The organism is Pectobacterium sp. CHL-2024 (genome assembly GCF_044751765.1).
Taxonomy (GTDB): domain Bacteria; phylum Pseudomonadota; class Gammaproteobacteria; order Enterobacterales; family Enterobacteriaceae; genus Pectobacterium; species Pectobacterium brasiliense.
Window position 1 is genome coordinate 345,196 of record NZ_JBIXKO010000002.1, and the last position, 57,671, is coordinate 402,866.

A 57,671-nucleotide genomic window follows, 5' to 3' on the forward strand; every position below is an offset into this window, starting at 1 on the left:
TACCTTATCAAACGCGATGACACTGATTCACCGATCCAGAACCATTTTCACACCGTACGCGCTATAGCTCATGTTGCCGCTATTCAGCATAAGCGCGCAGAGGCAAGCCCATCGCGCATGTTCGTCAGCATGTTCTCAAACAGACGCAATGCCAAACCCACGCTGTTGACGTTGTAGTAGAGCGCCGCATCATAATGCTTCAGATAATGTTCAAACTCTGGTTTATCGAGCAGTTTATAGATTGCTGTAAATCGCAAAATAAGGTGGCTGCAATTATTGAGATAGAGATCAAGCGTGCGGTAATCGCTTTTCATTAGCTGAGTAAGCAAGGCGGTCATATGCTCGAATTCCGTCAGTAGCGACGCATAATCCCCCAGATTTTCCGCACTGTGCTCAATCGATTCCATACCGTCATCTCCCTTGGCTTTCGCCGCTGGTCAATCGAACCTATAGCCGCATACCGCCTTACTGCGCAGCATACGGCGCGATAGATTAGAAACGCTGCCAGTCCGCTTCATCCGGCGCAATGACACCTTTTTTCCTCACGGGAGAAAGGCGCGGCGCGGACACTCCAGGTAGCGCGGATGCCGAAGCGGAGGCCAGCGCCAGAGGGGTAACCTGCCCCACAATGAACTGCCCAACCAGTTGGCTCAACGTACTTGCCTGTTCCTGCAACGACTGCGACGCCGCAGACGCCTCTTCCACCAGTGAGGCATTTTGCTGAGTCACATCATCCATCTGGTTAACGGCCTGATGCACCTGGCTGATACCCTGACTCTGCTCCTCAGTCGCCGCCGCGATTTCATTGACTAAATCCGTCACCTGCTGGATCGCATCCTTCATCGCCGACATGTTTTTCCCTACATCGCTGGCTTGATCCACGCCCGCCGACACCAGCGAGTTTGAGGCATCAATCAGGTCCTTGATTTCGCGCGCCGCCGTAGATGACCGCTGTGCCAGCGTGCGCACCTCTCCCGCAACCACCGCAAAACCGCGCCCCTGCTCACCAGCACGCGCGGCTTCTACCGCCGCATTCAGGGCGAGGATATTGGTCTGAAACGCAATGCCTTCGATGAGCGCAATGATCTCGGTGATCTTGCCTGAGCTGGTGCGAATATGTTCCATCGTATTCAGCATCGTATTGACGGAATCCGCGCTATTGATGGAGATCTTGCTGGCATTCCCCGCCAGCAGGCTCGCCTGTTGCGTGTTCTCCGCATTCTGGCGTACCGTCTCACTGATTTCCGTCATGCTGGCCGCCGTTTGTTCCAGCGAAGCAGCCTGCTCTTCCGTGCGGGATGACAGATCTTCATTCCCCGCCGCAATCTGCGTCGCCGCACTGCTCACCGACTGCGATGACGCACTCACCGAAGCCAGCGCTGAGGATACCCGCTGCATCAGGCTATTAAAGGCGCGAGCGGTATTTCCCACTTCATCCTTGCGCCGATCGTCCGCTTGAATCGTCAGGTCGAGATGGGTGCTAACGCTTTCCATCGTCTGACTCATGTTATTCAAACTTTTTCTAATGCCCAGAATGGTTCTCACCGCGAAAAAGCCGATCAGCAATACGATCAATAACGTGCCGGACAACAGGCCAAACCACGTTTGGTCATAAATCCGTTTATTCACCTGACGCAACTCGTCACCCATTTCAACATTGAGATCGAATTGCTTACGGTAATTGGTGAGTAGCTCACGTACCGCTTCTCCAGGTCCCCCTGATCCCTGCAACAGGCCTAGAGCAGTTTCGTTTTGGTTCGCCTTTGACGCGTTAAGAAAGACGGGTAGCGACGCCTGTAATTTTTTGGTCAGGTCAATCGCCGTATGGGTCAGTTGGCGATCCTCCTCGCTGGAAGCATCATTGATCAGATAATACTCATTGAGCTTCTTTATTTCCTCGATGGTTCTATTAATATCTTGCTCGATCGCAGGCAGCTTACGATCGTCATCCGTGGTCTGATGACGATACAAAAAAAGCACCAGCGAGTTGCTTTTATCCACCAAACTATTTAAATCTTTAATGCTCGGAATCGCATTATCCTGAACATATTCAAAACGAGACTGGAACCCTGATAACAATGATAAAGTAACAATAACTAATGAAATAAGTGCCAGCGACATCAGTGAAAACGTCAACAGCAGGCGTTGCGTGATATTCATAACCGCTCCATTTTTTGAATTTTTATACCGTATTTTTTCCTGATTCCGGTATGTCGAATAAATCGAATGTCCCTCCATACGTGGCGTTTGCATAAAAATCAGACATACCTTCACCACGTTCAATTATCGCCACAGAAGCGAACAGCTTGATAGCATCGATCATTAAAAACATTTAATAATATCAAAACAATAGCCAAAAGCTATCAAATTAAGATAATCGATCGTCATAAACATCCATCGATCCTGCAACAAATTAACTGGAAGAGAATGGCTTACGGAAAATCCTTCATCAGCCATATTGCGATGAACGGCAGATATATTTTTCGATTGTTTGTCAGGCGATAAAGTCGGTGAAAAAAGCACAAAAAAAAGCACTGACCGATGAGGTTCAGTGCTTTTTTATTATCTGGCCCGCTACCTGATATATCCTAAATAATTCGAGTTTCAGGCAGGCGGCAAGTGAGGGAGTCCCGATGAGCTTACTCAAGTAAGTGATTCAGGTGACTGAACGCTGCCAACGCACATGTAACTTGAAGTATGACGGATATAGCGTTATTTCTTCGCTGGCAGCGTGACCCAGTAGCCTGGCTGATATGGCAGAGGCAGGAACTTCTCATGGAAGGTACGGAATGTTGCATCAGGATCGATATCCTTGAACAGTTCCGGGTGCATCCATTTTGCCAATACCTGAATCGCCACAAACTGATACGGGCTATCATAGAACTGATGCCAGATTGCATGGGCGTTGCCATCGGTTGCTACCGGCAGCGTTTTAAATGCTGAACGTTCCATCAGTTTTTGCAGGCGTTGTAGCGCTTCTTTCTGATCGGCTCCTGGTCCAACGCCAACCCAGCCATTTGCCGTGTTGTAGTTTTTCCAGTTAGCTCCGGTCACCACCACGACATCCGGGCGAGAGCTGATAATCTGCTCTGGGTTCAGCGTACCAAACGTGCCGGGGATGATGTTCTTGGCAATGTTGTCACCGCCAGCAACCTCAACCATGCGACCGAAGTTTTCATCACCGAATGACATGCAGCACTCTTCATCATAGCCGCCCGCACGGTCGATCATCACTTTCGGGCGTGGCCCCTGATAGTTCTTTAACCGATCGGTGACCAGTTCAATCTGCTCACGACGGAACTTAATAATCTCTTCCGCACGCTGTGGTTTGCCAACCAGCTGACCCATGATGTGAATGCTTTTCTCAGCGTTCTCAAACGGCTTCTCACGGAAATCGATAAACACCACTGGAATCCCCAGCGAACTGAGTTTCTCGATCAATTTGCCTTCATCCGTTGCCGCTTTTGATTCCAGATTCATCAGTACCAAATCCGGCTTCAGCGTCAATGCCTGCTCAACGTTGAAAGTACCGTCTTTCGCTCCGCCAAAGGTCGGCAGCTTTTTGATTTCCGGGTATTGTTTTTCATAAGCCATGTAGCCGTCGTAATCCGCTTTTGGCAGATCGTCACGCCAGCCAACCACGCGCTGGAACGGTGCCTCGGTATCAAAAGCAGCCAGCAGATAAATCTGTCGACCTTCCCCGAGGATAATCCGCTTCACTTCGGATTTAATTTCTACTTTCCTGCCACTAACGTCTTCAATAACAATCGGGTTAGCGCTGGCGACAACGCTCGCACTCAACCCCAACAGAACAACGACTGAAAACAGCCATTTCTTCATTATTATTCCCTTCTGAGATTATGGTTATAAATGATAATAGTTATCATTATTGAAATGATATCCTGCCGTGATTATCGAAAGCAATGGGTTTTTAGCGTGGCGTTAATAAAAGGTAAAATTAGCCGGAAAATGGTCGAATACCGCCCATCATTGCGGGCTGTGCACTGAGGTAAAGCAGGACGCCGGAGCCAACCAAAATCAGCCCGCCAGCAAATGCCAGAAGAGAAAACGTCGCACGCTGCCACACGGGCGAGGCACGGTTTGCACCTAAGCGCTCAACCACACGACGGCAGTAAAAAACCAACACGGCCAGCGCCGAGATCGTGATCGCCGTTCCGGCAGCCATCACCAGCGCAGAGGCAACGCCCCACCAATACACGCCGATCACTTTAGAGAAAAGCAGCACCAGAATAGCGCCTGAACACGGGCGCATGCCCATCGCCAGCACAATCATCAGACGTGTGCGCCAACTGCTATCGCGCTCAAGTTCCTCATTGCTCGGGAGATGGCGGTGTCCGCAGCCACAGTCGGCATCGTGCTGATGAGAAGAAGAGGAAAGCGCAGACGTCGGGCGAAGCACCATACGTCTATCGGTTGATACGTTAAACTGGGTTACGTGAGAAGACGTTACGTGCAAAGGCGTTACGCGCAAAATTGTCGCCGGTTTAGGCTGCCGCACGACGGCGATATACAGCTGTTTCAACGCACGGAAACAGAGCAGCAGTCCCAGCCCCGCCACCAGCACGAAGCTCCCCTTTTCCATCCAGAAACTGCTGTTATGCAACGTTCGACTAGACAGCTGCAAGATCCCTAATACCACGGTCACCAGTGCCACCGCCATCAGCCCCTGAACCAGCGACGCAGCAAGCGTCAACTTCAGGCTACTTTTCAGCTTCGACGGATGTGTCGCCAGATAAGTCATAATGACGACTTTACCGTGCCCCGGCCCGACGGCATGAAGCACGCCATAGACCAGACTGAACATCATCAGACTCAGCCCCGCCTGATGCGGCTGCTGTTCCACCATCTGCAATAGGTGCGACATCTGCTGATGCAACGATTTCTGCCAGATCGCGCTTTGCAGCACGATTTGCGGCCAGTATCCCACGATGTAATGCAGCGCCGAGGCCAGCAGCGCCAAGAACAGCCACAGCGGCCACAGATCGCGCAGTCGGCTCAACAGCGGGCGCTGACGCTGACGCGGCAGTGAGCCGAGGTTCACTGACATTGCAACGTCACCCGCTGTGCAAACTGTTTCCCCAGCTCCATGTCTTCATCCGGCGCATCGTTCTTATCCAGCGACAACGCATAGGATTGCAGTTCAGCGTTAGGTTCCGGCGTGACGAGCGAGGTTTTACAACGTGAAGCCAGCGCAGGCGCCAGCGTAACGGCCTTATCGTTCTGGTAGGACATATCGACAAAGTAGGTAGGATCGTAAGTAGAAATCAGCAAAGGCTTACCGGCCAGCGGCTGTGGATGCGCCAGCGGCAGCACAAACTCCAGTACCGCCTGATTGCCTTTGCGAGAAAGGTGATATTCGGTTGGCATCGGTGCATATTTCACGGGCTGACCATCACGATAAATATCGGTGAAATAATGCTGCCCTAACACATTCGCCATGACTTCCGCCGCCAGCTTTTTCCAGACTTCAGAGTCTTTCTTCGCCTTCCCGGCGTCATACAACAGGTCGGCAGACGTGATGGGATCCATCGTCCACAGCATACGTAAACCGGTGATGTTGTCGTTCTGGCTCTCAACTGTCGTCTGCATATCAATAAAACTGTGTGGGTGAGCGAAAACGGGCTGGCCGAACGCCAGACCTGTCATCAGCAACGTTATCTGTCCGCACCACTGTTTCAAAGCGTTATAATGTAACATTATTTTTACCACACTACGTTATCTTGACAATACGCGCCATGACTTAAGCCCTTTCGACCACCGTATGGTGACGGACAGAAGGCCGAATAAACAGGGCCGGAACCGCCAACAGCGCCATCACCCAGAACGTGCCACCCTGCAAGTGTTCAAACAGGAAGCCGGATACCATCGTCATCACCGCGATACTTCCGCCCATCGCCAGCGCAGAATACACCGCCTGTAACCGCAGAATGTCACCACCGGTACGTGCCGCGATAAAACGCATGGCAGCCAGATGGCAGACGGTGAAGGTGCCACAATGCAATATCTGTATCACAATCAGCCACGGCAGAGCCACCGTCGCGCCCATCAAGCCCCAGCGCACCACGCCACATACGGCAGAGAGCAGCAAAAGCTGTCTGGCACTCCAGCGTCGAAACAGGCGTTGGCTGAAGGTAAAGATGACAATCTCCGCGACCACGCCTAACGACCAGAGATAGCCAATAATCGAGGCGGAATAGCCCGAATCCTGCCAATAAATGACGCTGAAACCATAGTAAGCCGCGTGTGCACCTTGCAGCAGCGACACGCAGAGCAGGAAACGCCATACCGCGGGTTCAATCAGCAATCGTTTCCACGGCGTGACGCTAACCGACTGCGCTGTCGATGTTGCGGCTTGCGGCATCACACTGGGGCGAAGCAGCATACCTAACAGCATCACAACCAGCCCCGCGCTGAGAATGGCCAGAATCGCGGGGTGTCCCCAGATTGCGACCAGTTCCCCCGTTGCGGCAGAAGCGATAACAAACGCGATCGAGCCCCAGACACGCACCTTGCCGTAATCCATCACGACCTGACGCTGCCATGTCACAGCTAATGCATCCGTCAGCGGTACCAGCGGCGCAAAAAACAGGTTAAACCCGATCATCACTATCATCAGCCACAGCCAGGCATTCCCCAGCCAGAAACCAACGGCCAGCGCCAGTGACAGCAATGCCAGCCCACGTAACACCGTAATCAATTTGGACGGATCTTTCACGCTGGGCGTGATGACCAGACTGCCGACGAAGCGCGCCACCAGCCCCGCGCCCAGCAGCATGCCGATCGACTCAGCGGACAGCCCCTCGCCTTTCAGCCACCCGCCCCAGAACGGCAGGAAAACGCCATAGCAAAAAAAGTAGGTGAAATAGCTCAGCGCCAACCAGCGCGTCGATTGCAAAACCATGATTCCTCCCTTTCGATGACGAACTCCCCTAGCTTCGGCACTTTTTTGCTCGCTACTCTTTTTTGCCGGTTACTGTGTCAGAGTGCACACGGCGGTGCAACGCGTTATTCACCATTAAACGTGAACCGAGATCGTGTCCTGATCGACAGGCATAAAAAATTTCCGGGAGAAATTTTTAACGTTGCGTCAGTGGCGGCCCGTAGGGTGGTGGCCAGGGATGGCACGCCATAAAAAAACGTAGGGAACGTTTTTCAACGTCGCTTGCGACGGCCCGCAGGGTGGTGGCCAGGGATGGCCGCCATAAAAAACGCCAGCACTCAGGCTGGCGTTTAGGAAGTGTTCCGACAGTGATGTCAGAGAAAATGCCGAATTATGCGTAAACCGGGAAGCGGGCGCAGATCTCCAGAACTTTCTGTTTCACGCGTTCAATGGTCGCTTCATCGTTGATGTTGTCCAACACATCACAGATCCAGCCAGCCAGTTCACGCACTTCCGCTTCTTTAAAGCCGCGACGGGTTGCCGCTGGGGTACCGATACGGATACCAGAAGTTACAAACGGGCTCTTCGGATCGTTAGGCACGCTGTTTTTGTTCACGGTGATGTTGGCACGACCCAACGCAGCATCAGCTTCTTTACCAGTCAGGTTTTTGCTCACCAGATCCAGCAGGAACAGGTGGTTGCTGGTTCCACCAGACACCACGTTGAAACCACGTGACAGGAAGACTTCAACCATTGCTTTAGCGTTTTTCGCGACTTGCTGCTGATAAACCTTGAATTCAGGCTCCATCGCTTCTTTCAGCGCAACCGCTTTACCCGCGATAACGTGCATCAACGGGCCACCCTGACCACCAGGGAATACCGCAGAGTTCAGTTTTTTGTACAGCTCTTCGTCGCCGCCTTTCGCCAGAATCAGGCCACCGCGTGGGCCAGCCAGCGTTTTGTGCGTAGTCGTGGTCACGATGTGAGCATGAGGAACCGGGTTAGGGTAAACATCCGCGGCAATCAGGCCAGCAACGTGCGCCATATCAACAAACAGGTAAGCACCGATGCTGTCAGCGATTTCGCGCATCTTCGCCCAGTCAACCACGCCAGAGTAAGCAGAAAAACCGCCGACGATCATTTTTGGCTTGTGCGTACGCGCCAGTTCAGCCATTTCGTCGTAGTCGATCTTGCCGCTTTCGTCGATGCCGTAAGGAATAACGTTATACAGTTTACCTGACAGGTTAACCGGAGAACCGTGCGTCAAGTGACCACCGTGCGCCAGGTTCATACCCAGAATGGTGTCGCCCGGCTGCAGCAGCGCGGTGTAAACGGCAAAGTTAGCCTGAGAACCGGAGTGCGGCTGAACGTTGGCATAATCTGCACCGAACAGCGCTTTCGCACGATCGATAGCCAGTTGCTCAACGATGTCCACATACTCACAGCCGCCGTAGTAACGTTTGCCCGGATAACCTTCAGCATACTTGTTCGTCAGCTGAGACCCTTGAGCCTGCATAACGCGTGGGCTGGTGTAGTTTTCTGACGCAATCAGTTCAATGTGCTCTTCCTGACGCACCACTTCTTGCTCCATTGCTTGCCACAGGTCGGCATCATAATCGGCAATGTTCATTTCACGCTTTAACATCCGGATCTCCTGACTCAGCTAACATAAATATACTGGGAATTAATGGCCCATTTGGGAATTGGGCTACCCTTTTGGGGAATGGCGTATAGTGTAAACCGTTTTTCCCTAATGAAGATAGGTCTTGACAGAGGTTTTTACGCAAACGATTAGCTACAGGCAGCGCAAGGCTTCAGCAAATATCTGCTGCGCAGTGGTAAACGGATTTTTCTTCATTCTCAACCTGCTATTTCTTCATGTTATTCCCTTTGGCTCTGCCTAAAAACCCCTACCACCAAAAAGGTAATTTACAGCGACGGACAAACCCAATAAGATGCATATAAAATACAACTTATAAGTCATGCCAATAAAAAGGAGTCACCATGCTGGATAACCAAACTATCGCCATCGTTAAATCAACCATTCCTCTGCTGGCGGAAACGGGCCCGAAACTGACCGCGCATTTTTACGATCGCATGTTTACGCATAACCCTGAGCTCAAAGATATTTTTAACATGAGCAACCAGCGCAATGGCGATCAGCGTGAAGCGTTGTTCAATGCCATCTGTGCTTATGCAACGAATATTGAAAACCTGGCCGCGCTGCTGCCTGCGGTTGAACGTATCGCCCAGAAGCATGCCAGCTTTAACATTCAGGCCGATCAGTATCAGATCGTCGGTAATCATTTATTGGCAACGCTGGATGAACTGTTTAGCCCAGGGCAAGAAGTCCTGGATGCCTGGGGTAAAGCCTATGGCGTGCTGGCGAATGTCTTCATTCAGCGTGAAAGCGATATCTACCGCAGTACCGAAGCGCAAAACGGCGGCTGGAGCGGCGTGCGGCCTTTCCGTATTGTGAACAAGCAGCCACAAAGCTCGGTGATTACCAGCTTCACGTTGGAACCCACCGACGGCCAGCCTATTGCGGATTTTCAACCGGGCCAGTATCTGGCGGTTTACATCAAGCATGACAGTTTTGCCAATCAGGAGATTCGCCAATATTCTCTGACTCACGCACCAAATGGAAAATCCTACCGGATTGCGGTGAAACGTGAAGCTCAAGGCACTGTTTCCGGCTATCTGCATGATACCGCGCGTGAAGGCGACATCATTCATCTGGCGGCACCGCACGGCGATTTCTTCCTGGATATCCCCGCTTCTACACCGGTTGCCCTGATTTCTGGCGGCGTGGGGCAAACCCCGATGCTGGGCATGTTGCATACGCTCAAGCAGCAGGATCATCAGGCGAAGGTGCTATGGCTACATGCAGCAGAAAATGGCACAGCGCATGCGTTTGCGGATGAAATCAAACAAACAGGACAGTCTCTGCCGCAGTTCCAGCATCACATCTGGTATCGGGAACCGCAGCAGGTCGATCGCCCGGGCGAAGATTATCATCATCGCGGGCTGATGCAGTTGGCCTCGTTAAAAGATGAATTAACCACGCCAGATATGCACTATTACCTGTGCGGCCCTGTGGTTTTCATGCAGTTTATCGCGCAGCAGTTGCTGGCTATGGGCATCCCCGCTGAGCAACTGCATTACGAATGTTTTGGTCCACATAAAGTCGCCTAACCCTCATTGGTGACGGATCAAACCCAAAGGCCGCTTCTGCGGCCTTTTTTCATCTTTCAGACCGCCCCCCTTCCCAAAATACTTTATCGATCACACTTTTATGCGCTGATACACGAGCGCTCCACTAAAAAAGAGGTGGGTCACAAAAAACAATACCTTATTAAAATAATATTTCATTTTTAATGAATAGTTATTTCATCAAGAGGGCCTCGTTTAGGCATCGCCCTTGAATCGGCTTGGGTGCACAATAAAAGCCCGACGTTCTCGCTAAAGGCCGTGACAAGAGCGATAAAAAAACAGCGACCTTCTTTTGATAACGCCTGGGTTCATTAACCGTTTTCGACTAACCAACAAGGGATATGTCTGACCATGGCAAAACGTTTTTCAGAAAGTGTAGCTTTAGCTCTGATACTTTCCGCCCCTTTCACACTGGTACACGCTAAAACGCCCACCGCGGCACACCAGGCCGCCGCACCGGACAGCGTTAACTTACTGTCGGGTTCAACACTAGGTGAAAAAACCGGCTTATCCGGTAATGTTACCGTACGGGATATTCATCTGCCTGCCACCATCATTATAAGAGACCAGCAAGGTCAGAAGCGGCAGACACAGACCGATGAGCAAGGAAAATATCACCTCGATGTCTCTGGCCTCACACCGCCGTTACGCCTTTTAGCCATCGAATCCGGCGGCAATAACTGCTTGCTGAATAATATTTCCCGTGCAATCTGCCTGTCTGCTGTCGCCCCATCATTGCATGACGGTAAAGAGAATATTGCCAATATCAACCCGCTGACTGACCGCATTACCTCAGATATTGCGGTGGCAGCAGGCTACATTGGTCCACAGCAGCTAACGGACGACACGGCATCACCGAAACTGGACGCCGCAGCATGGAAAAAAGCCTACGCCGATTTTCATGCAGGCTTTAATGACGCGTTAAAACAGGTAGGCGTCAGCGCGCCCAAGAGTTTCGATCCTCTGACTTACCCCGCGGCCCAGCAGGATGCGGTCACCAAAATCGTCAACGTCATTAACCATACCCGCAATTATCACAACGACACCGGCTATTCTGGTCATACGGTGCTGACCGACAGTGCGTTCCATCCCATCGTCGGTCTGAATAATAAAGGCGATTATGAACCGCTGGATTACCGTTCTGCCCGCCAGAGTCTGGACGCGATCCAGAAAGCACAAACCCGCATTTTCATCGTCGGCGACTCAACCGCGGCAACCTATGAAAAAATGCGCTTCCCGCGTATGGGATGGGGTCAGGTTTTTGAACAGCAGTTCAGTAAAAATAGCAGTGTGAAAGTCGTCAATGGCGCACGTGCAGGCCGTAGCTCACGCGACTATTTCTACGAAGGCTGGTTCCGCCAGATGCAGCCGCTGATGAAAGAGGGTGATTTCCTGTTTATTCAAATGGGGCACAACGATCAAAACTGCAACAGTGCAAAAGCGGTACGTGGCCCGGCGGATGTCGCTAACCTCTGTACTTACCCGAACGATGCGGCAGGGAAAAAGCAGGCCCCGCAGGGGAAAGCCGATATGTCATTCCAGACATCGCTGGAGCGCTACATCACTTTCGCCCGTCAGCACAAACTCACACCGGTTCTGTTGACCCCGACTACCCGAGTAAAAACGGCTGACGGGAAAAACGGCACGCCAGCAGTACACAGTCATTTCACCAAGCAAAACGCGGAAAATGGCTATGCTTTCGTCGGCGATTACAGCCAGACCATCAAGAATACGGCTGCGGATAACAAGGTCATTTTGCTGGACGTTGAGCCTGCCACTATTGCGTTGGCAAACCAGGGTAACAGCGACCATTGGAAACAATACTGGCTGGTAATCGATCCTAAGCAATACCCTTACTATCGCGATCAGGCGGGTAGCCTGAGCAAACCGGATACCACCCATTTTCAGAAAAAAGGCGCTATCGCCGTGGCAGGGATTGTCGCTGACGCCATTCGGCAAGAGCCAGCTCTGGCAGCATTAGCAGAGAAAACCATCAAACAACACCAGTAGTCATCCGTCAGGAAAATAATAAGACAGAGCCACACGCGGCGTAATAATACCGCCGCGTCGTATATAACTCATTAAAGGACTATGGATATGATAAACACTGCACATCTTCGCAAAACTCTGACCCTAGCCATGTTAATTTCCTCGCCCTGGTCGCTAGCGCAGGCTGCCGACTACAATGCGCTGGTTTCTGCCAATGCAACGGGTGCCAACGCCTACAAAACCATCGCTGAAGCCATCGCCAGCGCACCAGCCGACAGCTCGCCATTTGTTATCTATCTGAAAAATGGCGTGTATCACGAGCGCTTGGTCATTACGCGCCCTAACATTCACCTACAGGGTGAAAGCCGTGACGGCACCGTGATCACCGCGACCACCGCCGCTGGGATGCTCAAACCCGATGGCAGCAAATGGGGAACCTCCGGCAGTTATACCGTGAGAATCAATGCGCCGGATTTCAGCGCCCGCTCGCTGACCATCGGCAATGGTTTTGATTTCCCTGCTAATCAGGCCAAAGCCAATGACGATCCGACCAAAATCAAAGATACGCAGGCCGTTGCGTTACTGGTTGATGACAAAGGCGATCGTGTCTGGTTCCACGATGTTAGCCTGACGGGCTATCAGGACACGCTCTATGTCAAAGGGGGACGCAGTTACTTCTCCAAATGCCGAATCAGCGGCACCGTTGATTTCATCTTTGGTAATGGTACCGCGCTGTTTGACAATTGCGACATTGTCGCGCGTAACCGTACCGACGTGAAAAATCAGCAGATGGGCTACCTCACCGCCCCCAGCACCAATATTAAACAAAAATATGGTTTGGTCATTATCAATAGCCGTGTGATTAAAGAGAAAGGCGTTCCCGCGAAAAGCTATGGTCTGGGTCGCCCCTGGCATCCAACGACCACGTTTGACGATGGCCGCTATGCCGATCCTAACGCCATCGGGCAGACTGTCTTCCTGAACACCAGTATGGACGACCACATCTATGGCTGGGACAAAATGTCCGGTAAAGATAAACAAGGTAATACAATCTGGTTCCATCCGCAGGACTCACGCTTTTTCGAGTATAAATCCAGCGGTAAAGGAGCAGAGAAAAACGCTCAGCGCCGTCAGTTAAGCGATGCGGAAGCAGCAGAATACACCGTAAACAAGGTGCTGGCAGGTTGGGTTCCTACTGCGCCTAAAGGGAAGTAAATGTGACGAAGCCAGCCTGATAGGCTGGCTTCTCAGCGGTATTGTAGGGGGAAGCGAAACGATTAAATCGCTTCTTCGTCCTCTTCACCGGTACGGATACGGACAACGCGGGCCACATCAAAGACGAAGATTTTACCGTCGCCAATTTTACCCGTTTGCGCGGTCTGCGTGATGGTTTCCACACAGGTATCGACAATGTCATCTGACACGACAATTTCGATTTTTACTTTTGGCAGAAAATCGACCATGTATTCTGCACCACGATACAGCTCAGTGTGGCCTTTCTGACGACCAAAGCCTTTAACTTCTGTTACCGTCATCCCTGTGATGCCCACTTCAGCTAACGCTTCACGCACATCGTCCAGTTTGAACGGCTTAATAATCGCATCAATTTTCTTCATGGAGGAACCTTTGTGTTATCTATGTTGCGGCCAAAGCCGAGCATCAGCAAGTGGACAGCATGTCAGAACTCAGGCGGACAATCTACACCCGCACGGCTCTCTCAGCGCTAGTCTTTAAAATCGTTGGCATCCAGCTCGTGGCGGCCCAACAGTTTATAAAATTCCGTTCGGTTACGCCCGGCCATTCGCGCGGCCTGCGTCACGTTACCTTTTGCGATCTGTAATAGTTTTCGCAAATAGTTAAGCTCAAACTGATGACGCGCTTCAACAAACGTTGGCAGGGCGGTATTTTCACCTTCCAGCGCTTGTTCAACCAGCGCATCGCTGATCACCGGTGCGCTGGTCAGCGCGACACATTGTTCGATGACATTTACCAGTTGACGCACGTTACCCGGCCAGCTTGCCGTCATCAAGCGCTTCATCGCATCGGTTGAGAAGGTGCGCACAAAAGGCTTGTGGCGGTTAGCAGATTCACGCAGCAAATGGTTTGCCAGCATCGGGATATCTTCAGCACGTTCATGCAGCGCTGGCAGCTTCATATTCACCACGTTGAGCCGATAATAGAGATCTTCGCGAAATTCGTTCTTCTCCATCGCCTTCGGCAAATCACGGTGCGTGGCGGAAATAATCCGCACGTCAATGTCCAAATCGCGGTTGCTACCCAGCGGGCGGACTTTTCGCTCCTGCAGAACACGCAGCAGCTTAACCTGCAAGGACAGCGGCATATCGCCGATTTCATCTAAAAACAGCGTGCCGCCTTCCGCGGCCTGAAAAAGCCCCTCACGGCTGCTGACCGCACCGGTAAAGGCCCCTTTCGCATGGCCGAACAGCTCCGATTCCAGCAATGGCTCCGGCAGCGCACCGCAGTTAATTGCAATGAAGGCTTTCTTTGCACGCGGGCTCGCCGCATGAATCGCCTGAGCCAGCACCTCTTTCCCAGTGCCGCTCTGACCGTTAATCAGCACGCTGACGTCCGACTGCGCGACCATTCTGGCCTGCTCCAGCAGACGCAGCATAATCGGGCTGCGCGTCACGATGGTTTCACGCCAGCTTTCATCACCCGCCGGGGCGGACAATGCCAACGCTTCGTCTATCGCTTTGTAGAGCGCATCACGGTCAACGGGCTTCGTCAGGAAGCTGAACACCCCCTGCTGTGTAGCCGCAACCGCATCGGGAATGGAACCGTGAGCGGTTAAGATGATCACCGGCATCCCCGGCTGATAGCGCTGGATTTCGGCAAACAGCGCCATACCATCCATTTCATCCATACGAAGATCGCTGATCACCAGATCGAACGTCTCGCGCGTTAACAGCCGCAGCGCCTCTTGGCCGCTCTCCGCCGTCATCACGCTAAATCCTTCGCTGGTCAACCGCATGCCCAACAGTTTCAGCAGGCTGGGGTCATCATCTACGAGCAACAAACTCGCCGTTTTTCTGGCTGTCATTGTCTTGTTGACTCCTTTTTCGTCGTCGCGTTGTCCGTATGTGATTCCATCGGCGGCGTATAGGTGTCATCCGCATCAACTGGCTCATTTCTGGATTTCGTTGCCGAATTGCGCGAACCGTCTTTATTTGCACTACCGCTATTCGCACCGGAGGAACTCCCGCGACGATCGCCGTCGTTATCCGGCATTTCCCCCGACAGCTGTTTACGCGACGACAGTTGGCGCTCAATATCCGTCAGATTTTCTAGTTTCTGCGTAGTGGTTTCTAACTGATATTGCAGGTGACTTTGCTGTACACGCAGGGCGTCTAGCTGCTTGTCGCTGGATTCCTGCAAGCGCTTATAGCGCAGACGCTCATCTGACAGCGCCAAGAACAACGTTTGTCTGTCACGCCAGGTTTGCATCAGCGGGCGCAGCGCTGCCGGGAAAGCCAGACGATATAAATTGATCTGCTCCAGCACCTGACGGCGTTCAGCTTGAGTAATACCGGCATTATCCAGCAGGATGCCCTGCTTAAACACGCTATCCCAGCTATCACCCGCAACTTGCCCGGCTTCCTCACGGGCCTGGAACTGTGTTAAACGCCCGGCACAGTCCATCGCCCGCAACCAGTAAAGCGCGTTGTTCATGGATTCCCGATCGTCTATCTGCCAGAGATGCTCGCATTGCGCGATACGGAAATCGGCAACCTGCTCTTTCGGCGGTGTAGCTTCGGTCTCCAGCAGTGCAATGCCATTGTGCACGTTACTGTTACACGCAGCTAAAATGAGTGGCGATGACATAAGCGTCGCCTTCAACAGACGGGAAAATCTTCTACTCGCCAGCCATCCCTTCATAAATCCTACATTCATTCTCTATTCATTCTCGGATTATTCGTTATCGGACGATTCGTTATCAGACAATAAGGGCAGCTCGATGCGGAAACACACATCAGCATAGTCCACGGTAATCAGGCTAAGCTCACCACGCATACGACGAATGCAATCACGCGCGATGCTCAACCCGAGCCCGCTTCCTTTTACTGCACCACGGCGCTGATGGCTGCCCTGATAAAAGGGCTCAAAAATCATGCTCCGTTCTGCATCGGGAATAGGCGTACCATTGTTGGCGACATCAATCTGAACGCGATTGCCAATCTGACGGCTATAAATCCAAATGTTACCGGATTCCTTACCGTAGTGCACCGCATTGGAATAGAGATTATCGATCACTCGCATCAATAGCGTCGTCTCCGCCCAACAGTGATCAACGGCTAGCGTCACATCGGTATGAATCATTTTGGCGCGGGCAGGCAAACTATGAGAGGCCACGACAATATCGACGATTTCTTCGATTTCCACCCGCTCCAGCTCGGTCGGCGTATCCGCCAGCTTGCGATTGTAGTCCAGCAGTTGATCGATCAGCTGTAGCAGGTGGCGACTGCTGCTATCAAGAATAGCAACCACCTCTTTCTGATCGGCAGTCAGCGGACCAACCACCTCATCGGCCAGCAATTCAGTGCCTTCCCGCAGGCTAGCCAGCGGTGTTTTCAGTTCGTGGGAGATATGGCGTAAAAACTCATGTCGCTGTGATTCGAGCCAGGACAGACGCTCGCTCAACCAGATAATGCGCTGCGCCAGCGTCCGAATTTCACGCGGCCCTTTAAAGGTACTGGTGTTGCCCAGCGAGCGCCCTTCCCCAAGGCGGTTAATCATTCGCTCGACGCCATTAACTGGGCCGATAATCATCCGAGTAAAGAGAACCACCAGCAGCACACTGACCAGAAACAAGAGCAGTGCCTGCCAGCCAAAGAACTGACCACGTTCGGAAATAGCCTGCTGAAGCTGCTGCCCACGGGAAAAAACGACGTCACGCGTCACCTGCACCATCTGTCCGTTCGCGCGGGAGAACCCTTCCAGCAGGCTGGATGCCGTTTGTTCCGGGCCGCTGTTATGGCAGCGTATTTCACCGAGCTGAGTAAGGAGTTGACGTAGCGTCTGGTAATAGCGGGGATCGGGCAGGACCTGTGCGTGAGAATCCAGCATTTGCAAATACTGTTTACGCTGGTTCTGATAGAGCGTCGCCAGCGTCTGATCGTCCAATACGCAGTATTGCCGGTAGCTACGCTCCATCGCCAGCGCAACGCTGGTCATTGCCTCGCTGCGTCGAGCATCCGTCAGCGTTGTCCGGTTAATATCCGCAGCCTGTTCGCTCAGCATATGCAGGCTTTGATAAGCCTGATAGGCCAGCACCAACAGCGGCAGCAAAACCAGCAAGAACGCCATAATTACTAATTGCCGCAGGGAACGCGGGAATAAACGCCATCGTTTCAAAGAAATCATCTCGTTACCTATCGAATCCGCTCTGATGCTAACTGAGTCTTATAAAAGTTCAACGTTTTCCCTTACGACATGCGCAACGCTTCGCAATGTGGCATGAATACCACGGTAAGGACGGCAAAAGTAACGCCGTAAAAACAATCAGGGGGGATTCTCTGGGGAGAAGTGGCGGGGTTAAAACGTCACGCGGCCAGAAGAATCGCTCCCTCTGGCCGCATAACTGAATAGGCGGTGCCTCACTCAACGTGTCGCCCGATGCTTGATAACGTTCGTTTTCACGCCCGATTATCGGTCTGGTGGACGATAGGCACCCTTTCTTTTGGCATCATTCCAGATGTTATGAGCGAAAATGTTTGCCAGTTAGCAACGCAATCATAACCAGTTGAATGAGCAACTCCACTTAAAATGCACTTAGCATGCCAAGTTTGAACTAATAATGTTAAAGCACTGATTATTAATCAATTTAATTTAAAGCATCACCGAAAAATACATACCCCGGAATACAAATAACGAAAATACGCGCAAAAGAGACGACTTATGTCGCTAAAAACAGACAGCTTTATGATGCCATCACACCGCTCATATAAATCAATCAGTTAAATGTCACCAATTAGAGACAGTAAAAAACCTGTCCGTCGCAAAAAAACGACAAGCTGAGAAAACAGACGTAAAAAAGGGGCCGAAGCCCCTTTCTCTGACTGATCTACACTTAGCCCAGCTGTCTACGCGCATTACGGAACATACGCATCCACGGGCCATCCTCGCCCCACTCTTCCGGGTGCCAGGAGTTACTGACGGTACGGAACACGCGCTCAGGGTGCGGCATCATGACCGTTGCCCGACCGCTGGTGCTGGTGACTGCCGTAATACCGTTTGGCGAGCCATTCGGGTTAGCCGGATAGTTCTCAGTGACCTGACCGTAGTGGTTGATATAACGCAGCGCCACCAGACCGTGTTCTTCAATCGCCGCCAGATGGGCATCGTCGCGAACTTCAACCTGACCTTCTCCGTGTGAAACGGCAATCGGCATGCGCGATCCGGCCATGTCATTCATGAACAGCGACGGGCTTTTCTCCACTTCGACCAGGCTGAAGCGCGCTTCAAAGCGATCGGATTTATTGCGGACAAAACGCGGCCAGAGATCGGCGCCCGGAATCAGCTCACGCAGGTTGGACATCATCTGGCAACCATTACATACGCCTAGCGCCAGCGTATGTGGACGCAGGAAGAATTCAGCGAATTCATCGCGTACGCGAGAGTTGAACAGAATGGATTTAGCCCAGCCTTCACCCGCACCCAACACGTCACCATAAGAGAAGCCGCCACACGCAACCAGCGCCTGGAAATCCTGCAAGTTACGGCGATTCGCCAGCAGGTCGCTCATATGGATGTCGATGGCATCAAAGCCCGCACGGTGGAACGCCGCCGCCATTTCTACATGAGAGTTCACACCCTGCTCACGCAGGACAGCCACTTTAGGCCGGACATTCTTAGCGATATAAGGTGCAGCAATATCTTGCTGCGGATCGAAGGTCAGCGACACGTTCAGGCCGGGATCGTTATCATCCTGTCTGGCGATGTGTTCCTGATCGGCACACTGCGGGTTATCACGCAAGCGCTGCATCTGCCAGCTGGTTTCAGCCCACCAGCGACGCAGCGTTGAACGGCTTTCCTGATAGATCGCTTCTGCACCCTGATTGATGGTGAAACGCGTGCCTTCTTCAGCATGACCGAGATAATGCACACAATCTGCCAGACCATGCAGTGCCAGAACCGCTTCCACTTCCGCACGACGTGCCGCAGGGATCTGGATTACTGCGCCAAGCTCTTCGTTAAACAGCGTCGCCAGCGTATCCTCGCCCTGAGACGCGATATCGACAGTCACGCCGCAATGGCCAGCAAACGCCATCTCTGCCAGCGTAACCAGCAGGCCGCCGTCTGAACGGTCGTGGTAGGCCAGAAGCGCTTTATCCGCGACCAGTTGCTGTATGGCATTAAAGAAGCCAGCCAGTTGCTCAGGGCTATGCACATCTGCCGTCTTACGACCCAGTTGGCGATAAACCTGTGCCAACGCCGTCGCACCCAGCGCTTTATTGCCTGCACCCAAATCGATGAGCAGCAGCGCATTATCCTGTCCAATGCGCAGCTGTGGCGTCACCGTGTTACGCACGTCTTCCACGCGGGCAAACGCAGAGATCACCAACGACATCGGCGAGGTGACCGCGCGATCTTCGCCCTCTTCCTGCCAGCGGGTTTTCATCGACATGGAGTCTTTACCCACCGGAATCGTCAGACCCAGCGCTGGGCACAGCTCCTCACCCACGGCTTTCACCGCATCGTACAGTCCGGCATCTTCGCCCGGGTGGCCGGCTGCTGCCATCCAGTTCGCAGACAGCTTCACGCGAGTCAGCGGGCCGATATGCGTGGCCGCAATGTTCATCAGCGCCTCACCCACCGCCAAACGCGCGGAGGCGGCGAAGTTACGCAGCGCGACTGGCGCACGTTCACCGATAGACATGGCCTCGCCGTAATAGCTATCAAGGCTGGCGGTGGTCACCGCACAGTCAGCCACTGGCACCTGCCACGGACCGACCATCTGATCGCGGGCTACCATACCGGTAACAGAGCGGTCACCGATGGTGATCAGGAAGGTTTTTTCCGCGACAACAGGTAAGTGCAGCACGCGCTCGACCGCTTCTGCCAGATAGATTTCATCACGCTGTAGCGGCGTGCCTTCTACCTGCTTGCGCTCAACGTCACGCAGCATCTTCGGCGTTTTGCCCAGCAACACATCCAGTGGTAGATCAATCGGCTGGTTGTTGAAGTGACGATCGTTCATCGTCAGATGCAATTCTTCCGTCGCCTCACCAATCACCGCATAAGGTGCGCGTTCACGGCGGCAAATCTCATCAAACTGTGCCAGCTGTTCTGGCGCAACGGCCAGAACGTAGCGCTCCTGCGATTCGTTACACCAGACTTCCAGCGGGCTCATGCCCGGCTCGTCGTTCAGAATATCGCGCAGTTCAAAGCGACCACCGCGACCACCGTCGCTCACCAGTTCCGGCATGGCGTTAGACAGACCGCCTGCGCCGACATCGTGGATGAACAGGATTGGGTTGGCTTCACCCAATTGCCAGCAGCGGTCGATCACTTCCTGACAGCGGCGCTCCATTTCTGGGTTATCGCGCTGTACAGAAGCAAAATCCAGATCCGCATCAGACTGACCCGATGCCATAGAGGAGGCTGCACCGCCGCCCAGACCGATATTCATGGACGGTCCGCCCAGCACAATCAGTTTGGCACCGACGCTAATTTCGCCTTTTTTGACGTGATCGGCACGGATGTTACCAATGCCGCCCGCCAGCATGATCGGTTTATGGTAGCCGCGCAGCTCTGTGCCATTGTGGCTATCAACACGCTCTTCATACGTACGGAAATAGCCCGTCAGTGCAGGACGACCGAATTCGTTATTGAATGCCGCACCGCCCAATGGGCCTTCGGTCATGATATCCAGCGCGCTGACAATACGCTCTGGCTTGCCGAACTCTTCTTCTTCCCACGGCTGGACAAAGCCAGGAATGCGCAGGTTCGATACGGAGAAGCCCACCAGACCCGCTTTTGGCTTGGAGCCACGGCCTGTCGCGCCTTCGTCACGGATTTCACCACCGGATCCCGTTGCTGCGCCCGGCCACGGTGAAATGGCGGTTGGGTGGTTATGCGTTTCAACCTTCATCAGGATATGGGCGTCTTCCTGATGGTAAGTATATTGCCCGTTAGGATCGGTGTAGAAACGGCCGACGGCGGAACCTTCCATGACGGCGGCGTTGTCTTTATAGGCAGAGAGAACATGATCGGGGGTGTGTTCAAAGGTGTTTTTGATCATTTTGAACAGTGACTTCGGCTGAGTAACGCCGTCGATCACCCAATCAGCGTTGAAAATCTTGTGGCGACAGTGCTCAGAGTTCGCCTGGGCGAACATATACAGTTCGATATCGTTAGGATTGCGGCCCAATTTGGTGAAGGCTTCCAGCAGATAATCAATTTCATCTTCCGCCAATGCCAGTCCCAGACGGACGTTCGCCTCTTCCAGTGCCTGACGTCCTTCCAGCAGAATTTCGATACGCTTGAAAGGTGCAGGTTGATGATGAGAGAACAGCGCTTCGGCCTGTTTCAGGTCGCTAAATACGCTTTCCATCATTCGGTCATGCAGCAGTGCCCCCAGTTGCTGCCACTGTTCATCGCTCAGCGTAGGCGCATGAATATAGAAAGCCAGACCACGCTCCAGACGCAGCACTTTGCTTAACCCACAGTTATGGGCGATGTCCGTTGCTTTGGAAGACCACGGCGAAATGGTGCCGGGACGCGGCGTGACCAGTAACAGATGGCCTTGCGGCTCGTGCTCCGCGAGAGAAGGACCATACTTCAGCAAACGTGTCAGTTTGGCCTGTTCATCGTTGTTCAACGGGGCGCTGACATCGGCGAAATGTACGTATTCAGCATAGATATCACTGACCGGCAAAACGTGCTCTTTGCAGCGGACCAGCAATTTATTAATACGAAAAGCCGATAAAGCAGGTGAACCACGCAGTATTTCCATAATCTAAAGTTCTCTCGTCTTCGATGCACTGGCTGCGATACAGCCATGGGGCACAACAGGGGGGAAACGCGCATATTATAGAGAATCCTTCCCTCGGACGAAACCGTTTGCGTGGCGATAATTTCACTTCGCGTCCGACGAATGATTAATCGGTGACCAAATCAATAAAAGTTGCACACTGGCGGTTTGTTAAGCAAAATGCCCCCACTCTGGGAAATGACGTATAAAAAAACTGCCGTTACAGACAGCCTGGCCACACGGCCGCCGAGAGATAACTATTTGAAGCCTTTAAAATTAAATTATTTTTTCATCGGGATTATCACGTTACTGCTGGCGTTAGCGCTATGGCCTAGTATTCCCTGGCGCAGTAGTCAGGATGTACAGCTCAGGCAGATCCTCTCACGCGGTGAGTTGCGTATCAGCACGGTCAACTCACCGCTGACCTATGCAATGAGCAACGGATCCCCGACAGGTCTGGACTATGAACTGGCAAAACGGTTCGCCGATTACCTCGGCGTCAAGCTGGTGGTCTCGTCACGCAAGAATCTTGACGAGCTGTTCGACGATTTAGACGGTGACGATGCCGATCTGCTGGCTGCCGGGCTGATCTACAACCATGAGCGTCTGGAACGCTTCCGCGCCGGCCCAACCTACTATTCCATTTCACAACAGATGGTGTACCGCCTCGGTTCACCCCGTCCAAAAACGCTGGATAAACTGCAAGGCCGCCTCGTCGTCACATCCGGTTCCGCACACGCCGCTACCCTGCGCGATCTAAAAGCGGAGAAATACCCGCAGCTAAGCTGGGAATCGGCCTCCGATCAGAGCACGCAGGAATTATTGAAGCAGGTTGCCGACGGCAAACTGGACTATACGCTGGGTGATTCGGTCACCATCGGCCTGATGCAGCGAATTCATCCGCAGCTTGCCGTCGCCTTCGATCTCAGCGACGAAGAGCCGGTTACCTGGTATATGCGCCGTTCACACGATGACAGCCTGTCCGCCGCGCTGCTGGATTTCTTCAGCCAGATTGTCGAAGACGGTACGCTCGCGCGTCTGGAGGAGAAGTATCTCGGTCACGTTGGCGAATTTGACTATGTCGATACCACCACGTTCCTGAGCGCGATTGATGAAACGCTGCCGGATCTGCGACCGCTGTTTGAAAAATACGCCACCGATATCGACTGGAAGCTGCTGGCCGCCATCTCCTATCAGGAGTCACACTGGAACCCGCTGGCGACCTCCCCTACCGGCGTGCGCGGGCTGATGATGCTCACGCGCAACACGGCAGAAAGCCTGAACGTCACCGATCGAGTCGACCCTGAGCAAAGTATTCGCGGCGGTGCGCAATATATGTCGCACATGATGCAGAAAATGCCGGACACCATCCCGGAAGATGAAAAAATCTGGTTTGCGCTGGCGTCTTACAACATGGGATACGCCCATCTGCTTGATGCACGTAAATTGACCGAAAAACAGAAAGGTAATCCCGACAGCTGGGTCGATGTGAAGATGCGCCTGCCAATGCTGAGCCAGAAGCGCTATTACACGCAAACCACCTACGGCTACGCGCGCGGACACGAAGCCTATAACTACGTGGAAAACATTCGGCGTTATATGGTGAGTCTGGAAGGTTATCTGATCGAGAAAGAAGCTAAAGCGCAACAGCAAACCCAGATCGCGCAAGGCTATCCGGCCGTGCCTCTCAGCAAGGTGCCGGAATAAGACTACATAGAGAAAGAAAAAAACGCTGCGACTCCTGCACTCGGGCTGGTCACGGCAGCCTCATTTTAGGAGAAACACGGGGATGAGGTTCCCGCAGGGACACCTCGCCCCGTGGTAGCTCCGTGTATCTCGATTCTAAAAGATCGGCGTTACGCTACTCCTGCGCGGCGTTTTTCTCGGCAGCACGACGGGCTTTATGCTGTTCACGACGCAGGCGAAAGAACGTGCTGAGCGTTGCAGAACATTCATCAGCCAGAATGCCGGATTCAATCACGATCTGATGATTCATGCCGGGATGGCGCAGAATATCCACCAGCGACCCCGCCGCTCCCGTTTTCTCATCTGACGCGCCATAAACCAGACGGCCAATACGGCTGTGTATCATCGCGCCCGCACACATGATGCACGGCTCTAACGTGACATACAGCGTCGTTTCCAGCAGGCGGTAATTCTGCAACACCTGTCCTCCCTGCCGCAACGCCATAATCTCAGCGTGCGCGGTAGGATCGTGATGCCCAATCGGCCGGTTCCACCCTTCGCCGATGGCTTCGTTATCTAGCACCAGCACAGCACCAACCGGCACTTCGCCTTCATCCTGAGCGCGCTGAGCCAGCATTAATGCATGGCGCATCCAGTATTCATCGTTACGCAGGTTATCCACGCTCATCTCCCGAACATTCATATTTTGGCGGCGCATTATACCTATATGAAGAGATGAAAAATCAGATGAAAGGATGAAAAAATCATTCCAGCTGTTGCAGGCTACCTTCAGGGGTGACTCGCCAGCGGTGTTCGCAAAAATAGAGCAGCGGGTTGTCCTGTTTGCTGTCGCTGTAACCGCTGTAGAGTTTGAGCGGCGCGCCGAGACGCTGCTCCATCTGTGCCACTTTTTCATGTCCGAGACAGCGCAGCGTTAATACCCAGCCGCCGTAGCGGCGCGTAATCTGGCTTCCCATCAGGCGAACGCCGGGCAGAAAAGGCGAATCATGATAGACCTGTTCCACCAGCCGCTGCGGCGATCCCGTCACCAGCCAGACCTGTGCATCACTGTCTTCAAGATAGGTTTTCAGCCGCTGCTGAACCTGCGGAAATGGAATGACATCATGACGAAACGCGCCGACAAACTGCTTTTCCAGTTGAACCAGCTCGTCTTCATCACGCCCAAACGTAATCGCCCACAGCAGCCAGCTCATCGGCCACCGGGCCGCGCGACCGCGAATCAGTAGCCCCAGCCCGATAAGAGGTAATAGCGGGATAACCAGAACGAGGTTTAACGGCAGCCGACGAAGTAGAAAACGCAAAAAGCTGCCAAACATGTCCTGCTGATGCAACGTGCCATCCAGATCAAAAAAAACAATGCGTTGCTCTCGCTTATCACTCAAAACATTTCTCCCGACTTACACCAAGATAATTTTATCCGCCAATCAGCGCCTCACGCAGATAACCGTTGTGTTGTTTCAGGCGCTCACGTGCCGCTTCCACGTCAATATTAGCCAGAAGCATCAGAATTGCGGGCTTAACCTCATTATCCGCCAGCACCAGCGCCTGCCGCGCCTTTTCCCGCTCGGCCCCCGTCGCTTCAACCACAATGCGGCAAGCCCGGTCCAGCAGCTTCACGTTGGTTGCCTTCACATCGACCATCAAATTCTGGTACACCTTTCCCAGCTTAACCATTGCGCCGGTAGAAATCATATTCAGGACGAGTTTTTGCGCCGTTCCCGACTTCAAGCGCGTCGACCCCGTTAACGCTTCCGGGCCAACCACCGGAGAAATCGCTACCTGCGCTTCCAGTGCGATGGGTGAATGCGGATTACAGGAGATCGCCGCTGTCCGGCAGCCAACGTCACGCGCATAGCGCAATGCGCCAATCACATACGGCGTCCGGCCTGATGCCGCAAGGCCGACAACCATATCCGCCGCGGTGACATCCAGCGCTTTTAAATCCGCCTCACCGAGTGCAGGGTCGTCTTCCGCACCTTCAACTGCCTTAAGCAACGCGCCCGGCCCACCGGCGATCAGCCCGATAACCACCCCGTGTGGCACACCAAACGTCGGCGGACACTCGGAAGCATCCAGTACGCCCAAACGGCCGCTGGTCCCCGCGCCCAGATAGATCAGCCGCCCGCCCTCCTGCAACGAGGACGTCGCCAGATCGACAGCCTCGGCAATCGCGGGTAAAACCTGTGCAATGGCTTCAGGCACTTTCTGATCTTCCTGATTAAACGCGTGCATCATCTCCAGCGTAGAGAGCTGATCCAGCGCCATCGTCGCCGGATTCCGAGTTTCGGAAACCAGCGTCCCTAAATTAAGGTTCTCTCCATCCATCACATCTGAACGCATTCTGCTACCTCATGCTTTATGCCAGCGTTTTGCACGCTTATGACAAACAATCATTTTCACCACTATACCCGTCATACTTCAAGTTGCATGTGCGTTGGCTGCGCTACTCGGCCCACTCACGTGGACCTCGCCCCGTTGGGGCCGCTGCAAGCAGCGTTCAAATCTGCCTCTGGCAAATTTGTCAGTCACCCGAATCACTTACCTCAGTAAGCTCATCGGGATTCCTTCTCTTGCCGCCTTCCTGAAACTCGAATTATTTGGGGTATATATGCTTTTGAGAGCTGTGAAAGTACGCTATTCTGCATCGAATTAACCCTCCACATTCATCTCGCAAGGTAAACAGAGAAACCTCAGTGCGACTCTCCGGGTTCAGACTCTCCACTTACACGCTTTTCTTTATTAGCTGTCTGCTGTTTCTGCTGGCGGGTTCCCTACGTGCGGACTGGGATTTTATTACCATTAATCAGCGAACCGAGCAGCTTTATGGCCCGGCAACGCCCGATGCTCGCCGCCGAATAGATGAATGGCAGACGCTGTTGGCCAACTCCCTCAACAAAGAGGAAAAGGCTCTGCTGAGTAGCGTGAACCAATTTTTCAATGACCGTATGCTGTTTCGCGATGATATTGTCGTCTGGAATCAGGAAGATTACTGGGCTACGCCGATTGAAGCGCTGCGTAAAGGTGCCGGGGACTGCGAAGACTATGCGCTCGCCAAGTATTTTACGCTGCGTCATTTAGGCATCCCGGCGGACAAATTACGTATTACCTATGTTAAAGCCCTGCGTCTGAATAAAGCGCATATGGTGGTCACCTATTATCCCACGCCAACCTCGATTCCGCTGGTACTGGATAATCTGACCGACAAGATCCAACCCGCGACAGAGCGCACTGATTTAGTTCCGGTGTATGCCTTTAATGGCGGGGGCCTCTGGCTGCCCGGAGCCAGCGGCAGCAATAAACGCGTAGGTGACAGTAAACGACTTTCACGCTGGCAGGATGTATTAACCAAAATGCGTGCCGAAGGGTTTTCAATTGAGGAGTAAAGGTAGGCTATGTCTCTATACAAACAATTACTGATAGCCATCTGCCTGTTTGTGCTAATCATTTTCAGCGGGAGCTTTTTCGTCAGCCTGGAAAATTCGCGTGAACAGTACAACAACCAGCTTCATTCTCACGCACAGGATGCCGCCACCGCACTTGGGCTTTCCCTGACGCCGAATATCGATGACCCGGCAATGGTAGAGCTGATGGTCAGCTCGATTTTCGACAGCGGCTACTTTTCCAGTATCCGCGTGCGGGATTTAAAAACCGGCAGCGTCACGCTGGAACGCACCGCATCGCCGGATATCCCTGACGTACCGCGCTGGTTTGTTCAGTTAGTAAACCTGCAACCCGGCGCGGGCGAAGCTATCGTGATGCGCGGCTGGGAGCAGGCGGCAAAAGTTGAAGTCGTCAGCCATCCGATGTTCGCGGTGACGCGGCTGTGGCGCAGCAGTACGGCCTCTTTCCTGTGGTTACTCGGCTGTGGCACGCTGGGCGTGTTACTCGGCGCGCTATTCCTGCGCCGCCAGCTACGTCCGCTTGATTATATTGTCGATCAGTCGCTGGCAATTACCCGTCGTGAATTCCTTAGCCAGCCGGATTTGCCCAATACGCCCGAGTTTCGCCGTGTTGCACAAGCGATGAACCTGATGGTCAGCAAGCTCAAAACGCTGTTTGAAGAGGAAGCGGAACGGAGCGAGCGCTTACGTCAGGAAGCCTATCAGGATCCTCAAACCGGATTGAATAACCGTCGCGCGTTTGACATGCAGTTCAACGACAAACTGGCCGACGAAGAAACCGCCCCCGGCTTCCTTATTATGATTCGCGTTCAGGATCTGGCGGGGATGAATCAGCGGCTGGGCGGCCAGCGCACCGATGCGCTATTAGCCTCCGTCGGGCATATTCTGCGTAACACGCAAAAGCAGCATACCCATGCGGAAAGTCTTCTGGCACGTATCCGCGGTGGGGAATTTGCGCTGTTTTGCCCGGGGTTGGTCGATAAAGAAGCCTATGCGCTGATTGGCGAGCTGACGCGCAACATCGAAACGTTGCATCTGACAGGCGAAACCGATGTCTCCCCTGTCGCCCAATTCGGCATGGTGCCTTTCCGCCCCGGTGACACCGCGCAATCCCTGTTTATTCAGGGCGATCAGGCGCTCACGCGAGCCGAAAGCAATACCGATAGCACCGCGCCTCACGACATACCGTCCGTCAGTGCCGAACAGGTCGAAACCGATCGCCATAGGTGGTTTAACCTGCTCGATCCCATTTTGGAACAGGAACGCTTGCAGCTTTTCCTGCAACCGGTCGTCGCCTGTGATGATCCCAGCCAGGTGCTGCATCACAAAGTGCTGGCGCGCATTCAGGATGAGCAAGGAAACAGTGTCGCCGCAGGTCGCTTCCTACCGTGGATCCAACGCTTTGGCTGGGATACCCGTCTGGATCAAACCATGCTACGCGAAGTACTGGACTATCTTCGCCAGCACGACGGCAATCTGGCACTGAGCCTGTCCGGCACCACGGTTCTGAATCTTCATCTGCTTGCCGATCTGCTTGCCCCGTTGAAGCATCAGCCTGACGTCGCCAAACGACTGATTCTGGAGCTGGATGAGAACCAATTGCCAGACAGCGCCCAGTTGGAAGCCTTAATCAAGCTGCTCAATGAACATGGCTGTGCGCTGGGGCTACAGCATTTTGGCGGGCGCTTTAATATGATCGGCAACCTGTCGCAATGGGGTCTGGCTTACCTGAAAGTCGATGGCAGCTACATCCGCAACATCGATCAGGAGGACGATAAACAAATGTTTATCGAAGCGCTGTATCGCGCCACCAACAGTATTGCCCTGCCGCTTATCGCCGAACGTGTTGAAACCGCAGGTGAGCTGAAAGTGCTTCAGGAGATGGGATTACAGGGCGCGATGGGACGGCTGCTGGGTGAACCGGTACCAGCGGTCAGAATCTGATACCACATCATTTTGGCTAACGACGTTTAACGCCCCCCGGCTTCTTACTACGATAGTGAGAAGCCGGAAATGGCTGAACGGGATGTTAAGGGATGATTTCTTCAAAACATCCTTTCCTTAAAACATAGTCTCTTCATCGTCGCCAATCAGCTTGTTCAACCCGCCATTCAGGGCTTCACGCGCCTGCGCACGGTTAATCAACTTCAGCTGTGCCGCCTGAGGGAAATCGGTAATGCTGACCACGCCTTTCTGAATCAAAACCTGAATTAAATCCTCCAGCACACGCACCATTTCCAGATCGCTTTGCCGCAGTTGCTGGAGGCTGGACATCGCAGCCTGATGACTGCGGAACCAGGCCTGCGCCTCACGCGAATCATCGGACAGTTCGCCGTTCATTTCAGGAAAAGGACTCTTTTCTACCTTCATCAGGTGGCCATCACTGTCGCGCTGGATATAAAACATTTTCGGAGACCTTTTAAGTTTTTGATAAAGAAAGGAGCCGGGCAGGCTCCCCCTTTTCGTCAGCTAGACGGTTCTGGCTTGCTGACCAGACTTTCAAGCGACGGCAATGCACCGTTATAGTGTTCCAACGTAATCGACACTGCAACCGTTCCGCCTTTATCCGCCGTAAAGTTCCCCGCGGTGCTCACTTCAATCGTCGGTGAACCATGATTATCGGTGATGCGAATATAGCGGCTGATATCGGTGCCTTCCTCCAGTTCGCCAACCAGATCGCTTAAATCAATCCGGTCACCTTCTTTGGCATTAAAGTCTTTGATCACATCGTTGCCGATATCGCCAGCCTGCCACTTAAAGGTATCCGCACCCGCCCCACCGATGAGCGTATCGCCCCCCGCGCCGCCAATCAGGATGTCGTCTCCGCTGCCGCCGTAAAGCAGGTCATTCCCCGCCCCACCGTAGAGGGTGTCATTTCCTCCCTGGCCGAAGAGAATATCATCTCCGTCGCCGCCATTGAGTATGTCATTCCCCCCCTTCGACGACGACAGATCAAACTCTGAACTGTGCGCGGCAATATAGTTATGCATGTCCTTCGTCGTCGGAACGCCCGTTTGCATGCCTAACTGTTTGCCAATGTAGTTCTGTAAAGCCGCAATGCCGTTACCGTCGATATTAGGGAACGACACGACATCGCCAAACAGCACATCATCATTATAGGTGCCGGACATCGTGTCATTGCCCGCCGCACCGACACTCAGCCCATACTGTTCAGCACCTTCCGCCGAATAGCCGGTTGCCGTATCGTGGTTGCCCATTTCTGTCGATGTCGCCTGCGCCAAGACATTCAATTTACCCGCGTCGGCCGGCACCTCAAGCGTGATTTTCCCGGCTAGCGTCTGGGCGTTGTGCGCATTTTGAATCAGGTATGAACCATCAGCACCGACGGTATACTTCACGTTATTAATCTGGTCGGTCAGCACCGTTCCCGTTGGGATCCCCGTCAACCGAATCCCCGACAGCGTTTCGCTACCGTCGCGGTCTGTCAATGCAGCGGAAACATCGAGCGTATAGGTCTGTTTTCCCGCCTGACCGGGGACTTTTTCCACCGTCGCGCTATTGGTACCGGGGGTATACGTCGATCCATCGCTGTAGATCACGCCTTCGATATTGTTGCTAACCTGTCTCGTAAACGAGCCTGATTTGCCACTGCTATCGGTATAATTAACCTTCAGCCCATCCAGCGTGTTAACCGACGTATTCGCGTTGTTGTTCGTGCTATAGGTCGCGTTATAGGTGTAGCCCGTTTCCTTGATGACGAAAACATAGTCAGAATGCGCGTTGCTGCCGTTATTGGTCCGGTTACCGTTGAATGAATCCAGATCGCGGTGATCCTTACGATCGGCCGCCCAGTCGCTCTGACGATAAAAATAGCCGCTATTGGAGTGCACAACGAAGATATCGCTGTAATTGCCATCCCCGCTGGTATTGCCCTGACTGTAGTACGCCACCTTCCCGTTGCCGACTACGGTAGGGACCGAATCCCCCTCGGTCAGCCAGACGCGGACGCCGTTACCCACCGCGACGATTTTTCCGTTCTGCACGTCAAAACCACCGTTCGCGCTTCCGCCATTCACCTTAATGACTTCGGCAGAAGCTGGCGTTGTGGTCACGCTGGAGGTGCTCAGGCTTACGACTGGCGCATCGGCGACTGGCGTAATACCAATGTGCAGCGCGGCTTTATCGCCCGTGTTCCCTGCGCTATCGACAGGTCGATAAGCAATGTCCCCCAGCGCTGCGCCAGAGACATTACTCGCTGGTGTAAAGCGTAGATCGGTGTTGCCAGCCGTAAAGGATTGTCCAGCGGTGACGGCTTTCCAACTCCCGTTATCATTAAAATAAAGCGTGCCAGCGGCAGCAGGCGGCAGAGACGAAATCACGATGCTTGTGGTATCGCTCGATACGCCCAGATCGCTCCAGCCAATGTGCAGCGGCGTGTCTTCCGTACCAGACACCGTGTTGTTGTGTGCGGCTGGCGGCGTAACATCCATGATAGCCTGACTGTTATCATGCGCCTGATTACCTGCCGCATCGGTTGCCGTCGCTCCTGCGGTAATCTTGCCTTCCGCTAACGTGCTCAGATCGACATTCGTCTGCCATTTTCCGTTCGTCACGGGCACATCATGCAGCGTAACCGACTTACCATTCACGTCAGTAAAGACCAGATCGACCTTCTTCTCGTTGCTCGTGCCGCTGACCAGAGTGTTTTTCGACTCACTTTGGCTAACGTAGCCATCGTTACCCGCGAAATTCGTAATATCAATTTCTGGTGCGGTCGTATCCACGCTGTACGCATGATGGGTATTCGCCGTGGTGGCGTTCCCCGCCGCATCACGCGTGGTCACGCTGGCGCTAATGTCACTGTTAGCCGCCAGTACCGAACCGGGAACATTGACACTCCAGGTTTTACCGTCGTTATTCACCGTCGTCTGGTAGGTTTCGGTGCCGACTTTCACCGTGACGCTATCGCCTGCCCTAACCTCATTGCCGACTTTTCCGGTAACAGGGATCGTTTGTCTGGATTCATTAGCGTTAATCACGTTATCGGACGTGACGTTATCGATAGAAATTGAGGCAACCGGCGCAACAGTATCCACGCCGTAAGTGTGGCTGGTATTGGCAGTCGTGACGTTGCCTGCTGTATCACGGGTAGTGACCGAAGCGGAGACATCACCGTTAGCAGCCAGTACAGAACCGGGAACATTCACGCTCCAGGTTTTACCATCGGTATTGACGGTCGTCTGGTAGGTCTCGGTACCGACTTTTACCGTAACCGCATCGCCGGCTTTCACTTCATTACCGACTTTACCCGTCACCGCAATCGTCTGGCCGGACTCGGCCGCATTAATCACGTTATCGCTGGTGACATTATCAATAGAGATCGACGCTATCGGCGCAACCGTATCCACACCGTAAGTGTGCGAGGTATTGGCAGTCGTGACGTTGCCTGCGGTATCGCGTGTGGTGACCGAAGCTGAGACATCACCGTTAGCAGCCAGTACCGAACCGGGAACATTCACGCTCCAGGTTTTACCGTCCGCATTGACGGTAGTCTGGTAAGTCTCGTTACCGACTTTGACGGTAACCGCATCGCCCGCTTTGACTTCATTGCCAACCTGACCGGTAACGGAAATCGTCTGGCCGGACTCAGTGGCGTTGATGACATTATCTGATGTGATGTTGTCGATAGAGATTGACGCGACTGGCGCAACCGTATCGACACCGTAAGCGTGGCTGGTGTTCGCCGTGGTGACATTGCCTGCGGTATCGTGTGTGGTGACCGAAGCAGAGATATCACCGTTAGCCGCGAGCACAGAACCGGGAATATTCACGCTCCAGGTTTTACCGTCCGCATTCACGGTGGTCTGGTAAGTCTCGGTACCGACTTTAACGGTGATGGCGTCACCCGCCTTCACTTCATTGCCGACTTGCCCCGTCACTGCTATCGTCTGACCGGACTCGGTCGCATTGATCACGTTATCCGACGTGACGTTATCAATTGAAATTGACGCGACTGGCGCAACCGTATCCACGCCGTAAGTGTGCGAAGTATTGGCCGTCGTGACGTTGCCTGCCGTATCACGGGTAGTAACCGACGCAGAGACATCACCGTTAGCAGCAAGTACCGCTCCCGGAACGTTCACGCTCCAGGTCTTACCGTCGGCATTGACCGTGGTCTGGTAGGTCTCGGTACCGACTTTGACGGTAACCGCATCGCCCGCCCTAACCTCATTGCCGACTTTTCCGGTAACAGGGATCGTTTGTCTGGATTCATTAGCGTTAATCACGTTATCCGAGGTGACGTTATCAATAGAGATTGACGCGATTGGCGCAACGGTATCCACACCGTAAGTGTGCGAGGTATTGGCAGTAGTCACGTTACCGGCGGTATCACGCGTGGTCACTGTCGCGCTCACATCACTGTTCGCTGCCAACACCGAACCCGGTACGTTGACGCTCCAGGTCTTGCCGTCGGTATTGACGGTGGTCTGGTACGTTTCCGTGCCGATTTTAACCGTAACGGCGTCACCCGCTTTGACTTCGTTGCCGACTTTACCCGTCACCGCTATGGTCTGGCCGGACTCGGTCGCGTTAATCACGTTATCGCTGGTGACATCATCAATTGAAATTGAAGCGACTGGTGCAACGGTATCGACACCGTAAGCATGACTGGTGTTCGCCGTGGTGACATTGCCTGCGGTATCGCGGGTGGTGACCGACGCAGAGACATCACTATTAGCAGCCAGTACCGATCCCGGAACATTGACGCTCCAGGTTTTGCCATCGGTATTGACCGTGGTCTGGTACGTTTCCGAGCCAACGGTAACGGTGATCGCATCGCCCGCTTTGACTTCGTTGCCGACCTGACCCGTCACAGCAATGGTCTGACCGGACTCGGTCGCATTAATGACGTTATCTGAGGTGACGTTATCAATAGTGATCGACGCCACCGGTGCAACGGTATCGACACCGTAAGCGTGATTCGTGTTGGCAGTCGTGATATTACCTGCGGTGTCACGCGTGGTGACGCTGGCGGAGATATCCCCGTTAGCAGCCAGTACAGCACCGGGAACATTGACACTCCAGATTTTGCCATCGGCATTCACCGTGGTCTGATAGGTCTCGTTACCGACTTTGACGGTAACCGCATCGCCCGCTTTCACGTCGTTATCGACTTTACCGGTCACCGCAATCGTCTGACCGGACTCGGAAGCATTGATCACGTTATCGGACGTGACGTTATCAATTGAAATTGAAGCGACTGGCGCAACCGTATCGACGCCGTAAGCATGACTGGTGTTCGCAGTCGTGACGTTGCCTGCGGTATCGCGGGTGGTGACCGAAGCAGAGACATCACCGTTAGCAGCAAGTACCGTTCCCGGAACATTCACGCTCCAGGTTTTGCCATCGGTATTGACGGTGGTCTGGTAGGTCTCGGTACCGACTTTTACGGTAACCGCGTCACCCGCTTTCACTTCATTGCCAACCTGACCGGTGACGGAAATCGTCTGACCGGATTCGGAAGCATTGATGACATTGTCGGAAGTGACGTTATCAATTGAAATTGAAGCAACAGGCGCGACGGTATCAACACCATAAGCGTGACTGGTGTTAGCAGTCGTGATGTTGCCTGCCGTATCACGGGTGGTGACCGACGCAGAGACATCGCCGTTAGCAGCCAGTACAGAACCGGGAACATTCACGCTCCAGGTTTTACCGTCAGCATTTACCGTCGTCTGGTAGGTCTCGGTGCCGACTTTTACCGTAACCGCATCGCCCGCTTTAACTTCGTTGCCGACTTGACCGGTCACCGCAATCGTCTGACCCGATTCACTGGCGTTAATCACGTTATCGCTGGTGACATTGTCGATAGATATCGATGCGGTTGGTGCAACGGTGTCCACGCCGTAAGTATGCGAGGTATTGGCAGTCGTGACGTTACCTGCCGTATCACGGGTGGTGACCGTGGCACTCACATTACCATTAGCAGCCAGTACAGAACCGGGAACATTCACGCTCCAGGTTTTACCGTCAGCATTTACCGTGGTTTGGTAGATCTCGGTGCCGACTTTAACCGTAACCGTATCACCGGCTTTGACGTCGTTATCGACTTTACCCGTCACCGCTATCGTCTGCCCGGATTCGCTGGCATTGATGACGTTATCAGACGTCACATCGTCGATAGTAATCGACGCCGTTGGTGCAACGGTATCCACGCCGTAAGCGTGAGTCGTATTCGCGGTGGTGACATTGCCTGCGGCGTCACGCGTGGTCACGCTAGCGGAGATATCGCCATTGACGGCCAGTACGGAACCGGGAACATTCACGCTCCAGGTATTGCCGTCGGTATTGACGGTGGTCTGATAGGTCTCGGTACCGACTTTAACGGTAACCGCGTCACCCGCTTTGACTTCGTTGCCAACCTGACCCGTCACCGCAATCGTCTGACCCGATTCGCTGGCGTTAATCACGTTATCCGAGGTGACATTGTCGACAGAGATCGACGCGACTGGCGCAACGGTATCGACACCGTAAGTGTGACTGGTATTCGCCGTAGTGACGTTACCCGCGGTATCACGGGTAGTCACGGTGGCGGAGATATCGCCATTGGCCGCCAGCACGGATCCCGGCACATTGACGCTCCAGGTTTTGCCGTCGGTATTCACCGTCGTCTGGTACGTCTCGGTACCGACTTTAACGGTAACCGCATCACCCGCTTTGACTTCGTTGCCAACTTTCCCCGTCACAGCAATCGTCTGACCAGATTCACTGGCATTAATCACGTTATCGGACGTGACATTATCGATAGAAATTGAAGCAACCGGCGCAACGGTATCGACACCATAAGCGTGGCTGGTGTCCGCCGTGGTGACATTGCCTGCGGTATCACGCGTAGTGACGCTGGCAGAGATATCACCGTTAGCTGCAAGTACAGAACCGGGAACATTCACGCTCCAGGTTTTACCATCGGTATTGACGGTGGTCTGGTACGTTTCCGTGCCAACTTTAACGGTGATGGCGTCACCCGCCTTCACTTCATTGCCAACCTGACCGGTGACCGCAATCGTCTGGCCGGACTCGGTCGCGTTAATCACGTTATCGGACGTGACGTTATCAATTGAAATTGAGGCAACCGGCGCAACGGTATCGACACCGTAAGCGTGGGTCGTATTCGCGGTAGTGGCATTGCCTGCCGTATCACGCGTGGTGACCGACGCAGAGACATCACCGTTAGCAGCAAGAACTGTTCCCGGAACGTTCACACTCCAGGTTTTACCGTCGGTATTCACGGTGGTCTGGTAGGTTTCGGTGCCAACGGTAACGGTGATGGCGTCGCCCGCTTTCACTTCATTACCGACTTTACCCGTCACCGCAATCGTCTGGCCGGATTCGCTGGCATTGATGACGTTATCCGATGTCACATCGTCGATAGTAATCGACGCCACCGGCGCAACGGTATCGACGCCGTAAGCATGGCTGGTATTCGCGGTCGTGACATTGCCTGCCGTATCACGGGTGGTGACCGACGCAGAGACATCACCGTTTGCGGCCAGCACCGATCCTGGAACATTCACACTCCAGGTTTTGCCATCGGTATTGACGGTGGTCTGGTACGTTTCCGTGCCGACTTTGATCGTGACTGCATCCCCGGCTTTCACTTCATTGCCGACCTGACCCGTGACGGAAATCGTCTGGCCGGATTCGCTGGCATTGATGACGTTATCCGATGTCACATCGTCAATAGTAATCGACGCCACTGGTGCGACGGTATCTACACCGTAAGCATGACTGGTATTGGCGGTGGTGGCGTTACCTGCGGAGTCTCGGGTGGTGACCGTCGCACTCACATCGCCGTTGGCGGCTAACAGCGAACCGGGAACATTCACGCTCCAGGTTTTGCCATCGGCATTGACGGTGGTCTGGTAGGTCTCGGTACCGACTTTGACGGTAACCGCATCGCCCGCTTTCACTTCATTACCGACCTGGCCCGTGACCGCAATCGTCTGACCTGACTCAGTAGCATTGATGACGTTATCGGGCGTCACATTGTCGATAGAAATTGAGGCAACTGGCGCGACCGTCTCCACACCGTAAGTGTGACTGGTGTTGGCGGTGGTGATGTTGCCTGCGGTATCACGCGTAGTGACGGTCGCACTGACATCACCGTTAGCAGCCAGTACAGAACCGGGAACGTTGACGCTCCAGGTTTTGCCGTCGGTATTCACGGTGGTCTGGTAAGTCTCGGTACCGACTTTAACCGTAACCGCATCGCCTGCTTTGACTTCATTACCAACCTGACCGGTGACCGCAATCGTCTGCCCAGACTCGCTGGCATTGATCACGTTATCCGACGTGACGTTATCAATAGAGATCGACGCCACCGGCGCAACCGTATCCACACCGTAAGCGTGGCTAGTATTGGCGGTGGTGACGTTGCCTGCCGTATCACGGGTAGTAACCGACGCAGAGACATCACCGTTAGCAGCAAGTACCGCTCCCGGAACGTTCACGCTCCAGGTTTTACCGTCCGCATTGACGGTCGTCTGGTAGGTTTCGGTGCCGACTTTAACGGTAACCGCATCACCCGCTTTCACTTCGTTGCCGACCTGACCGGTGACGGAAATCGTCTGACCGGATTCGGAAGCATTGATGACATTGTCGGAAGTGACATTATCAATTGAAATTGAAGCAACAGGCGCGACGGTATCCACGCCGTAAGTGTGACTGGTATTGGCAGTCGTGACATTGCCTGCGGTATCGCGGGTGGTGACGGTCGCCGAGATATCGCCATTGGCGGCCAGTACCGAACCGGGAACATTCACGCTCCAGGTCTTGCCGTCCGCATTGACGGTCGTCTGGTAGGTCTCGGTACCGACTTTAACCGTAACCGCATCACCCGCTTTGACCTCATTACCCACCTGACCGGTGATCGCAATGGTCTGACCTGACTCACTGGCGTTAATCACGTTATCACTGGTGACATTGTCGATAGCGATTGACGCGACTGGCGCAACCGTATCGACACCGTAAGTGTGGCTAGTGTTAGCAGTCGTGACATTGCCTGCGGTATCGCGTGTGGTGACCGTGGCACTCACATCACTATTCGCTGCCAGAACTGCCCCTGGAACATTCACGCTCCAGGTTTTGCCATCGGTATTCACGGTTGTCTGGTAGGTCTCGGTACCGACTTTAACCGTAACGGCGTCACCCGCTTTGACTTCATTGCCGACCTGACCGGTGACGGCGATCGTCTGGCCGGACTCGGAAGCATTGATCACGTTATCGGACGTGACATTATCGATAGTAATGGAAGCCGTTGGCGCAACCGTATCGACACCGTAAGTGTGGCTGGTATTGGCAGTCGTGACATTGCCTGCGGTATCGCGCGTAGTGACCGTGGCGCTCACATCACCATTGGCTGCCAGTACAGAACCCGGTACGTTCACGCTCCAGGTCTTGCCGTCGGTATTCACGGTGGTCTGGTACGTTTCTGTGCCGACTTTGACGGTAACCGCGTCGCCCGCTTTCACTTCATTGCCAACCTGACCCGTCACGGCAATGGTCTGGCCGGACTCGCTGGCGTTAATCACGTTATCGCTGGTGACGTTATCGACAGAGATCGACGCCACTGGTGCAACCGTATCGACGCCGTAAGCGTGACTGGTGTTCGCGGTGGTGACGTTGCCCGCCGTATCACGGGTAGTCACGGTGGCGGAGATATCGCCATTAGCCGCCAGCACGGATCCCGGAACATTGACGCTCCAGGTCTTGCCGTCGGTATTCACCGTCGTCTGGTAGGTTTCTGTGCCAACGGTAACGGTGATGGCGTCGCCCGCTTTGACTTCATTGCCGACCTGACCGGTGATCGCAATCGTCTGGCCCGATTCGCTGGCGTTAATCACGTTATCTGACGTGACATTATCAATAGAGATTGAGGCGACAGGGGGCAAAGTATCGACCGTTATCGCTTCACTTCCCCCCGTACCAGGAATGCCCGCAGCATCGGTGTAGCTGCCGTCAGGAACACTGACGCGGACTTCTCCCTCAAAATTGGAGGCTGGCGTCAATGTCGCCGTCCAGCGAGTCGGATCGTTAGGATCCTGCACCAGATTCGTTACTGCGCCGTTTGTTACGGTGATATCACTGAGGTCAAAACCAATGATCGGTTTTGTGAAGACGAAACTTACTGTGCCATCACTGTTTATGCCAATGGTGACAGAAGGCGGGGTGGTATCGGTGGTATCCGTTGCCGCAGGCAGCAACGTAGATGAATCTACGCCATCCAGAACGGACGAGGCTCGGTCAGTAAACGATGAGCCAGCGGTATCATAGCCAATCGGAGTAGTTACGACCTCTGCCGTCAAATTCAGAACGACCGTTGGGTTGAAATGCCCACCGCCGCCGTCACCGGCTTCTCCGGTGTCGTCATTACCCGCGGCAGTCGCTTCTAATACTTGTGTTGGGTCGGCACCCTGAGCGATAGCATCTTGTATAGCCGCGACATCATCGGCGACATCCGCATTGGCCTGAGAGGACGCATTGCTAACATCGCTCCAGCGGCTATCACGCCCCAGATCCAATGTTTTGCCGTCCGGTAATGTGATTGAAACCGCGCCGTTAGCACCAGTTACCACTTCTTCACCGCTGTAAACCCGATCGCCAGCAACCAGCAATCTCTGGCTTCCATCAAGCGCGATGATAAAAACTTGTCCAATAACGAACTTAATGACGCCAATCACACTATTCAAAATGCTTTCTCCTTGATATCTATAATTATTTTTATAATGTGGCGATATTGCGGCTATAGATTTTTGCTATCATCCTGATAAGGTTGATTTGCTGTGTGTCGTCCTGACATTTTATGAAAAAAAGCGTTACGATAGTGTTGTCGTTATGCGTCAAACGCTTGACTCAATGACCGATATAATAAAAAATTCGGAATATTCTTTCCAGAACTTTACTCATTTAGAGTAAGCCTTATTTTTTCTTGTTCAGGGCGTTTCAGGGAGAGGAATTAACATATTGATATAAATGGAATAAAAGCAAATCAATTCGTTAAGCGTTTATATAACACTCAAACACTTTAATAGGAATAATCACAAATAAAGTTTTTGTGAAGGAAAACTGCTGATGATGCGTAGATACCATTTTGCTTTATTACCTTTTATTACCCTTTTTTCCACAGCAACGCATGCCGAGACGATTCAGGAAGCAATAAAAAGCACACTCTATACACATCCTGAAGTAAGCGCCGCGATTAATAGCCGTTTTTCTGCCGAACATGATTTACGCGCGGCCAAAGGCGGATATCTCCCCTCCATCACGTTAAGTGCCGGCGTCGGACGCGAAGAGACCGATAGTCCCTCAACACGCGCCAGCACCAATAAGCGTGTTGAGCTCAGTCGTCAGGAGTCCAGTATCAATCTAAGCCAAACGGTATTTGATGGGTTCGCCACCTCCAGCGAAGTAGGCAGACAACGCGCCACGGTCAATTCACGTGCCTATAAAGTATTAAATACCAGTGAGGCAACGGCATTAGATACCGTTCAGGTCTATCTCAGCGTGCTGCAACGTCAGGAATTTGTCCGTCTGGCGGAAGCCAACCTTGCAAGCCATGAGCGCATTTACGATCAAATCAGGCTGCGCAGCGAACAAGGCGTTGGGCGACTGGCCGATTTGGATCAGGCCGAAGCACGTCTTGCGCAGGCCCGTAACAACGTGCTGACAGAACAAACCAATCTGGACGATGCCAAAATCAACTACATGAGCATTGTGGGTAAGGTACCGGAGAATTTGGTGATGCCCGATGCTTCTGCGATAAAACTCCCCGCCTCGCTGGATGAAGCGCTACGCACCATGCTGGCTAACAGCCCGGCGCTGAAATCCGCAGAGTCAGATATTGAAGCCACCCAGCAGCAGTATGAGACTTCAAAATCAACATTTTACCCGCGCCTCAACGTTGAGCTCTCTCGCACGATGGATAACAACGTTGACGGAACGCGCGGTCAAAATAATGAATGGCAGGCGATGCTGCGGATGCGCTACAACCTGTATGAAGGCGGTAGCAGCAAAGCCAACATGGAATCAAAAGCCTATCAGGTAAAAGAAGCACAGGATGTCCGAAATAATGCCCTGCGCCTGCTGAGCGAAGAACTCAAGTTAGCCTGGTCTGCGTTAAATAACTCGCGTCAACAGCTGCCGATTGCCGCCGAATACGCCGACCGCAGTATGAAAGTGCGTACCGCCTATCAGAAGCAATTTGGTCTGGGAGAAAGGACGTTGCTGGATCTGCTGGATAGCGAGAACGAGCTGTTCACCGCACAGCGCCGTCTGGTCGAGGTTCGTTTCACCTCTCTCTATACCGAATACCGGATCGCCTCCCGCATGGGAGAGCTATTAAACCGTTTAGCGATCCCTGCGCCTGATGCGGGTACCAGCTTGACAAACGTCACCACCCAAGCAGAGCTGCCGAGCCTTAATTAATATATTTCATTGGTCAGACGGCGATAAATTATGGTTTATATGCGGGGAATTACGTTGCGTAAGGGAACGTTGAGTTAAATGAAGTTGCATTCAGTACAAGAGACAAATGGTTCTGATAAATCAGTTGCCCAGGAGTCTATCGTCCAAGAGCCTGTTGTCCATGAGTCGACTATTGCTCATGAACCGCAGAACGTTCATGAAAATAGTGACCCTCGCAGCCGTCATGACGATCCCTTATTGGATAGCTTGCTGATCCTCTGCACCTTGCAGGGGAAATCCGTCAGTCGTACGACACTCACCGCGGGGCTCCCTTTAGCCAATCAACGGTTATCGGTAAAATTGCTCCCAAGAGCCGCTGCGCGCGCAGGGTTACAAGGGCGCGTGCTCAAACGTTCTCTGAATAAAATTTCCGACATGTCGCTCCCCGCGATGTTGCTGTTACGGGAAGGACGTGCAGCGATTCTGTTAGGCTGGAACGCTGACGGCAGCGCGCGTCTGATGCCCAGTGAAACAGAAGGCGGAGAAATTTCCGTTGAGCACAATACGCTGCAACAGAATTACCTCGGTCTGGTGATGTTTGCCCAACCTCGTCATCAGTTCGATCTGCAAAATCCGTCGCTGATCCCCCGAACCAAATCCTGGTTCAAAGATACGCTTAAACTTTCACGCTCACTCTATCTCGATGCCGTCCTCGCCAGTTTGCTGGTGAACATTATCGCGCTTGCCACGCCGCTGTTCGTGATGAATGTCTACGACCGCGTTGTGCCCAATCAGGCAACGGCGACATTATGGGTGCTGGCTATCGGCGTTACTGGCGCGTTTATTTTCGATTTGATACTCAAAACGCTGCGCGGCATTTGCCTTGATATGGCGGGTAAAAAAACCGACCTGATTATTTCCGCCACGTTATTTGAACGCATTACCGGTATGTCGATGAAAGCCCGACCACCGCGGGTCGGTAGCTTTGCGCAGAATATTCATGAATTTCAGTCACTCAGAGATTTCCTTTCGTCACTGACGCTGACGACGCTGATCGATTTTCCTTTTACGCTGCTTCTGCTGCTGGTTATCGGCATCATCGGCGGCCCACTGGTCTGGGTTTCCATACTCGCCTACCCTATCGCCCTGTTGGCGAGCTGGGCGATGCAAAAGCCGCTGTCCGCCACCATTGAAAAAACGATGCACCTTGCCAGTGAACGGCAGGCTACGCTGATTGAAACCTTGAGCTGTCTGGACGCGATCAAGGTCAATAATGCGGAAAGTGAACGGCAGCACCAGTGGGAGCAGACCATTGGCAGCCTGAGCAAGCTGGAAATGCGGGCCAAAGCACTGTCTTCACTGGCGGTAAACCTGACGCAGTGGTTCCAACAGTTTGCCGGTGTTGCCATGATTGTCGTCGGCGTCTATATGCTGATTAACGGCAAACTCAGTATGGGTGGGCTGATTGCCTGTTACATGCTGAACGGCAGAGCGCTCATGCCGTTGGGCCAGCTGTCTGGGCTGGTCAGCCGCTACCAGCAGGCGCGTTTGACGATGCAAACCACCGAACAGATGATGCAGTTGCCGCAAGAGCGTAGTGATAACGAACGCCCGCTGAAGCGCGAGAGCATCCGGGGCGGCATCGAATTTCGCGATGTGACGTTTAATTATCCGGAACAAAAAACCAGTTCGCTGCAAGGCATTAGCCTGACCATCGCGCCCGGCGAGAAAGTGGGCGTCATCGGCCGCAGCGGTTCGGGAAAAAGCTCACTGCAAAAACTGATCGTAAACCTCTATCAGCCTAATACGGGCAATATTCTGATCGACGGCGTCGATGCCCGTCAGTTGGATGTCAGCGATTTACGCCACAATATCGGCTATGTTCCTCAGGATATTCAGCTATTTAGTGGCTCGCTGCGCAATAACCTGATTAGCGGTGCACGCTATGTCGAAGACGAAGCCATGTTGCGAGCCGCAGAAATTTCAGGGGTGAACGAGTTTGCTCGCCTGCACCCGGATGGCTATAACCTTCAGGTTGGTGAACGCGGCCAACAGCTTTCCGGCGGGCAGCGTCAGGCTGTCGCGATAGCTAGGGCGCTGCTGCTCGATCCGCCGATTCTGGTGCTGGATGAACCCACCAGCTCGATGGATAACACCAGCGAGGATCGATTAAAACAAGCTCTAGCCCCTGTGATTGCAGAGAAAACGCTCTTACTGGTCACCCATCGGGTTTCCATGCTGGCACTGGTCGATCGTTTAGTGATTGTCGACAGAGGTAAAATTATTGCTGATGGGCCGAAAGCAATCGTGATGGATGCGTTGAAGAAGGGGCAGATCAATGCGTCTCGGTAAATATATCAAACGAATCAAGCGGTATTTTGTCGGCGGAGATGAAGAGAGCCTGCAAACGATGCCAGAAGTCAGCCGGGCAATGGCCGAGGATTCGCCACGTTCTATTCGCTTCACGCTGTGGGCTATCGGTGCTTTTTTCCTGTTTTTCATCCTGTGGGCCGGGCTCGCAAATATCGATGAAGTCACTCGCGGCGATGGTAAAGCGATCCCATCTTCCCGGCTGCAAAAAATCCAAAACCTGGAAGGCGGCATTATTACGGAAGTGTTCATTCGTGAGGGACAGGTCGTCAATGCTGGCGATCCTTTGCTGCGCCTTGACGATACGCGCTTTGCCTCTAACGTCGGTGAAACCGAAGCCGACCGGCTTGCGCTGCTGTCACGAATTGAACGCCTGAACGCCGAAATCAACGGCCAAGAACTGGTGCTTTCCGAAGAAATCACGACGCAAGCGCCTAAAATCGCGGCAGGAGAAAAAGAGCTTTATAACAGCCGCCGCCAGCAGCTGCATAATGAGATATCCGGTCTGGAAGAGCAGTTGATCCAGCGCCAGCAGGAACTGCGGGATTTCTCAGCCAAGGAGATTCAATTCCGCAACAGTCTTGGCCTGCTCCAGCAAGAAATTAAAATGTCAGAACCGCTGATCGCAGAAGGCGCGATTTCTAAAGTAGAAGTTCTACGCCTGCGCCGTGCTGAAGTTGAAACCCGTGGTCAGCTTGATTCCATCAAACTCTCCATTCCGCGGGCGGAGTCTGCGATTAAAGAGAGTGAGAATAAAATAGAGGAAACGCGCAGCCGCTATAAAAGCGAGGCGTTATCTCAGCTGAGTGAAGCACAAACCAGCCTGAACAAAATTGAAGCCACAGGTAAAGCGCTCGAAGATCGGGTAAACCGAACGCTGGTCGTCTCCCCGGTTCGCGGTATCGTGCAGCAGGTTCTGGTGAATACCATCGGGGGAGTAATTCAACCGGGTAGCGATCTGGTAGAAATTGTTCCGCTAGATGACAAACTGTTGGTAGAGGCTAAAATTCGCCCTCAGGATATTGCGTTTTTACACCCAGGTCAGGACGCCATCATAAAATTAACGGCCTACGACTACACCATCTATGGTGGCCTAAAAGGTCAATTGGAACAAATCAGCCCGGACACCGTCACTGATAAAGAAGGGAACAGCTTTTATATTATTCGCTTACGGACTGATAAGAATTATTTAGGTTCAGCCGATAAACCACTTCTCATCATTCCAGGCATGGTAGCCTCCGTGGATATAATCACGGGCAAGAAAACTATCCTCAGCTATTTGTTAAAGCCGATTATTCGGGCAAAAGCAGAAGCACTACGAGAAAGATAATAAAAAAGGCGCTCTGTTGAGCGCCTTTTTTATTTCATTTATTAATGATCGTTCATATTGTGATAAATCTGAGTTTGACTGCGCCCCATGGCTTTAGCTTGGTACATGGCGGAATCTGCATTAATTGCCAGCGTCAAAGAATCGGTGCCGTGTTCTGGATACAGCGCAATACCGATACTGCACGATATATCCAGCTTTTTCCCGTTGATCTCAAAAGGTTTATTCAATGCATTATGGATTTTATCTGCAACATAGAGTGTATTATCGATTTCCTTAATACCCTGAAGCAGAATAATGAATTCATCACCACTACGGCGATAGACCGTATCCGAATCCCGAACCGCACCACGCATACGCGCAGCCGCTTCTTTTAATAGCAAATCGCCAACAGCATGCCCAAACGAGTCGTTTATCTGTTTAAATTTATCGAGATCCAGGAACATCAGCGCGATTTTTCTACCCGTCTGTTTGGATAGCAGAATCGCCTGTTCCATTTGTTCGGCAAACGTCAGGCCATTAGCCAGTGACGTTAATGAGTCATAGTGCGCCAGTTGCCGATAGTGTTCCTCGCTCCGCCGCAGCATATCAATGGCATGATATCGCTCTATGGCGATCGCAATCAGCTGCGCCGACTTCTCGATGGAGAAAATTTCCTCTTCAGTCGGGACATACACTTTACGATGATAAACGCTTAAAACCCCTAGTATTTCTTTGTTCTGACCAATGATAGGTTCAGACCAGCAGGAACGCAGCCCGGCATATAATGCGAGCCCTTTATATAAAGACCAATGCGGATGCACGGAAATATCATCAGCGATTACGCGTTTTCCGGTATGGGCTGCTGTACCAAAAGAAGCCACACCATCAGCAATTTTCACGTTGTGAATGGCATTTTTATAAAAACCCGGCAAGCTCGGTGCCGATCCAAGCGTCAAACATTTCTTTTCTTTATCGACGAGCAATACAGAACAAACGATACGGCCGGGATTTTTTTCCTCAACGCTGAAAATGATCGCATCCAGGATATCCTTCAGTGGCGCACCGCTTGATAACAGCTCCAACGCACGATTGTATGAATTATCATGATGTTCCTGCGATTTCCGCTCTGTAATATCTAACTTAATGCCGACGTACTGGGTCGTGTTACTCGCCTTATTATATATTTTAACGATATTGGCCTTTTCCCAATACAACTGCCCATCTTTACGCCGGTTAACAAACTCACCGCTCCAAACATTACCTTTATTTATGGTAGCCCACAGATCTTCATAGACGCTGGCGTTGGTCATGCCAGAGTTTAATATATTCGTTTTCTTGCCGATAACTTCATCCGGCATATAGCCAGACATGGTAATAAACTGGCGATTGACGTAAATAATTTCACAATTTTCATCTGCGATCATAATTGAGGCAGGGCTATATTCCATCGCAAAAAAAGTCATGTTGAGGAAGTCTTGTTTTTTCTGCTCCGTTCTAAACTTTTGTTTAATTTTTCTATTTTTTACAGAAGAAAACAATAACAATAGCAACAGTAGGGTTATTATAATTTCATACACAATAACACTCTCCTCAGGCCCGAGTGGTCCTGATCGTACAAATCACAACGCTGATGACGAAAAATCCCGGTAACAAGCCCCTACCCCGTAGATTTTCAGGATGAGTGCATTTCCGGAGAGCAGAAAGGATGAAAGAAAAAACGCTCCATGAAGCAGGAGTGTTTAGAAACATAGCAACGTAAGCATAAAGCCCTCGCATATGACTGTGCGCAGATAAAAACAACAAATTCAAAAGAGTATCTTAATTTAATAGGAGTAATTGTTCGGGTTATAAGCTTCTCTAATGGAATAAAAGAATATTCCTAAGGGTACATGGCGATATATTCTGAACATCAAATTTTTGTAAGCAAATCAATTATACCAATAAGTATCATTGTTTTAATCAACAAAATCTATCACAAAGTGATTTTTGATCGTTAACAGTAAACATTATATTTTTTTACCATTAAAAATCAAATAATTAAAAGAAAAAAATAAAATCATTAACGCAAGCGTCTGATTATATATGTCATAATTTGATGCAAAATCCGTAGTCCTCCTCCCTCTTGTTTTTTTGAAATTAAACACTGACATAACAAATAAAACAAGAATTAAATAACAAAAATAAAACAAAATACAGCATTATACCTTGCAAATCAGAGGGGGAAGATAGTCCATCAGATAGGCGATATTTTGCACAGCAATGAAATATTAGGAAATATAATGAATTAATATGAAGGAAAAACATGGATGGGCATACAGCGGTACTCTACTGTGTAAAGTGATAGCCTAAACAACAGGTTATCACCTAAAGTTCAAGCTTCAACGTCTCAAAATTCTCAAACGGCTGAGGGCGTGAGAGGTAGTATCCTTGGGCAGCATAAGCATGCGATGCCTGAACGATTGCCCACTCTTCCTTTGTTTCTATTCCCTCAATGACCACATAATTGCAAAAACGCGATAGCAAAGCGATCAGCGCAGGAAAAACGGTTTTCCCTTCACCACTTTGTTGCAGGAGAATGAAGAGCTCACGTGCTACTTTGATGCAATCATACTGAGCCAGCATGAGTGATGAAAAATTCGCCATGCCGCAACCGAAATCATCCAGCCACAGTGTTTGCGCTTCCGGGAGCTTGGTTAAGATTTCTTTTGGCAGCCCTCCCTGATTTTCGACCATTTCAAAACGAATCCAGGGCATTGCCGCGATCAGACGTTTGGCTTCCAGACTATTTTGCAGCGCCAGTAGCGTCATACCATCAATATTGACAGAGGCAAAAAGATCGTCGCGAGTAAATCGAAAACTCCACTGAGATAAAAGTTGCAGTTGTTCTACAATAATTAACAAGCGGGTTTCAACATCGATATTCGCGAAGTATTTTTCAGGAGAGATGAACTTTTGCGGCAGGGTAGGAGAAAAAACGGAAGTCAGTAACTCAATAGCCATTAATTTACCTGATGTTCGGTAAATGGGCTGAAAAGTATACCGCCGTTGGCATTGGTGCCAGTAATCAGCGCCTAATGGCTCTGCGTCTCCCTGTTGGAAAAATCCTGCCCCAACCTGATTAAGATGACCTTCCTGCTGCACTATGAGTTCCGCCATTAAACTGACACTATTAGTTATAAAATTATATCATACGGACATGCACCGTCATCGACTCTCCAGATGCAAACTTCATCGGCAACACCGATTAAATCAATGTCCATGATATTACAAAAATAAGTGGTTCAATATCACAACTAAATTTATTTAAATTGTAAATCAATAAATTAAAACCCAAGAAACACAGTCGCACTGGCTGATTCATACAGTTTAAAGGATAGGTATAAAACCAATTTAACGAACAGATGGTAATTTTACCCTGTAACCTCACTATTTATGCTGCCAATAGGTTGCATGCTGAAGGCCTCCGAAAACGCGCGAAATCGGCAGTAAACAACCAGGTAAGAAAGGGACATTGAAGGCAGGAGAAACCGATTTACCAGTATATTCGTCATCAATGACAGTTACGCGTGTTTAAACGAGCATCAACGGGTATAATCTGCGCCCTGTTTGTAAGGTAGAAGAACATCATGGCGTTACTCATCACCCATAAATGCATCAACTGTGACATGTGTGAGCCCGAGTGTCCTAATCAGGCTATTTCCATGGGCATGGACATTTATGAAATTGACACCACCCTCTGTACCGAGTGCGTAGGCCACTACGACACCCCTACGTGTCAGAAAGTCTGTCCGATCGACAACACGATCATCAAAGATCCAAACCATGTTGAAGGCAATGAGCAACTGTGGGAAAAATACGTTCTCATGCACCATGCCGACAGGATTTAAACAGCCGTTTACGGACGGTCAGCTTTCGATAATCACCGTCGCACAGGCATAGCGTCTTTCGTCAGCCAGCGTCACATGGACGTGTCTGACGCCCATCTGTTCAGCCAGCTCTGCCGCTTTAGCAAAAAACCGCAGGCAAGGTTTACCCAGTTCGTCATTAAAAACCTCAAACTGGTTGAACGCGAGCCCGTTACGGATTCCGGTACCAAAGGCTTTTGCTGCCGCTTCTTTCACGGCAAAGCGCTTAGCGAGGAAACGAACAGGCTGCTGATGCTGCTGATAATGCGCCCATTCAGCATCCGTCAGAATGCGGCGAGCCAATCGCTCGCCTGAACGTTCAATCACCGCGTCAATACGGGCGATTTCGACAATATCGGTTCCGAGCCCGAGAATCGCCATCAGCGGCGCGCTTCTCGCATCAGATTCTTCATTTCGGCAACAGCATCCTTCAGACCGCTCATCACCGCACGTCCGATAATCGCATGCCCAATATTCAATTCGTGCATTTCCGGCAGCGCAGCAATCGGTAGAACGTTGTGGTACGTCAGACCGTGTCCGGCATTGACTTTAAGTCCCTTCGCCGCAGCGTAAGTCGCCGCATCACGAATACGCTCGAACTCATGCTGGCGCGCTTCGTCATCTGGCGCATCGGCATACGCCCCGGTATGGATTTCGATATAGGGCGCACCGCTGGCTACGGCGGCATCGATTTGCCGCTTATCCGCATCAATGAAGAGTGAAACCAAGATATTAGCCTGGCTAAGTCTGGCTACTGCGTTATCGATCTTTTCCTGCTGCCCTGCGACATCCAGCCCGCCTTCGGTTGTCACTTCCTGGCGTTTTTCCGGTACCAGACAGCAAAAATGCGGCTTCACTTCACAGGCAATGTTCAGCATTTCTTCCGTGACAGCCATTTCCAGGTTCATACGGGTCTGGAGCGTTTCTCTCAGGATCCGCACATCACGATCCGTGATATGGCGACGATCTTCACGCAAATGCACGGTGATGCCATCCGCCCCTGCCTGCTCAGCGACAAAAGCCGCCTGAACAGGATCGGGGTACGCCGTTCCACGCGCATTACGCAGCGTTGCAATGTGATCGATGTTAACGCCAAGCAGCAGTTCAGCCATGATAAATCCTCGGTAAAGTCATGCACGATACGTGGCAGTTTACACCGATGTCACAGCGTCAGGGTACTGAGGAGGCGGGATTATTTATCAGAAGATGCGGGTTTGGACAAATTAGCAGCAGGAACAAACTGGCGGAACAGTTCACGACTTTTCAGCGGTTTTCCCCCCAGATACGGCTTTAACGCAATGCGGGTGAAACGCTTTGCCGCCTTCAACGTGCCGACATCAGGGAATTCACGCGACGCCAGCGAGCGTAATTCATGCCCGGTAAAACTTTTATTATCAACCACCAGGCTGGCAATAAATCCCCTTTCCTCTCGATACTGATAAGTCATGGTATCGGCCACGGGCTCACCGCTACCAGCACAATGCAGGAAATCAACGCCGTATCCCAGATAGCCCAATAACGCTAATTCAAAGCGTCTCAATGCTGGTTCGGGAGAGGCATCCTGTGCAGCAAGATGTTGTAAACAGTGGAGATAATCGAAGAAAAGAGCGGAGTAATTGGTTTCATGTTCCAGCACGCGCGACAGCAGTTCGTTAACGTATAAACCGCTATAAAGCATCGAGCCAGTCAGTGGTAGCGCGAGCGAGACAGGCTCGGCGCTGCGTAATGTTTTCACTTCTCCCCGGCCACTCCAGCGCACCAGCAGCGGAGTGAAAGGCTGTAAACAGCCTTTCAGGCTAGAGCGTCGGGCACGTGCGCCTTTAGCAAGCACACGAACTCGACCATCGCTTTCGCTAAACAGATCCAGCAATAAGCTGGTTTCGCTATAAGGTCGCCCATGCAAGACAAATGCGCGCTGCCAGCCTTCCATCGGCGTGAACCTTACAGGTCTTCGCTATAACCCAGGCTGCGCAGGGCACGTTCGTCATCTGCCCAACCGGATTTCACTTTAACCCACAGCTCAAGGTGCACCTTGGCTTCGAACATCTCTTCCATATCCTGACGAGATTCGATACCAATGGTTTTAATTTTGGCACCTTTGTTGCCAATGACCATCTTCTTCTGGCCTTCACGCTCAACCAGAATCAGGCCGTTAATATCATAACCGCCGCGCTCGTTCGTCACGAAACGCTCGATTTCAACCGTTACGGAATACGGCAATTCTTCACCCAGGAAGCGCATCAGTTTTTCACGGATAATTTCCGACGCCATAAAGCGCTGTGAGCGATCGGTGATGTAATCTTCCGGGAAGTGGTGCGTTGCCTGCGGTAAGTGTTTGCGCACAATGCTGGCAATCGTATCGACATTCGTCCCCTTCTCAGCAGAGATTGGAACAACATCAAGGAAGTCCATCTGTTGGCTGAGGAACTGGATATGCGGCAGCAGCTTGGTTTTATCCGTGACGTTATCGACTTTATTGATCGCCAATAGCACAGGGAGTTTCTGATCGCGCAGCTTATTCAATACCATGTCGTCGTCGTCGTTCCAGTGTGTACCTTCAACAACGAAAATGATCAGCTCAACGTCACCAATTGAACTGCTTGCGGCACGGTTCATCAGGCGGTTAATCGCCCGTTTTTCTTCAATGTGCAATCCCGGCGTATCCACATAAATAGCCTGATAAGGCCCTTCAGTGTGAATGCCCATGATGCGGTGCCGCGTCGTCTGGGGCTTACGTGACGTAATAGAAATCTTCTGCCCCAGTAATTGATTCAGTAACGTCGATTTACCGACGTTTGGTCGACCAACAATCGCGACAAAACCGCAGTGTGTCTGTACTTCGCTCATTCAAGCTCCAGTTTTTTCAACGCTTGTTCAGCCGCAGCCTGTTCGGCTTTACGACGGCTCGATCCTGTACCAATGACCGACTCACTAAAGCCGCTCACCTGACAGTGGATAGTAAATTCCTGATCGTGTGCTTCCCCACGAACCTGCACCACCAGATAGGTCGGCAGAGGTAAGTGACGCCCTTGCAGAAATTCCTGCAACCGCGTTTTCGGATCTTTTTGCTTATCGCCGGGACTGATTTCATCCAGACGCGTCTGATACCAGTTCAGGATCAAACGTTCGATGGTCTGAATATCGCTGTCGAGGAAAATGCCGCCAATCAGCGCTTCGACCGTATCAGCCAGGATCGATTCTCGACGGAAACCACCGCTTTTTAATTCACCGGGACCGAGGCGTAAGCACTCTCCCAGTTCGAATTCACGCGCGATTTCCGCCAGCGTGTTTCCTCGCACCAGCGTCGCTCGCATCCGACTCATGTCCCCTTCATCAACCTTGGGAAAACGATGATACAGTGCATTAGCGATCACAAAACTCAGGATGGAGTCACCCAGGAATTCGAGTCTTTCATTATGTTTGCTGCTGGCGCTACGGTGCGTCAACGCCTGTAACAAAAGCTCGTACTGCTGAAAAGTATAGCCCAGCTTTCTTTGTAAACGATTTATCAGGATGGGATTCATGTGTTACCAATAGATCAACGATGCGTCAAAAACAGCAGCATACGGAACAGCCCTGCTTACCAATTCGGTCAAAACTGTTTCGTTTGCATTGGCTCCCCTAAGGGAGCCTGCCTTTCTGCCCGTCATACTTCGCGTTGCCTGTGTTAGCGTGGTTAAAACGCTAACGTGTTGTCCTGCAACTCGTACTACTTAGGGCATGTTCTTTCAAAAAGAGCGTTACTGAAAATATTCTACAACGGACAGCATCAGAATGCTGCCTGTATCTTATTTCGGTTAATGCTTACTTTGATTAATGCTTATTTTTGGTTAATGAATGCCACCGATGCGACTCAAACGTACGCCGGTAGGCCATTCGCCTTCCTGCTTTTCAAAACTCATCCAGATAGCAGTGGCTTTACCGACCAGATTTCTCTCTGGTACAAAGCCCCAATAGCGGCTATCCAGACTGTTGTCGCGGTTATCGCCCATCATGAAGTAGTGCCCTGCTGGGACAACCCATGTCGCAAGCTGCTGCTGCGATTGCTGGTAATAACCACCAAGCTGATCCTGCTGGCCCGGCACCAGGAGAATATTATGCGTGACATTGCCCAGTGACTCTTTGCGTGTGCCCATGCGGACGCCATCCACGCTGTTGTCATTGACAGGCACTTCATAAAAACCGCTACGCGACTCCAGTCCTGGCTGGTTGAAGGTCTGAACAAAATCGCTAGGCTGTACGTTACTGTATGTGACCGCCAAGGCGGTATCACACGCCTGCTGCCCCTGACAGGATGGACGAATCGTCACCTGCTTGGTTATCGGGTTATAGCTCACGCGATCGCCCGGTACACCAACCACGCGTTTGATGAAGTCTACTTTAGGATCGGACGGATATTTAAACACCACCACGTCGCCACGTTTCGGATGCCCCGTTTCGATCAGCGTTTTTTGCGTGAAGGGTTCTTTAATACCGTAGGCAAATTTCTCCACCAGAATAAAATCACCGATCAACAGCGTCGGCATCATCGAACCCGATGGAATTTGAAACGGCTCATAAATGAAGGAGCGCACAACCAATACCAAAGCCACGACCGGGAAGACGGACGCTATCGTCTCAATCCAACCTGGCTGTTGAATCGCTTTCGATGAAACTGCGCCATCAGCCAGATCGGCGCCGCTCATCGCAGCAAATTTCTTCCGGCGAGCGGGTGCCCAGACGAAACGTTCTAAACACCAGACAATCCCCGTGACCAGCGTCACCACTGCCAGAATTACGGCAAACATATTGGCCATGCCAACTCCTCAGAATTTATTTACTGTCTTTGCCGACGTGCAGAATTGCCAGAAACGCTTCTTGCGGCAGTTCGACGTTACCGACCTGCTTCATACGTTTCTTACCGTCTTTCTGTTTCTGCAACAGTTTCTTCTTACGGCTGACGTCGCCACCATAACACTTGGCCAGTACGTTTTTACGCAATTGCTTAACCGTAGAGCGCGCAATAATGTGGTTACCAATTGCGGCCTGAATCGCGATATCAAATTGCTGACGCGGAATCAGTTCTTTCATTTTTTCGACGAACTCACGGCCACGATATTGTGAATTATCACGGTGAGTAATCAGGGCCAATGCGTCGACACGCTCGTTGTTGATTAATACATCAACGCGCACCATGTCTGATGCCTGGAAACGCTTGAAGCCATAATCCAGCGAGGCATAACCACGAGATGTTGATTTCAGGCGATCGAAGAAATCGAGTACCACTTCGGCCATCGGGATCTCATACGTCAACGCAACCTGATTACCGTGGTACACCATGTTCGTCTGCACGCCTCGCTTCTCAATACAAAGCGTAATCACGTTACCCAAATATTCCTGAGGCATCAGCATGTGACACTCGGCAATCGGTTCGCGCAGTTCCTGAATATTGTTCAGCGGTGGCAGTTTAGACGGGCTATCAACATAGATGGTTTCTTTAGCCGTCGTTTCTACTTCATACACTACCGTCGGTGCCGTAGTGATCAGTTCCAGATCGTACTCACGCTCCAGACGTTCCTGAATGATCTCCATGTGCAGCAGACCCAGGAAGCCACAGCGGAAACCAAAGCCCAGCGCGGTAGAGCTTTCTGGCTCATAGAACAGAGAAGCATCATTGAGGCTCAGCTTGCCTAACGCATCGCGGAATGCTTCATAGTCGTCGGAGCTAATCGGGAACAGGCCAGCGTAGACCTGCGGTTTGACTTTCTTGAAGCCCGGTAACGCTTTTTCAGCCGGATGACGCGCCAGAGTCAGCGTATCCCCTACTGGGGCACCCAAAATATCTTTGATGGCGCACACCAACCAGCCTACTTCGCCGCAGTTCAATACATCGCGGTCGATCTGCTTCGGCGTAAAAATACCGAGACGGTCGGCGTTATAAACCTGACCCGTGCTCATCACCTTAATTTTGTCGCCTTTGCGCATCGTGCCGTTTTTGATACGTACCAGCGACACAACGCCAAGGTAATTATCAAACCAGGAGTCGATAATCAGCGCCTGCAACGGTTCATCAGGGCTGCCTTCCGGCGGCGGAATATCACGCACCAGACGATCCAGAACATCCGGCACGCCAATCCCCGTCTTTGCAGAGCAGCGCACAGCGTCGGTGGCATCAATGCCGACGATGTCTTCAATTTCCTGAGCAACACGATCCGGATCGGCAGCAGGCAGGTCGATCTTATTCAGAACCGGCACCACTTCCAGATTCATATCCAGCGCGGTATAGCAGTTAGCCAGCGTTTGAGCTTCAACACCTTGCCCAGCGTCAACGACAAGCAGCGCGCCTTCACAAGCGGCGAGCGAACGGGAAACTTCATAAGAGAAGTCAACGTGCCCAGGTGTATCGATGAAGTTTAACTGGTAGGTTTGGCCGTCCTGCGCTTTATAATCCAGCGTGACGCTTTGCGCTTTAATCGTTATTCCGCGTTCACGTTCCAGATCCATGGAATCCAGAACCTGCGCCGCCATTTCACGCTCGGTTAAACCGCCGCAAATCTGGATAATACGGTCAGATAACGTCGATTTACCGTGGTCGATATGGGCAATAATGGAGAAATTTCGTATATGCTTCATTATAAAAATTTTTCTACCTTGATATTCCTGAAATTCTTGCCGATGGGCATGCGCATAGGTGAAAACAGCAGCGATGTTATTCCACCTGAATCGCAGCATTCTACATGCGAGAGGCGTGAAAACCTAGTCATGTCCGGTTCATTCCCCTTGATTATGACGGTTTTATTTGGAATAGCAGAACAACAAGAGGAAAGCAGGAAATAAAGTGTCATTACGTGGCAAACATCGTGTCGAAAGATAACAAACAAGTCAGCAATGTTTCCGCACCACGCGCCGTTTACGCTCCGGTAAACAGGTCAATTTTGTAAGAGCGTGCCCGGCAGTGCGATTTGCAGGATAACGGGCTCATAACGCTTATTCTTACCCAACTGCTTCGCCCAGCGCTTCACGCCAATAAACGCCACGCCACCGCCTAGCAGCGCGCCAATAACAGCGGCCAGATCGGTGCCGAATAACGTTTGGCAAATCGCCGCGCCGAGCAGCAGCCCAACCAGCGGAACGAAATACACCAGAGCAGCGGAAAACAGCAGCCGCCCCTCAGAAATGCCCAATTCCACTTTTTGTCCCACTTCTAAAGGCCGGTCGTAAGGAACGAACAGCGTGTTTTCAGCAGAGAGCCCAAGCTGACTTAATAAACCCGTTCCACACGACGAGCGGGATTTACAGGTGCCGCAGCCCGAACTTGGCTCACACCGCAGCTCTGCGATGCCATCCTGCCATGACACTACCGTTGCCCACTCTTTAATCACGGTTGCGCCTTCAAAATAATGCTGTCAGCCACGCGTTTAGCCGTAGAAGGAGGAATATCGCCGACGACGGTAATCTCTCGGTTGCCTTTCATGACAGTGTGAATAGAGCGTCGCCCCGTGAGCACAGATTGTTCCTCGCTCACGTCAGAAGACGGGCTAATGTTAATCGAAAAGCTGAATAACCCATCGCTATACAGACGTGTTTCAATCGGAATGGACGAACCTGGCAACACCTTTTTGTTGTGCGACAGCTCTCTCATCCCAGCAGGTAGCCATTCCGGCACCCAGGTAAAATCACCTTTTTCCGCAGCAGGCGCGGGTAGCGCAGGAGGAAGTTTGATACCTTCCAGCGGACGCATCACGCTCACCACATCATCGTCAACAATCAGGGATGTCGTTAAGAATTGCTCCAGCCGTTTGTCGCCATTGCGATCCTGTAAATCAATGCGCAGTGGAAGTTTCGAGTCCGCATCAATCCACACCGTATAGCTGTAGCGTGTGCCATCGCGTGAGATGACCCGAATACCTGATGCCAGACGATCGGCAATACGCACCCGCCCATCGGCAGGAACAAAATCATAATAGGGCGAGAGTTTCTGGAAATCAGCGAACACCAGAGCAGGGAGAGAGTCAACGATATGGTCACTGGTAAGCGTAAATGGCTCAAAACCAGGATCGAAATAGCTGACTTCATTACCACGCTGCACGATCTCGCGTCGCGGCCCGTCCATAAACAGCAACTGCGCCAAGGCACGGTTACTCACCACAGCATGGCGATACCGTACCGACTCGAACCCTTGCAGTGTAATGTTAATAAAGGAAATTTCGTAATTCAGAGAACGAATAGCGCCATTCATCTGTTGCAGCAACGCGCCCGGCTCAACATTCTGAGCCGGGGCGAAAGTAGAATAAAACAGACTGCCAATCAGAAAACAGGCGGCGGACCAAACACGCTTCATTACCGGGGCTGTGTTCCTAATGATTGAGTACCGGGAACCTGAATTGCCGCTTGCTGATCGTCCTGCGGCAGAGCGTGTTCGGCATGCAGCCGGCGCTGTAATTCGTAGTCCTGCAAAATGGCGTTAAGGCGATTGCGC

At 52.1% G+C, this 57,671-nt stretch carries 39 protein-coding genes (1 of these 39 running past the window's edge); 10 read left to right on the forward strand and 29 right to left on the reverse strand.

Annotation, left to right across the window (positions count from 1 at the left end; all coding sequences use genetic code 11):
• Positions 1-83 precede the first annotated feature (83 nt).
• The 7 genes from ACIPUG_RS06515 to glyA form a co-directional block, all read right to left on the reverse strand.
• Positions 84-407 carry a hypothetical protein gene (locus ACIPUG_RS06515; protein WP_010280096.1) on the reverse strand — a complete coding sequence of 108 codons (324 nt, stop codon included), beginning with the start codon at positions 405-407 and terminating at the stop codon, positions 84-86.
• 85 nt (positions 408-492) lie between these two features.
• The gene (locus ACIPUG_RS06520) at positions 493-2,160 is read right to left on the reverse strand and encodes a methyl-accepting chemotaxis protein (protein WP_400337933.1); all 1,668 of its coding nucleotides are present in this window, start codon (positions 2,158-2,160) and stop codon (positions 493-495) included.
• 552 nt (positions 2,161-2,712) lie between these two features.
• The gene (locus ACIPUG_RS06525; protein ID WP_349895062.1) at positions 2,713-3,840 is read right to left on the reverse strand and encodes an ABC transporter substrate-binding protein; all 1,128 of its coding nucleotides are present in this window, start codon (positions 3,838-3,840) and stop codon (positions 2,713-2,715) included.
• A 118-nt stretch (positions 3,841-3,958) separates the two neighbouring features.
• Positions 3,959-5,068 carry a nickel/cobalt transporter gene (locus ACIPUG_RS06530; protein ID WP_320699963.1) on the reverse strand — a complete coding sequence of 370 codons (1,110 nt, stop codon included), beginning with the start codon at positions 5,066-5,068 and terminating at the stop codon, positions 3,959-3,961.
• Positions 5,059-5,718: a DUF1007 family protein gene (locus tag ACIPUG_RS06535; RefSeq protein ID WP_277518728.1), complete on the reverse strand. Its 660-nt coding sequence runs from the start codon at positions 5,716-5,718 to the stop codon at positions 5,059-5,061. The genes ACIPUG_RS06530 and ACIPUG_RS06535 overlap by 10 nt, the downstream gene beginning before the upstream one ends.
• Before the next feature lie 43 nt (positions 5,719-5,761).
• The gene (locus ACIPUG_RS06540; RefSeq protein ID WP_400337935.1) at positions 5,762-6,922 is read right to left on the reverse strand and encodes a 3-phenylpropionate MFS transporter; all 1,161 of its coding nucleotides are present in this window, start codon (positions 6,920-6,922) and stop codon (positions 5,762-5,764) included.
• A gap of 370 nt (positions 6,923-7,292) precedes the next feature.
• Positions 7,293-8,546, reverse strand: a complete 1,254-nt coding sequence (glyA, locus tag ACIPUG_RS06545; protein WP_014916229.1) for a serine hydroxymethyltransferase — start codon at positions 8,544-8,546, stop codon at positions 7,293-7,295.
• A gap of 359 nt (positions 8,547-8,905) precedes the next feature.
• On the opposite strand from glyA, the gene hmpA reads away from it, so the two are divergent.
• The 3 genes from hmpA to pemA all read left to right on the forward strand — a co-directional run bounded on the left by hmpA (position 8,906) and on the right by pemA (position 13,318).
• The gene (gene hmpA / locus ACIPUG_RS06550; RefSeq protein ID WP_400337936.1) at positions 8,906-10,096 is read left to right on the forward strand and encodes an NO-inducible flavohemoprotein; all 1,191 of its coding nucleotides are present in this window, start codon (positions 8,906-8,908) and stop codon (positions 10,094-10,096) included.
• Between the two features lie 369 nt (positions 10,097-10,465).
• The gene (paeY, locus tag ACIPUG_RS06555) at positions 10,466-12,124 is read left to right on the forward strand and encodes a pectin acetylesterase PaeY (RefSeq protein ID WP_400337938.1); all 1,659 of its coding nucleotides are present in this window, start codon (positions 10,466-10,468) and stop codon (positions 12,122-12,124) included.
• An 87-nt stretch (positions 12,125-12,211) separates the two neighbouring features.
• Entirely contained in the window at positions 12,212-13,318 is a 1,107-nt protein-coding gene (gene pemA, locus ACIPUG_RS06560) for a pectinesterase PemA (RefSeq protein WP_014916232.1), read from the forward strand.
• Between the two features lie 62 nt (positions 13,319-13,380).
• Here the strand turns inward: pemA and glnB are convergent, their stop codons facing one another.
• From glnB to purL, 5 genes are all read right to left on the reverse strand, one after another.
• Positions 13,381-13,719, reverse strand: a complete 339-nt coding sequence (gene glnB, locus ACIPUG_RS06565; RefSeq protein WP_005970202.1) for a nitrogen regulatory protein P-II — start codon at positions 13,717-13,719, stop codon at positions 13,381-13,383.
• 107 nt (positions 13,720-13,826) lie between these two features.
• Complete coding sequence (gene glrR / locus ACIPUG_RS06570) at positions 13,827-15,164, reverse strand: two-component system response regulator GlrR (RefSeq protein WP_010280116.1); 1,338 nt, start codon at positions 15,162-15,164, stop codon at positions 13,827-13,829.
• Positions 15,161-16,015, reverse strand: a complete 855-nt coding sequence (gene qseG, locus ACIPUG_RS06575; protein ID WP_400337940.1) for a two-component system QseEF-associated lipoprotein QseG — start codon at positions 16,013-16,015, stop codon at positions 15,161-15,163. The genes glrR and qseG overlap by 4 nt, the downstream gene beginning before the upstream one ends.
• An 18-nt stretch (positions 16,016-16,033) precedes the next feature.
• On the reverse strand, positions 16,034-17,485 hold the full coding sequence (locus ACIPUG_RS06580; protein ID WP_203449351.1) for a HAMP domain-containing sensor histidine kinase: 1,452 nt from the start codon (positions 17,483-17,485) through the stop codon (positions 16,034-16,036).
• 706 nt (positions 17,486-18,191) lie between these two features.
• Entirely contained in the window at positions 18,192-22,079 is a 3,888-nt protein-coding gene (purL, locus tag ACIPUG_RS06585) for a phosphoribosylformylglycinamidine synthase (protein WP_400337942.1), read from the reverse strand.
• A 216-nt stretch (positions 22,080-22,295) separates the two neighbouring features.
• Here purL and mltF point away from each other — a divergent pair, with 216 nt between their 5' ends.
• Positions 22,296-23,804 (forward strand): membrane-bound lytic murein transglycosylase MltF, encoded by a 1,509-nt coding sequence (gene mltF / locus ACIPUG_RS06590; protein ID WP_039498557.1) that lies wholly within the window; start codon positions 22,296-22,298, stop codon positions 23,802-23,804.
• A gap of 154 nt (positions 23,805-23,958) precedes the next feature.
• On the opposite strand, the gene tadA is transcribed toward mltF, so the two are convergent.
• The 3 genes from tadA to murQ form a co-directional block, all read right to left on the reverse strand.
• Positions 23,959-24,471 carry a tRNA adenosine(34) deaminase TadA gene (gene tadA, locus ACIPUG_RS06595; RefSeq protein WP_400337944.1) on the reverse strand — a complete coding sequence of 171 codons (513 nt, stop codon included), beginning with the start codon at positions 24,469-24,471 and terminating at the stop codon, positions 23,959-23,961.
• A gap of 76 nt (positions 24,472-24,547) precedes the next feature.
• On the reverse strand, positions 24,548-25,186 hold the full coding sequence (gene yfhb, locus ACIPUG_RS06600) for a phosphatidylglycerophosphatase C (RefSeq protein ID WP_010280128.1): 639 nt from the start codon (positions 25,184-25,186) through the stop codon (positions 24,548-24,550).
• A gap of 31 nt (positions 25,187-25,217) precedes the next feature.
• Positions 25,218-26,144 (reverse strand): N-acetylmuramic acid 6-phosphate etherase, encoded by a 927-nt coding sequence (murQ, locus tag ACIPUG_RS06605; protein WP_400337946.1) that lies wholly within the window; start codon positions 26,142-26,144, stop codon positions 25,218-25,220.
• A 353-nt stretch (positions 26,145-26,497) separates the two neighbouring features.
• Here murQ and lapG point away from each other — a divergent pair, with 353 nt between their 5' ends.
• Both lapG and lapD read left to right on the forward strand, forming a co-directional pair.
• Positions 26,498-27,187, forward strand: coding sequence for a cysteine protease LapG (lapG, locus tag ACIPUG_RS06610; RefSeq protein WP_400337948.1), 690 nt, complete (start codon positions 26,498-26,500; stop codon positions 27,185-27,187).
• Positions 27,188-27,196: 9 nt separating this feature from the next.
• Positions 27,197-29,149 (forward strand): cyclic di-GMP receptor LapD, encoded by a 1,953-nt coding sequence (lapD, locus tag ACIPUG_RS06615; RefSeq protein ID WP_205537021.1) that lies wholly within the window; start codon positions 27,197-27,199, stop codon positions 29,147-29,149.
• Between the two features lie 117 nt (positions 29,150-29,266).
• On the opposite strand, the gene ACIPUG_RS06620 is transcribed toward lapD, so the two are convergent.
• Positions 29,267-29,611, reverse strand: a complete 345-nt coding sequence (locus ACIPUG_RS06620; RefSeq protein ID WP_014916239.1) for a hypothetical protein — start codon at positions 29,609-29,611, stop codon at positions 29,267-29,269.
• Positions 29,612-29,670: 59 nt separating this feature from the next.
• Positions 29,671-39,906, reverse strand: a complete 10,236-nt coding sequence (locus ACIPUG_RS06625; RefSeq protein ID WP_400337966.1) for an Ig-like domain-containing protein — start codon at positions 39,904-39,906, stop codon at positions 29,671-29,673.
• 391 nt (positions 39,907-40,297) lie between these two features.
• Between ACIPUG_RS06625 and ACIPUG_RS06630 the strand changes: the two genes are divergently transcribed.
• The 3 genes from ACIPUG_RS06630 to ACIPUG_RS06640 all read left to right on the forward strand — a co-directional run bounded on the left by ACIPUG_RS06630 (position 40,298) and on the right by ACIPUG_RS06640 (position 45,329).
• A complete protein-coding gene (locus tag ACIPUG_RS06630) occupies positions 40,298-41,650 on the forward strand; it encodes a TolC family outer membrane protein (RefSeq protein WP_014916241.1) in 1,353 nt (450 codons plus the stop codon).
• A gap of 78 nt (positions 41,651-41,728) precedes the next feature.
• Complete coding sequence (locus tag ACIPUG_RS06635; protein WP_110162056.1) at positions 41,729-43,981, forward strand: type I secretion system permease/ATPase; 2,253 nt, start codon at positions 41,729-41,731, stop codon at positions 43,979-43,981.
• Positions 43,968-45,329: an HlyD family type I secretion periplasmic adaptor subunit gene (locus tag ACIPUG_RS06640; RefSeq protein ID WP_014916243.1), complete on the forward strand. Its 1,362-nt coding sequence runs from the start codon at positions 43,968-43,970 to the stop codon at positions 45,327-45,329. The genes ACIPUG_RS06635 and ACIPUG_RS06640 overlap by 14 nt, the downstream gene beginning before the upstream one ends.
• A 41-nt stretch (positions 45,330-45,370) precedes the next feature.
• Here the strand turns inward: ACIPUG_RS06640 and ACIPUG_RS06645 are convergent, their stop codons facing one another.
• Together ACIPUG_RS06645 and pdeH are read right to left on the reverse strand one after the other, a co-directional pair.
• A complete protein-coding gene (locus ACIPUG_RS06645; RefSeq protein WP_400337950.1) occupies positions 45,371-46,885 on the reverse strand; it encodes a diguanylate cyclase domain-containing protein in 1,515 nt (504 codons plus the stop codon).
• A gap of 787 nt (positions 46,886-47,672) precedes the next feature.
• The gene (gene pdeH / locus ACIPUG_RS06650; protein WP_139294560.1) at positions 47,673-48,464 is read right to left on the reverse strand and encodes a cyclic-guanylate-specific phosphodiesterase; all 792 of its coding nucleotides are present in this window, start codon (positions 48,462-48,464) and stop codon (positions 47,673-47,675) included.
• Positions 48,465-48,934: 470 nt separating this feature from the next.
• Here pdeH and ACIPUG_RS06655 point away from each other — a divergent pair, with 470 nt between their 5' ends.
• Positions 48,935-49,195, forward strand: a complete 261-nt coding sequence (locus tag ACIPUG_RS06655; protein ID WP_010280453.1) for a YfhL family 4Fe-4S dicluster ferredoxin — start codon at positions 48,935-48,937, stop codon at positions 49,193-49,195.
• Positions 49,196-49,213: 18 nt separating this feature from the next.
• On the opposite strand, the gene acpS is transcribed toward ACIPUG_RS06655, so the two are convergent.
• The 10 genes from acpS to rseA all read right to left on the reverse strand — a co-directional run.
• The gene (gene acpS, locus ACIPUG_RS06660) at positions 49,214-49,594 is read right to left on the reverse strand and encodes a holo-ACP synthase (RefSeq protein WP_014916247.1); all 381 of its coding nucleotides are present in this window, start codon (positions 49,592-49,594) and stop codon (positions 49,214-49,216) included.
• Positions 49,594-50,325 (reverse strand): pyridoxine 5'-phosphate synthase, encoded by a 732-nt coding sequence (gene pdxJ / locus ACIPUG_RS06665; RefSeq protein WP_014916248.1) that lies wholly within the window; start codon positions 50,323-50,325, stop codon positions 49,594-49,596. The genes acpS and pdxJ overlap by 1 nt, the downstream gene beginning before the upstream one ends.
• A gap of 80 nt (positions 50,326-50,405) precedes the next feature.
• A complete protein-coding gene (gene recO, locus ACIPUG_RS06670; RefSeq protein WP_010280459.1) occupies positions 50,406-51,143 on the reverse strand; it encodes a DNA repair protein RecO in 738 nt (245 codons plus the stop codon).
• An 11-nt stretch (positions 51,144-51,154) separates the two neighbouring features.
• Positions 51,155-52,060, reverse strand: coding sequence for a GTPase Era (gene era, locus ACIPUG_RS06675; RefSeq protein WP_012822898.1), 906 nt, complete (start codon positions 52,058-52,060; stop codon positions 51,155-51,157).
• A complete protein-coding gene (rnc, locus tag ACIPUG_RS06680) occupies positions 52,057-52,737 on the reverse strand; it encodes a ribonuclease III (RefSeq protein ID WP_010280465.1) in 681 nt (226 codons plus the stop codon). The genes era and rnc overlap by 4 nt, the downstream gene beginning before the upstream one ends.
• Positions 52,738-53,043: 306 nt before the next feature.
• Positions 53,044-54,009 (reverse strand): signal peptidase I, encoded by a 966-nt coding sequence (gene lepB, locus ACIPUG_RS06685; protein ID WP_014916249.1) that lies wholly within the window; start codon positions 54,007-54,009, stop codon positions 53,044-53,046.
• Between the two features lie 16 nt (positions 54,010-54,025).
• The gene (gene lepA, locus ACIPUG_RS06690) at positions 54,026-55,825 is read right to left on the reverse strand and encodes a translation elongation factor 4 (protein ID WP_039284413.1); all 1,800 of its coding nucleotides are present in this window, start codon (positions 55,823-55,825) and stop codon (positions 54,026-54,028) included.
• A gap of 296 nt (positions 55,826-56,121) precedes the next feature.
• Complete coding sequence (gene rseC, locus ACIPUG_RS06695; RefSeq protein WP_010280470.1) at positions 56,122-56,574, reverse strand: SoxR-reducing system protein RseC; 453 nt, start codon at positions 56,572-56,574, stop codon at positions 56,122-56,124.
• Positions 56,571-57,533 carry a sigma-E factor regulatory protein RseB gene (rseB, locus tag ACIPUG_RS06700; RefSeq protein ID WP_400337952.1) on the reverse strand — a complete coding sequence of 321 codons (963 nt, stop codon included), beginning with the start codon at positions 57,531-57,533 and terminating at the stop codon, positions 56,571-56,573. The genes rseC and rseB overlap by 4 nt, the downstream gene beginning before the upstream one ends.
• Positions 57,533-57,671 carry the final stretch of an anti-sigma-E factor RseA gene (gene rseA, locus ACIPUG_RS06705; protein ID WP_014916252.1) on the reverse strand. It continues 509 nt past the right edge of the window, so the window shows 139 of its 648 coding nt (coding positions 510-648); the start codon falls outside the window, past its right edge; it ends in the stop codon at positions 57,533-57,535. The genes rseB and rseA overlap by 1 nt, the downstream gene beginning before the upstream one ends.

What these genes read in the sequence shown, in the direction of transcription:
- era (WP_012822898.1), bottom strand. Translation starts at nt 52,060, where the DNA reads ATGAGCGAAGTACAGACACACTGCGGTTTTGTCGCGATTGTTGGTCGA.
- lepA (WP_039284413.1), bottom strand. Translation starts at nt 55,825, where the DNA reads ATGAAGCATATACGAAATTTCTCCATTATTGCCCATATCGACCACGGT.
- glrR (WP_010280116.1), bottom strand. Translation starts at nt 15,164, where the DNA reads ATGACAGCCAGAAAAACGGCGAGTTTGTTGCTCGTAGATGATGACCCC.
- ACIPUG_RS06530 (WP_320699963.1), bottom strand. Translation starts at nt 5,068, where the DNA reads ATGTCAGTGAACCTCGGCTCACTGCCGCGTCAGCGTCAGCGCCCGCTG.
- qseG (WP_400337940.1), bottom strand. Translation starts at nt 16,015, where the DNA reads ATGAATGTAGGATTTATGAAGGGATGGCTGGCGAGTAGAAGATTTTCC.
- acpS (WP_014916247.1), bottom strand. Translation starts at nt 49,594, where the DNA reads ATGGCGATTCTCGGGCTCGGAACCGATATTGTCGAAATCGCCCGTATT.
- pemA (WP_014916232.1), top strand. Translation starts at nt 12,212, where the DNA reads ATGATAAACACTGCACATCTTCGCAAAACTCTGACCCTAGCCATGTTA.
- recO (WP_010280459.1), bottom strand. Translation starts at nt 51,143, where the DNA reads ATGGAAGGCTGGCAGCGCGCATTTGTCTTGCATGGGCGACCTTATAGC.
- ACIPUG_RS06655 (WP_010280453.1), top strand. Translation starts at nt 48,935, where the DNA reads ATGGCGTTACTCATCACCCATAAATGCATCAACTGTGACATGTGTGAG.
- paeY (WP_400337938.1), top strand. Translation starts at nt 10,466, where the DNA reads ATGGCAAAACGTTTTTCAGAAAGTGTAGCTTTAGCTCTGATACTTTCC.
- murQ (WP_400337946.1), bottom strand. Translation starts at nt 26,144, where the DNA reads ATGCGTTCAGATGTGATGGATGGAGAGAACCTTAATTTAGGGACGCTG.
- ACIPUG_RS06620 (WP_014916239.1), bottom strand. Translation starts at nt 29,611, where the DNA reads ATGTTTTATATCCAGCGCGACAGTGATGGCCACCTGATGAAGGTAGAA.
- ACIPUG_RS06515 (WP_010280096.1), bottom strand. Translation starts at nt 407, where the DNA reads ATGGAATCGATTGAGCACAGTGCGGAAAATCTGGGGGATTATGCGTCG.
- ACIPUG_RS06640 (WP_014916243.1), top strand. Translation starts at nt 43,968, where the DNA reads ATGCGTCTCGGTAAATATATCAAACGAATCAAGCGGTATTTTGTCGGC.
- lapD (WP_205537021.1), top strand. Translation starts at nt 27,197, where the DNA reads ATGTCTCTATACAAACAATTACTGATAGCCATCTGCCTGTTTGTGCTA.
- ACIPUG_RS06580 (WP_203449351.1), bottom strand. Translation starts at nt 17,485, where the DNA reads ATGATTTCTTTGAAACGATGGCGTTTATTCCCGCGTTCCCTGCGGCAA.
- mltF (WP_039498557.1), top strand. Translation starts at nt 22,296, where the DNA reads ATGACGTATAAAAAAACTGCCGTTACAGACAGCCTGGCCACACGGCCG.
- rnc (WP_010280465.1), bottom strand. Translation starts at nt 52,737, where the DNA reads ATGAATCCCATCCTGATAAATCGTTTACAAAGAAAGCTGGGCTATACT.
- ACIPUG_RS06635 (WP_110162056.1), top strand. Translation starts at nt 41,729, where the DNA reads ATGAAGTTGCATTCAGTACAAGAGACAAATGGTTCTGATAAATCAGTT.
- purL (WP_400337942.1), bottom strand. Translation starts at nt 22,079, where the DNA reads ATGGAAATACTGCGTGGTTCACCTGCTTTATCGGCTTTTCGTATTAAT.
- lepB (WP_014916249.1), bottom strand. Translation starts at nt 54,009, where the DNA reads ATGGCCAATATGTTTGCCGTAATTCTGGCAGTGGTGACGCTGGTCACG.
- ACIPUG_RS06535 (WP_277518728.1), bottom strand. Translation starts at nt 5,718, where the DNA reads ATGTTACATTATAACGCTTTGAAACAGTGGTGCGGACAGATAACGTTG.
- ACIPUG_RS06540 (WP_400337935.1), bottom strand. Translation starts at nt 6,922, where the DNA reads ATGGTTTTGCAATCGACGCGCTGGTTGGCGCTGAGCTATTTCACCTAC.
- rseB (WP_400337952.1), bottom strand. Translation starts at nt 57,533, where the DNA reads ATGAAGCGTGTTTGGTCCGCCGCCTGTTTTCTGATTGGCAGTCTGTTT.
- glyA (WP_014916229.1), bottom strand. Translation starts at nt 8,546, where the DNA reads ATGTTAAAGCGTGAAATGAACATTGCCGATTATGATGCCGACCTGTGG.
- ACIPUG_RS06520 (WP_400337933.1), bottom strand. Translation starts at nt 2,160, where the DNA reads ATGAATATCACGCAACGCCTGCTGTTGACGTTTTCACTGATGTCGCTG.
- ACIPUG_RS06630 (WP_014916241.1), top strand. Translation starts at nt 40,298, where the DNA reads ATGATGCGTAGATACCATTTTGCTTTATTACCTTTTATTACCCTTTTT.
- pdxJ (WP_014916248.1), bottom strand. Translation starts at nt 50,325, where the DNA reads ATGGCTGAACTGCTGCTTGGCGTTAACATCGATCACATTGCAACGCTG.
- hmpA (WP_400337936.1), top strand. Translation starts at nt 8,906, where the DNA reads ATGCTGGATAACCAAACTATCGCCATCGTTAAATCAACCATTCCTCTG.
- ACIPUG_RS06525 (WP_349895062.1), bottom strand. Translation starts at nt 3,840, where the DNA reads ATGAAGAAATGGCTGTTTTCAGTCGTTGTTCTGTTGGGGTTGAGTGCG.
- tadA (WP_400337944.1), bottom strand. Translation starts at nt 24,471, where the DNA reads ATGAGCGTGGATAACCTGCGTAACGATGAATACTGGATGCGCCATGCA.
- pdeH (WP_139294560.1), bottom strand. Translation starts at nt 48,464, where the DNA reads ATGGCGGAACTCATAGTGCAGCAGGAAGGTCATCTTAATCAGGTTGGG.
- glnB (WP_005970202.1), bottom strand. Translation starts at nt 13,719, where the DNA reads ATGAAGAAAATTGATGCGATTATTAAGCCGTTCAAACTGGACGATGTG.